This window comes from Pseudomonas sp. GW822-FHT01E03 (genome assembly GCF_058802985.1).
The window spans coordinates 112,038-169,708 of record NZ_JBXAOQ010000010.1; the positions used below are offsets into that span (position 1 = coordinate 112,038).

Sequence of the window (57,671 nt, forward strand, 5' to 3'; positions counted from 1 at the left end):
AGCGATCCGAACAAGGTCTATTTCGGCGCCTGGGTCACGATCGAGGACGAGGATGGCAAAGAGTCGCGCTACCGCATTGTCGGGCCGGATGAACTGGACCTCAAACAGGGCCTGATCAGCATCGACTCGCCCCTGGCCCGCGCATTGATCGGCAAGGCACTGGACGCCGAAGTCCGGGTCCAGACACCGACGGGTGAGCAGTGCGTGTACATCGTGGCAATCGAGTACCCGTGAGCGTTAAAGCCGGGTAATCAGCCCCTGCCGGGCAACGCGGGTCAGTTGCCGGATCACTTCAGGCGCATCTTCGAGGCTGGGGGATTGAATCACTGCCAGATCGAAACTGTCGTTGGCGAAACGAACGAGCGACTCACCGTCTTCGACAAACTGGATCAGGAAGGCAGCGGGACCGCCGGTACGACGTGGCCAGCCATCGAGATAACGCAAGAGCGTCGGCTGATGTTTGCCGCCAAGCAGGATTTTTGGATTGCGCTGGGTGAGATGTGCCGTGATCGGCGCGGGACGTACAACGGGGTTTAGTGCATTCATTGTGTCGTGTCTCTGCCTCAAAAGTCTGCATGGCAGGTGAGAGGCAACACCGAACCAGCGCTTTAGCGGTATTTCGAAGCCTGTTCCGGCTTCTATCGGCAACTGGATGAGTCACCTGGCGCCCCGCAAGTAGCTGTTTAAATCGGCGCATGAGCAACATCCTAGAGAAGCTGACTGGACAGTGTCAAGAATGACGCTCAACAAAAAAGGCCCGCACAATGCGGGCCTTTTCGTTGAACCAGAGCGGTCAACCGGCGATGGCACGGTCCGCCGAGAGCTTGCCCGCACCTTCGATCAATACCGCGAGACTGCCACCGAGCAACGCCAGGGCGAACTCATAACCGTTGTTGGCCATGAACAGACCGTTGCTGATGTGCACCGAGAAAATCGCAACCAGCGACAGGAAGATCAGGCCCAGTGCGGCCGGGCGAACCAGCAAGCCGATGATCAGGGCCAGGCCGGCGAAGAATTCGGTGCCGCCCGCCAGTGCCGCCATCAGGTAACCCGGCGTCAGTCCGAGGCTTTCCATGTACTGCGCGGTTCCAGCCAGACCATAGCCACCGAATGCTCCGAAGAGCTTCTGCGAACCGTGAGCGGCGAAAACAATACCGACCACGATGCGCAGAACGGTCAGACCGTAGCCAGCGCGTGTAGACAGTACCTTATTGATCAGTGTGCTCATGCTGTTTCATTCCTTGTCAGTGTGTGTTGGTTGGCCGCTATATTAATCAGTAATTCACATACTAAAAGCGCAAAAAACCCGTCATGACAATCAGATTAATTGATCATTTGCGTGAGACAACCTTTTGCCCCTGGGGCTCCAACGACTCCCGCTCCCGGTCGAACGCCAAGTAATACTTGTTCACGCTATTAACATAACTGACAGGCCCCATACCCACTTGCTCCATGGCAATGCGTTCGACCTGGAAGAACCACTGGTTGGGATTCAAGCCTCGCCGGCGGGCTTCGGCGCGCATGCCTTGCACCCGCTCCGGCCCGATGTTGTAGGCCGCCAGCACGAAGGCCATGCGTTCGCGCTCGTTGAGTTTCGGACTGGCAAAGAATTTGCGCCGGATCATCGCCAGGTACTTGGCCCCGGCCTGCACATTGCCATCAAGGTCCTGAATATTGTTGACCCCCACCCGCTGCGCCGCAGAAGGCGTGATCTGCATCAGACCGGTGGGGCCACCGCCACTGCGGGCGGCGGGTTGCAGGGATGACTCCTTGAAGGCCAGCGCCGCCAGGTTCAGCCAGTCCATGCCCTGGGCGTCGGCGTGTTTTTGCAACACTGGGCGAAGTTTTTCCAGGCGCTGTCGGTCCGCCTTGGCCAGTGGATAGTGCACTTGATAGAGACGACGATAGATCCGCAGGAACGCGGCGTCCTGATCCGATGGTTTTTTGTAGACGGTGAGGAAGCGATCAATGCTGGCCCGCAGCATCGAGGCATCACGGCGCACGAACCAGAACTCCTCTCCCGGATCACTGACGAGTACCTGTTTGTCGAAACGCAGCCTGGGCAGGATCTTGCCCCAGCGTTCGGCGATCGGTTGCTCGACGATGGTCAGGTGGAAGATCCCGCCCTGCACCATCTCCAGTACATCCTCGACGGCAAGGCTCGGATCGACCCATTCGATCGTGACCGGTGGCAGTTTGTGCAAGGCGAGCTTTTGATTGATCTGGCTGACGGCATCCCCGGCGGCACTGCCTGCGGGTAATGCCAGGGTCTTGCCGGAAAGCTGTTCAAGCCTGGTGTAGCGGCGTTCGCCCTTGATGCCCACCAGGACCAACGGGATGTTGCTGGCAATCGGCTCACTGGTGCTGACGGCGAAGCCGGGTTGCAGTTCGAGCAACTCGCCTGGCGCCACCAGATCGCCCTCCCCCCGCTGCAATGCGCCAAGCAGTTGATCCTTGGCCTTGGGAATGATCTTGAGGGTGATTTCCTGACCGTCACGGGCGTGGCCGTTGAGGTATTGCTCGAACGCTCTCAGGCGATGGTATTCGACCCCGATCGCCTGCCCCTGGACTTCACCGGAACTGTTGCGGCTCTGGTTGACCAACACCCGCAGCACACGACTGCTGCGTATTTCCGCAAGGTCGCGCACCTTGCTCGCCGGTACCGCTTGCAACGGCCCGGGCAGACGCGCGACCGCCGTCATCGGCAGTAGCAGCGAACAACACAGCAGTAGCAAAACCGAGGGACGAATCATCCACTCTCCGGAAAGAATATGAGGCCCGCTTCAATGACGAAAACCATCAAGCGCGGCGACAAAAACAGAGCGCCCAAGGCGCTGGCAACGTGCGAAAGACTGGCACAATGATGGCAAAACTACCAACCAGGCCTGGTCCGCGGCTCAAGAGACAGCGTTAACCCGTTGTAGTTCTTGGTTTTTCTTATAAATCCACGGCTCTGATATGCTTTCCGGCCTTTGGGCCGAGGTAGCACCATGCAACTCATCGATATCGGCGTCAACCTGACCAACGCCAGTTTTGCCGACAAACACCAGGCCGTACTTGACCGCGCCTACGCGGCCGGCGTGTGCCAACTGGTGCTGACCGGCACCAGTGTCGAGGGCAGTGAACAGGCCCTTGAGCTGTGCCAGCAACTGGACGAAAGCGCCCAGCGCCTGTTCGCCACCGCCGGTATTCACCCTCACTGCGCCAGCGACTGGAACGCCGACAGCGCCCGACGTTTGCGCAGCTTGCTCTTGGAGCCGAATGTAGTGGCCGTGGGCGAATGCGGGCTGGATTTCAACCGTGATTTCTCGCCGCGCCCGCAACAGGAGAAGGTCCTCGAAGAACACCTGGCCATGGCCGTCGAATTGCAGCTGCCGGTTTTTCTACACGAACGCGACGCCAGCCAGCGCCTGCTGGAAATCCTGCGCGACTTCCGCGACCGACTGCCGGCCGCCGTAGTGCACTGCTTCACTGGAGAGCAGAAGGCACTGTTCAGCTATCTCGACCTGGACTTGCACATCGGCATTACCGGCTGGATCTGCGACGAGCGCCGGGGCACGCATTTGCACCCACTGGTCAAGGAGATCAAGCGCGGACGCCTGATGCTCGAAAGCGATGCACCGTATCTGCTGCCGCGCAGCCTGCGCCCCAAGCCGAAAAACGGGCGAAACGAGCCGGCGTACCTGACCGAAGTACTACGCGAAGTGGCACTGCATCGCGGGGAAAGCCAGGAGGATCTGGCAGCGCATACCACCGCGTGCGCGCGGGCGTTTTATGGTCTGCCATTGATCTCCTGATTGCCATTAAATCCCACAGGTTTGAAGTTGATCTGCATCAAGAGTCAGTCACCTGTATAGCGGCACAATGATGGCGTCTTGCCAAAACTGTTTCCGCTATCAGAGAAGACCTCCATGGGTGCCTGGCTTAGCAATATCTCGCTGAAATACAAATTCTGGGCGGTCAACGCCGTCGCTTTCGTCACCACCCTGTTGCTGGTGCTGTACGCGGTGCAACTCGAACAGCAGGCCCGCAGTCGCGCCGCCCAGGCTTCGGCCCAGGCTCAGGCGCGATTGCTCGAAGCCTGGCCCAGCGGGCAAACGTTGCCCCACGCCGACAACTTCCTTGCGTTCAGCCGAGGACAGGCACCCACGCTCAATGAGCAACCCGTGCAAGAACTGGCCGACGCCAATGGCTGGGTCGAGATCAACGTGATGCCGCTGTTCGGTGACAATCCGCTGATGGGTGCCGAAGTGTTTACCCGTGCCGACGGCCAGCGGGTCGCCGTGATTGCCCATGGTCCGAGCCTGAGCCAGGTGTTCAACGAGCGTTTTGCCAACTACGCGGTGGCGGTGTTCATCCTGATGCTGGCAATGCTCGGTGCATCGCAGTTATTGATCCGCTTCCTGCTCAGCCAGCTCAACACCTTGAAAGACGTCATGTTGCACGTGGAGAAAACCGGCGACCTGTCGGCCCGCGTGCCATTGGCCTGCAGCGACGAAGTCGGGCAAATGGCCAACGCCTTCAACGCCATGCAGGCCGGTTATCAACGGGTGGTCAACACAGTCGCCAGCACCGCCCGGCAACTGGACGTCGGCGCCGCACGGCTGGCGGCCAGCATGAATGAAGTGCGCCACGGCATGCTGGGCCAGCAAAGCGAAACCGATCAGGCCGCCACAGCGATCAACGAAATGACCGCCACGGTCTATCACATCGCTCAACACGCCGGTGCCACCCGTGACCTTTCGCAATCGGCCGATACCCTGGCCGGCAGCGGGCAGGCGGTTGTGACACGGGTGCAGCGGTCGATTGCCGGACTGTCCACCGGCGTCCAGCAGACTGCCGAGATGATTCAACGCCTGGCCGAGGACAGCCAGAAAATCAACGGCGTGGTCAACGTGATTCACAGCATCGCCGAGCAAACCAACCTGTTGGCGCTGAACGCCGCCATCGAAGCGGCCCGGGCCGGCGAGATGGGTCGCGGTTTCGCGGTAGTCGCCGATGAAGTACGCAACCTCGCCAAACGCGTGCAGACCTCCACGGATGAGATCACCCTCATGGTTTCGGCGTTACAGGCCGGCACACGGGACGCCGTGGACTTCATGCAAGAGAGCTCGTTCAAGGCCGACGACTGCGTACAACAGGCCCAAGAGGCCGGCGCGGCATTGGCCGATATCACCGGAGCGGTGGCGCAGATGCGTGAAAGCAACACGCAGATCGCGGTGGCGGCCGAGCAGCAGAGCCAGGTGGCGGAGGAGATGAACCGGGCGGTGGTGAGCATCCGTGACGTGACCGAGAACACGGTGCAGCAGACGGTGACGTCGGCGACCACCAGCAATGAGCTGGCGGCGTTGGCCGGTGAGTTGAGCAAGGCGATAGGTCAACTGAAACTTTGAGAGCCTCTTCGCGGGCAAGCCCGCTCCCACAGGTGACCGCGTTCTTTCATTGGAATACGGTCAAAATGTAGGAACGGGATTGCTCGCGAAGGCTTCAGAACTGGCACCATCTATTCCAGTCATGGCACCTATCAAGCCAATAGCCAGCCTTGATTCGCCGCCAGCATAGACCGGGCCTATTCTTAATCACATGTGTTCAACATGGATCGAGGATCGGCATCATGGGCAAACGTCACCCCAACCTACCCGCCTGGCAATGGCGAGCCTACCCGAACAATCATCAGCACCCGACCAATCTGGTGCTGCACCTGATCGCGGTGCCGCTGTTCATCGTGGCATTTCTGCTGATTGTGACCGGGGTGTTCAGCCTGAGCCTGGCAAATATCGCCATCGGCGTAATCGGTGTCATTGCGGCGCTGGCCTTGCAACGCCACGGCCACAACCTGGAGACCCAAGCCTCCGAACCCTTCAGTGATCGCAAGGATGCGGTATCACGCCTGTTGGTCGAGCAGTTCCTGACGTTTCCACGGTTCTTCCTCAGCGGCGGCTGGTGGCGCGCCTGGCGTGAGCGCCACCGCCGGCACTGATCAGGCGAACACAGTCACGGTCTGCCGGCTCATGGCGATCAACCGACCATCCGCGCTCCACATTTTTGCGGCGGCATGCCCGTAGCCGTCGGCGGCGTATTCGGTTTCGACGAGGTATTTGCACCAGTCCAGGGTGTTCAGTTCCAGCAGCGGCTGCACGAATTCGATGGTCCAGGTCAGCGTGCTGCCCATCGCCGGCTTCTTCAAAAACGGCATCAGGGCCGGCGGCCAGGCGTCCACCAGCGCCAGGATATGCGCCTCGCCGATAGCCTCTTCCTTTACGTCGCCGCGCAAACGTACCCAGCCACCCATTTGCCGGGATGTGCTACCGCTGAACGGCAGCCCGCCGACACTCCAGCGCATCGCCAGATGCCGCATGAACTCCGGGATGACGCCTTCGACGAAAGGCAATTCCTGGCATTCGTCCCAGTGCTTCATTTCAGGTGCCGGTTCAGCGGCCACCGCCACTTCCGAAGGTCGCGAGGCGCCGAAGCTGCCCTGGATCAACGTCACCACCTGGCCCTTCTGCATCACCCGGCCCAGCACTTGGCTGACGGCCTTGCCTTCGCGCAACACCTCGACGTCAAAACTGACCGGCACCTCGGGCTCAACCGGGCCAACAAAGGTGATTGCCAACGAACGCACCGGCCGATCCGCCGGAACCCGGGCGCGCATGGCTTCGTACTGCAAAGCGGCCACCAGGCCACCGAAACTGGCTCGCCCCTGGGCCCAGGAGGCCGGGATAGACAGCTCCATCGGCTGGCTGCGGACAGCGTTGAGCAGTTCGGAAAAACGCATGAAAACCTCTGGGAATGGAAAAAGATGAAGGGATCTTAACCATCTGGCGACGTGGATACATCGCCTATTCCGGCCAAATTGACTGACAGATAAGTCGCACAAGGCTCGTGCCGGACATATAACCTGCAGGAACGAGCCTGCTCGCGATAGCGCCCGGACAGCCAACATCAATGTTGAATGTCATGACCTCATCGCGAGCAAGCTCGCTCCCACGAAGGATCTCGAGTGGTCTCAGGATTTGAAACAGGCCTTGCTGAATTTTTCCAGAACGCGGTCCGCTCGGGTTTCGGCCTCGGCCATAGTGGCTTCCCATACGGCAACACAGGGTTGCAAATCCGCTTCCCGTTCAGCCATCGCCAGCCATTGCACGCAATCGTGCCAGTCGCCCAGCGCCCCCTGGGCCGATTTCAGCCGAGGCATGGCCGCTTTCGGCAAACGGTCCAGTTCGGGGTAAGCATCGATGCCATAGCGCACGCGCTTGATCAGCAGGCGCAGCCGATGACGGTCGTGGGTCGGATCGTGCAGTGCCTCGTCGAGTTTTTTCCATTGCTTGCCCAGGCGTTTTTCGATGCGCTTGCGCAGGCCCTTGAGCAATCCCTGGCGCTGAGCGGCACGCAGAAAACGCGGAAACGCATCGAGGACGATCAGCATTTGCGCGAGTTCGGGACTGGTCGCCACGGCCGGGTAAGCCTCGGCCATTTGCGCCATGCGCCACTGTGCGGCTTGGAGTTGATGGTGCTGGAGCAGGTACGCCGCCAGCACTTCGCGATCACGCAATGGTGTGGTCAGATCGCCCACCCGGGAGGCCGCCGCTTCCAGTTGTTCGACGCCGGGCAACCCGCGCAAGGGTCGCAACAGACTGCGTAACCGTCGCATGGTTGTACGCAGATCATGTAACGCTTCAGGGTCTGTACGCTCTTTCAAGCGGGCCTGACAGGCCAGCAGACGAACTTCCAGGCCCAGAACCTGAGCCACCAACCGATCGATCATGGGGGTTTACTCCGTAAACAGCGCCAGGTTGCAAGCTCCAGGCTGCAAGCTCCAGACTGCAAGCTCGAAGGCTCTTGCAGTTTAGAGCTTGTCACCGCTTTTTGCTTTTAACGCCCTGCGCGCGATTCACGAATATAGAAACGAGCCTTCTCGGCTTTTTTGGTGCAGCCTTCGAATCCCTCGAATTGCTGCTGGGTCTTGGCCGCGGTCAACAGCGACAGGGCCTTGGAGTAGCTGACGGTCCCGGCGAAACCTTCGGCTTTGGCCAGGTCCAGTTCATGCCATGCCGCATCCAGGTTACTACCGCAGCTGTCGCGATAAGCGGTTTTGCCGGCACAACCGGCCAGCGCCAGGGCAATCAATGGCACGCAGATCCAGGCTTTCATCACTCACTCCTCAAAAATAGGTCAACAGTCATGCAGGTAAGACGTTGTGGCACCTGAAAAGTGCCGTTGGTCGCCGTGCAACTATAGCGCCGACAAGAATAACCATGTGCCGCCATGGAGTGTCGAAAATACGACGCTCTTGTCCCCTCGAACGACCATGGCGATTGAAGCATGGCCCTCGATGGGTGCATTGTTGAATCATTCAAACGAGGGCGATCCATGAAAAAGCGTGTCGCACTGGTATTGGGCTCGGGTGGAGCCCGGGGTTATGCACATATCGGGGTCATTGAAGAGATCGAACGGCGCGGCTATGACATTGCCTGTATCGCCGGATGCTCCATGGGCGCGGTGGTGGGAGGGATCTACGCCGCCGGCAAACTCAATGACTACCGTGACTGGATCGAGAGCCTGGATTATCTCGACGTGTTGCGTCTGGTGGACGTCAGTTTTCGTCTGGGGGCGATCCGTGGCGAGAAAGTCTTCGGACAGATCCGCAAGATCGTCGGCGAGATCAACATCGAAGATTTGCGTATCCCCTACACCGCGGTTGCCACCGACCTGACCAACCAGCAGGAGATCTGGTTCCAGGAAGGTTGCCTGCATCAGGCCATGCGCGCCTCGGCAGCGATTCCCAGCCTGTTTACCCCGGTGATGCAAGGCAACCGCATGCTGGTCGATGGCGGCATTCTCAACCCGCTGCCGATCGTGCCGGTGGTGTCGAGCCATTGCGACTTGATCATCGCGGTCAACCTCAACGCCACCAACCAGCGCCACTATCAATTGCCGGTCATCCAGCGTCCCGCCGCCTTCAAGACCCGCTTCGACAGCCTGATCAACTCCGTCGGCTCGAAGTTGCCGTTCCGGCGCAAACAAGCCGAGCAATTGTTGATTCTGGAACAGGAAGCCTTGAAGGCCGAAGGTGCGGAGCTCAACCCGTGGATCGAATCCGCCGAGCCCCAGGCGCAGCAACCCGCGGCCGCTCCGGAAACCAGTGGCGCCCCCCGCTCCGCCACCGGTTCGTTCATCATCGACAACGTCGGGCCGGCGTCCTTGCTGGATTTGATCAACCAGAGTTTCGAGGTGATGCAGACGTCACTGGCGCAGTACAAGATTGCCGGGTATCCGCCGGACATCCTGATCAACGTGCCCAAGCGCGTGTGTCGGTTTTTCGAGTTCTACAAGGCGCCGGAGTTGATCGCGCTGGGACGGGAGATTGCGCGGGATACGCTGGACCGGTATGAGAATGAGCAGAACTGAACGTCTGAAAATTCTCGATTGAATGCAAGGGCCTCATCGCGAGCAAGCTCGCTCCCACAGTGAATCTTTGGTGTTCACAAAATGTGTGTCTGACCAGGATCCCATGTGGGAGCGAGCTTGCTCGCGATGACGTCAGATCAGGCAACGAAGATCTAAAGGCTGCCTTCACTCAACAACCGATACCCCACCCCAGCCTCGGTCACGATGAACCGTGGTCGGGTCGGGTCATCCGCCAGTTTCTGGCGCAAATGCCCGACCACGATGCGCAGGTAGTGAGTGTCTTCGGTGTGAGTCGGCCCCCAGATGTCCTTGAGCAATTGCTGCTGGGTGATCACCCGCCCGGGATGCCGCGCCAGTTGCGCCAGCACGGCGTACTCCTTGCGAGTCAGTGCGACTTCGACATCGTCGAGCAGCACCCGGCGATACGCCAGGTCGACCGTCAACGGACCGAAGTTTAGCTCCGCTTGTTGCACCTCGCCTGCGGGCGCCTGGCGCAATAACGCACGGATCCGCGCCAGGAACTCCTGAATGCCGAATGGCTTGGTCACATAGTCATTGGCGCCGCCATCCAGGGCCTCGACTTTCTGCCCTTCACCGGCGCGCACGGAGAGCACCAGTACCGGCACCGTCGACCATTCGCGAAAATCGCGCAATACCTGTTGGCCGTCCATGTCCGGCAAGCCGAGATCGAGTACCAGCAAGTCCGGTTTGTTCAACGCAGCTTGCGCCAATCCTTCACTTCCGGTGCCCGCCTCTAGCACTTTGTAGCCCTGGGAAGCGAGGCTGATGCGCAGGAATTTGCGGATCTGCGGTTCGTCGTCAATGACCAAAATGGTCGCGGTCTGGCTCATGAATTCACATCAACACAAAGAAGTGGCAAGAGAGTAGCGCAAGCGCGATCAGGCTTCACTTTCGTATCCCGGCTGAGCCTGTAGCGGCAGGTGCAACGTGATGCAGGTGCCGCGCCCCTCGATGCCGTCGGCAACGCTGATACGCCCGCCATGGGCACCGACCATGCCCTGACAAATTGCCAGCCCCAGCCCGGTACCCTGCCCGCCGCGATCACCCCGCGCCGCGGTATAGAACATGTCGAAAATCTTCGCCCGATCCTCCTCCGGAATCCCCGGGCCCTCGTCGCTGACCGAGAAAAACAGCTCACTGTCATCAGCCCCTGCGCACAATTGCAAACGCCCGCGGGGTGGCGAAAACCGCGCGGCGTTTTCCATCACGTTGATCAGTGCCTGTTCGATCAGTGCGGCATGCACGAACAGCAACGGTAACTCCGCCGGCACGTCGGTGCTGACCTGCAACGGCGCAAGGACTGTCCGCAGACGGTTGAGCGCACTGCCGACGATGTCTGCCGGCGATACCCAGTCCCGTGCCAGCTTCAGGGCACCGTGGCCGAGCCGGGTCATGTCGAGCAGATTTTGAATGTAGCGGTCCAGGCGCTCGGCTTCATCACGGGTGCCTTCGAGCAGTTCACGTCGATCCTCCAGCGGGATCGCTTCACCCAGGGCCAGCAGGCTATCGATACTGCCGCGCATGGATGTCAACGGTGTGCGTAAATCGTGGGACACCGAAGCCAGCAAGGCGCTGCGCAATTGCTCGGTTTCGCCGTGCAGCCGAGCCGCTTCCAGATCATCGGCCAGTTGCGCCCGGGCCAGCGCCTGGGCCAGCGGTTGGGTCAGCGCGGTCAACAAGCGTCGGCGTTGGCCGCTCAGGGTCTGGCCTTCCCTGGCGCACACGCCGAGCAACGCCAGCGGGCCGTCTTCCACCGATAACGGCCACCACCACCAGCGGCCGAACGGCAAGGTGCCGGTGCCCGCACCCGCGGGTTGATCGTGCTGCCAGGCCCAATCGGCGGCGGCGCGCTCAGCTTCGGTGAACTCCAGCGGGCCACCGGTTTCGACTTTCCAGCCGTTTTGCCCGTCGCGATTGAGCAGGCACAGTTGCACGTCGCTCCAACCGTTGAGGTGCTGGGCAGCCGCGCTGACCACGGCCTGGCGGTCGGTGGCGGCGGTCAGTTTGCGTGACAGGTCGAGCAGTTCGGTGGTCTCTTCCTGGGTATCGCGCAGTGCCTGCAATTGCCTGCGCTGGCGCGCCGCGAGGTTGCCGGTGAGGGCCGCCATCAGTAGGAAAAACAGCAAGGTCAGCACGTCTTCTTCGCGCTGGATGCTGAAAGAAAAATTCGGCGGAATGAACAGGAAGTCATAGGTCAGGAACGACAGCGCCGCACAGGCCAGCGCCGGCCCGAGACTGCTGCGCACCGCCACCAGCAATACCGCCGCAAGGAACACCAGGGAGATGTTCGGCAGTGGCAGTACGCTCTCCACGGCCCAGGCCAGAGCGCTGGCCAGAATCGTCGCCACCACGGCCAATGCGTAGTCGAACCAGACCAGTGAATGCATCGACCGCCGATGGGGTTGATGCGGTTGGTGATCGCTGTCGAGAACGTTGATTTCCAGCCCGCGCGCATTACGCAGCAGACGCGCCGCCAGCCCGCCACCGAACAGACGTCGGCGCAAACGCGGCCGGGACTGGCCCACCAGCACCAGGCTGGCGCGGCGTTCGGCGGCATGCTGGATCAAGGTTCTCGCCACTTCACCGGCGCGCAGCAACACCACTTCGCCGCCCAGGCGCTCGGCCAGTTGCTGGGCGCTTTGCAGGCGCAGGCGGGACTGCTCGTCACGCACGCTGCCGTTGTCCACGTGCACCAGGCTCCAGGGCAGGTGCCGCCGCTGGGCCACGCGACTGGCATGACGCACCAGGCGCTCGGCCTGGGCATCGCCGTCGACCCCTACCAGCAAACGCCCGCGCACGGCCGGCGCCGCTTGCCCCAACTGACGATACCCTTGGGCCAGATCGTTATCGACTTGAGCCGCCGCGGTTTGCATCGCCAGTTCGCGCAGGGCCGTCAGGTTGGTCTGGGAAAAGAACGCATCGATGGCCGCCCGCGCCTGCTCCGGCACATAGACCTTGCCATCGCGCAATCGCTCGAGCAGCTCCCGTGGTGGCAAGTCGATCAGCAGCAGTTCATAAGCTTCCTGCAATACCCAGTCCGGCAGGGTTTCGCGGACCTGCACACCGGTGATGCCGCGCACCTGATCGTTGAGGCTTTCCAGGTGCTGGACGTTGACCGTGGTGTACACATCGATGCCGGCGGCGAGCAGTTCCTGAATGTCCTGCCAGCGTTTTTCGTGACGACTGCCGGGTGCGTTGGTGTGCGCCAGTTCGTCGACCAGCACCAGCTTGGGTTTGGCGAGGAGCAGACCGTCAAGGTCCATTTCTTCGAGCAACACGCCACGGTATTCGGATCGTACCAACGGCTGCTGCGACAAGCCGCCGAGCAGTGCTTCGGTTTCGGCCCGGCCGTGGGTTTCGACGACGCCGGCAATGACTTTCACCCCTTGGCGCAACTGGGTGTGGGCCGCTTGCAGCATGGCGTAGGTCTTGCCGACACCCGGCGCGGCACCGAGAAACACTTTGAGCCGGCCACGGCCATCGCGGGGCAGGTCTGCTAACAGCGCGTCGGCGCGGCCGGAGTTGCTCATGCTTGGGGTCTCTTTTTACCTGGATTGATGTAGTGACTGTTCTGCAGTCTTCGCGAGCAAGCCCGCTCCCACAGGTGTACGCACTCCAATGTGAGAGCGGGCTTGCCCGCGATTGGCAGCGCCGCTGATTTACAGTTTTTCCAGCGCCCGATTCAACTCAAGCACATTCACCACCGGCGGGCCTACCAATGGCTGCTCGGTGTGGGCGTCCAGCAGTTGTTGCAGGGTCGCTACCGGCAGATTGCGCGCCGTCGCGACACGCGCCAGTTGATAGGCAATCGCCGCCGGAGGCAAGTGCGGATCGAGACCGCTGCCGGACGTAGTGACCAGCGCCAATGGCACCGGTCCCTGGTCTGGCACCAGCAGTTTGCTGGCATCGTCGATCACCCGCATCGCCAGCGCCGGGTTGCTCGGCGACAGGTTGCTGGCACTGCTCGACACGGTGGCAAAGGCACCGGCCGAAGGACGTGGGTGGAACCAGGCGTCGCCAACGAAATCCTGAGCGATCAGAGAGGACCCGCGGACCTTGCCCTCGGCATCCCGCACCAGGCTGCCGTTGGCTTGATCCGGGAACGCGACCTGGGCCACGCCGGTGACCACCAGTGGATAAGCGACGCCGGTGATCAGCGTCATCAGGACCAGCAGGCTCAGGGCCGGGCGTATCAATGTGGACATTTGAAAATCCTCGAATTCACAGGAAAAACCTGTAGGAGCGAGCTTGCTCGCGATGCAATTGAGAGCGCCGTGTACAGTCAGGAAGCACTCGTTATCGTTAACCACCATCGCGAGCGAGCTCGCTCCTACAGGGGGGGGTCAGTCAAACCAGATGTAATGCCGTCAACAGCATGTCGATCGCCTTGATCCCCACGAACGGCACCAGAATCCCGCCCAGGCCGTAGATCAACAGATTGCGCCGCAACAACGCTGCCGCACTCGCCGCGTGAACCCGCACACCGCGCAGCGCCAGCGGAATCAGCACCACAATGATCAGGGCGTTAAACACGATCGCCGAGAGAATCGCGCTCTGCGGGCTGCTCAGGTGCATCACATTGAGCACGCCCAGTTGCGGGTAGATCGCGGCGAACAGCGCCGGCAGGATTGCGAAATACTTGGCCACGTCGTTGGCAATGGAAAACGTCGTCAGCGCACCGCGGGTGACCAGCAACTCCTTGCCGATCTGCACCACGTCCAGCAGCTTGGTCGGGTCGCTGTCGAGGTCGACCATGTTGGCCGCTTCACGGGCCGCCTGCGTGCCGTCGTTCATCGCCATGCCGACGTCCGCCTGGGCCAGGGCCGGAGCGTCGTTGGCGCCGTCGCCGCACATGGCGACCAGACGACCGTCGTTTTGCTCGTGACGAATGCGCGCCAGTTTTTTCTCCGGCGTGGCTTCGGCCAACACATCGTCCACACCTGCCTCAGCGGCGATGGCAGCGGCGGTCAACGGGTTGTCGCCGGTGACCATGACGGTGCGGATCCCCAGTTTGCGCAACTCGGCGAAACGCTCGCGGATACCGGGCTTGACCACGTCCTTGAGGTGGATCGCCCCGAGCAACTTGCCGTCGGCACACACCAGCAACGGGGTGCCACCGCTTTGGGCGATCTTGTCTATTTCACGGGACAGGGCCGGTGCCAGGTCAGCACGCTTGAGACCAACGAACGCCAGCAACGAATCCACCGCGCCCTTGCGGTACACGCGCCCCTGATAGTCGACACCGGACAAGCGGGTTTCGGCACTGAATGGCACGGCTGTCAGCACCTCAGCGGACGGTTCCGGTTGCGGATGGGTGCCGCGCAGGTACTCGACGATCGACTTGCCTTCCGCAGTGTCGTCGGCCAGCGAGGCCAGCAACGCGCCTTCGGCCAACTCCCCGGCTGTCACGCCAGGCGCGGCATACACCGCCGAGCAACGACGGTTACCGAAGGTGATGGTGCCGGTCTTGTCCAGCAGCAGGACGTGCACGTCCCCCGCCGCTTCCACCGCACGACCGGACTTGGCGATCACGTTCAGGCGCACCAGGCGATCCATACCGGCGATACCGATGGCCGACAGCAAGCCGCCGATGGTGGTCGGAATCAACGTGACCAACAGCGCCACCAGGAACACCAGCGGCAGGCTGCCATTGGCGAAGTGGGCGAACGGTTGCAGGGTGACGACCACCAGCAGGAAGATCAGGGTCAGGCCGATCAGCAGGATATCGAGCGCCACTTCGTTCGGGGTTTTCTGGCGCTTGGCGCCTTCGACCAGGGCGATCATGCGGTCCAGGGTCGACTCACCGGGGTTGGCGGTAATCTTCACCAGCAGCCAGTCGGACACCAGCCGCGTGTTGCCGGTGACGGCAGAACGGTCGCCACCGGACTCGCGAATCACGGGGGCCGATTCACCGGTAATCGCCGCTTCGTTGACTGCCGCGATGCCTTCGATCACCTCGCCGTCACCGGGGATCATCTCCCCCGCTTCGACGCGCACCACATCTCCTTTGCGCAGGTTGGCGGCGGGCACCACCTGAAAGCTGCCGTTGCCGGTCTTGCGCCGGGCGCTCAAGCCTTCACTGCCGGCCTTGAGGCTGTCGGCGCGGGCCTTGCCGCGACCTTCGGCCAGGGCCTCGGCGAAGTTGGCGAACAGGACGGTGAACCACAGCCACACAGCGATTTGCGCGGCGACGAAAGTCGGCACTGCGGTGTCGGGAATGAAGCACAGCACGGTGGTCAGGATCGCCGTCAGTTCGACCACCAGCATCACCGGCGCACGCTGCAACTGCCGTGGGTCGAGTTTGACGAAAGCTTGCAGCAGCGCCGGGCGCCACAGGGCCGAGATCGCGGTTTTCGGTTGCTCCAGCGCCTTGACGGCGACGGTTTTGGTTACGGGCATATTCATCATCAGCTCCTTAGCTCTTTAACCCAAAAGCAGCCATACCCAGATGTTCAGCGATTGGACCCAGTGCCAAAGTCGGCAGGAAGGTCAATCCACCCACCAGCAAAATGGTCACGGTCAGCAGGGTCACGAACAGCGGACCGTGGGTCGGGAAGCTGTTCTGCCCGATCGGGGCGGTTTTCTTCAGCGCCAGGCTGCCGGCCAGGGCCAGGACCGGGAGGATGTAGCCGAAGCGACCGATCAACATGCCCAGGCCCAGCATCAGGTTGTGGAAGGGGGTGTTGGCGCCGAAGCCAGCGAAAGCGGAACCGTTGTTGGCACTGGCCGAGGTGTAGGCGTAGAGCAGCTGACTGAATCCGTGAGGCCCAGGGTTGCTCACCGCAGCCACCGGGCCTGGCAGGCTGGCGGCGATCGCGCCGAGCACCAGTACGCCAATCGGCATGACCATCAGGGTCACCACCAGCAATTGCACTTCCCTGGCTTGCAGTTTCTTGCCGAGGTATTCCGGAGTACGACCGATCATCAGGCCGGCGAGGAACACCGCGATCAGCACGTTGAGCAACATGCCGTAGAGCCCGGCGCCAACGCCGCCGAAGATCACTTCGCCGACCATCATGTTGACCAGGGCCACCATGCCGCTCAGTGGGTTGAGGCTGTCGTGCATGCCGTTTACCGAACCGTTCGACGCGGACGTGGTGGTCACCGACCAGAGCACGGTGGCGGTGGTGCCGAAACGCGCTTCCTTGCCTTCCAGCGGCGCGGTCTGCTCGACAGCGACGTTGTTCAAGGCAGGGTTAGGTTGGTATTCAGCCCACAGCGAGGTCGCGCCGCCGATCAGGAACAGCGCCAGCATGCAGGCGATGATCGCGCGACTCTGACGCAGGTCCTTTACGTAGTGACCGAAGGTGAACACCAGTGCCACCGGGATCAGGATGATCGAGGCCACTTCGAACAGGTTGCTCCACGCCGTCGGGTTCTCGAACGGATGCGCCGAGTTCACGCCGAAGAAGCCACCACCATTGGTGCCAAATTGCTTGATGGCAATCTGACTGGCAGCCGGTCCCAGCGGAATCACTTGGTCAACACCCTGCATAGTCACTGCATTCACGTACTGTGCGAAAGTTTGCGGCACGCCCTGCCAGACCAGGTACAGCGCCAGCAGCAGGCACAGCGGCAGCAAGCCGTAGAGGGTGGCGCGGGTCATGTCGACCCAGAAGTTGCCCAGAGTCCGGGTGGATTTGCGGCCGATGCCGCGACACAGCGCGACCAGTACCGCCAGACCGGTGGCGGCGCTGACGAAGTTCTGCACGGTGAGGCCAGCCATCTGGCTCAAGTAGCTCAGGGACGCTTCGCCGCTGTAGGCCTGCCAGTTGGTGTTGGTCATGAAGCTGACGGCGGTGTTGAACGCCAGCGTCCACTCCTCACCCGGCAGGTTCTGCGGGTTGAGCGGCAGGTGGTCCTGGAACAACAGGATCGTGAACAGCAGCAGGAAACCCGCGAGGTTGAAGGCAATCAAGGCCAGGGCGTATTTCTGCCAGCTCTGCTCGGCTTGCGGATCGACGCCGGCCAGACGATAACAACCACGTTCGACCGGACCGAGAATCGGCGTCAGCCAGGTGCGCTGCCCTTCCATCACCTTGTAGTAGAAGCGCCCGAGAAACGGCGCCGGGACCAAAACCAGGGCAAAAAAACCGAGGATCAGCCAATAGTCATAACTGTGCATAGCCGCTCCTAGTTCCGGTCCGCGCGCAGCAGCGCAACAAACAGATAAATGAACAGCCCCACTGCCAGCAGCAGCGACACCCCGTCCAGAACGCTCATGGAAGTTCTCCGTGTTACGGCGTATTGCCGCGTGTGGAGTCATTGTCGGAAAGGAGGCTGTAAAGGAACGAGATCGAGGGTGCCCGCAGGGCATAAAGAAAGCGTAAAGAGTGGGTTTACGCGGGGGTTACAGGGTGCGGGAAGGCGTTCCAGCACGGAAAAAACCGGGAGTGTCGTACGTAGAGCGTTAAATTGTGCGCGAGAGTAGTGAGTGCTGGTTGCAAGTCATGGATAATCCGGCCCAAATGACGCGACGCAACCGATTGGGGTCAGGATCTCTTGCACCTCCCCGCTTGCGCCTGCAAGCTACCTCTATTCGCATTACTGAAAAAGGCTGGCCCAACGTGCGTATCCTAATTACCGGCGGAGCCGGTTTCATAGGCTCGGCCCTTGTCCGCGAGCTGATTCAACACACTGAGCATGAAGTGCTCAACCTGGACAAACTGACGTATGCCGGCAATCTCGAGTCGCTGACCAGCATTGCCAACGACACTCGCTACGAGTTCGTTCAGGCCGATATTGTCGATCAGGCGACCGTCAGTGCAGTGCTGGCGCGCTTTCAGCCTCACGCGATCATGCACCTGGCAGCGGAGTCCCACGTCGATCGTTCCATCGACGGGCCATCGGAATTCATCCAGACCAACATTGTCGGCACCTACAGCCTGCTAGAAGCCGCCCGAGCCTATTGGCAAGCCCTCCCGGAACCTGAGAAAAGCGCCTTCCGCTTTCATCACATTTCCACTGACGAGGTTTACGGCGACCTGCACGGTGTCGATGATCTGTTCACGGAAACGACGCCCTACGCGCCGAGCTCGCCCTACTCCGCCAGCAAGGCAGCGTCCGACCACCTGGTCCGCGCCTGGCAGCGGACCTATGGCTTGCCGGTGCTGCTGACCAATTGCTCGAACAATTACGGGCCGTTCCACTTCCCCGAGAAACTGATTCCGCTGGTCATCCTCAATGCGTTGGCCGGCAAGCCGCTGCCGGTGTATGGCAATGGCCTGCAAGTGCGCGACTGGCTGTTCGTCGAGGATCACGCCCGTGCGCTGCTCAAAGTGGTGACCACCGGCACCGTCGGCGAGACTTACAACATCGGCGGGCATAACGAACAAAAGAACATCGACGTGGTGCGTGGCATCTGCGCCCTGCTCGAAGAATTGGCACCGCACAAGCCCGAGGGCGTTGCGCATTACGCCGACCTCATCACGTTCGTCCAGGATCGCCCTGGTCATGACCTGCGTTACGCAATCGACGCCAGCAAGATTGAACGCGAACTGGGCTGGGTGCCCGAAGAGACCTTCGAAACCGGCCTGCGCAAAACCGTTCAATGGTACCTGGACAATCTGGAATGGTGCCGCCGCGTTCAAGACGGCAGCTATCAGGGCGAACGCCTTGGCGCCATCAATCCCAAGGAGCTGCTCGCATGATGAAAGGCATCGTTTTGGCGGGTGGCTCGGGCACGCGCCTGCACCCAATTACGCTTGGAGTGTCGAAACAGCTGTTGCCGGTCTACGACAAGCCAATGATCTACTATCCGATTTCGGTGCTGATGCTGGCCGGCATCAAGGATATTCTGCTGATCTCCACCCCGCAGGATCTGCCCCAATATCGCAATCTGCTGGGTGACGGCAGCCAGTTCGGGGTGAATTTCAGCTTTGCCGAGCAGCCATCACCGGACGGTCTGGCCCAGGCCTTTCTGATTGGCGAAGAGTTCATTGGCGATGACCCTGTGTGCCTGATCCTGGGCGACAACATCTTCCATGGTCAGCACTTTGGCGAACAATTGCAGAACGCGGCAAAACGCACCTCCGGCGCCACCGTATTCGGCTACTGGGTCAAGGACCCCGAGCGCTTCGGCGTGATTGATTTCGACAGCGATGGCCGTGCCCTTTCGATCGAAGAAAAACCGAAAGCGCCGAAATCCAGTTATGCCGTTACCGGCCTGTACTTCTACGACAACGATGTGATCGAGATCGCCAAGGCGGTGAAACCTTCGCCTCGCGGCGAGCTGGAAATCACAGACGTCAACAATGCCTATCTGCAACGTGGCGATCTGCAGGTCGAGCGTTTTGGTCGAGGTTTCGCCTGGCTCGACACCGGCACCCACGATAGCTTGCTCGAAGCCTCTCAGTACGTGCAGACCATCGAACACCGCCAGGGTCTCAAAGTCGCCTGTCTCGAAGAGATCGCCTATGAAAATGCCTGGATCAACCGCGAACAGTTGATGGAGCGCGCCCGGTACTTTGGCAAAACCGGGTATGGCCAGTACCTGGCCAAGCTGGCAGGGGAAGAGCAATGAACCTGTGCGAGCCCGATTCGCCCGGTAACGAGACTGGACTGTTCCCGTGAAAATACTCATCAATGGCCGACACGGTCAGGTTTCACATGAATTGCAACAGCGGCTGGGGGCTGTCGGTGAACTGGTCGTATTGGGTCGCGATCAGCTCGATCTCGCGCAGCCCGATCAGATTCGCCATCAAGTGCAAAACATTCGACCCGATCTGATCATCAACGCGGCGGCCCATACAGCGGTTGATCTGGCAGAAAGTGAACCGCAATCAGCCTTTGCCATTAACGCCGTAGCTCCCGGCATGCTGGCCGAAGAAGCGCTGGCTCTCGACATCCCGTTGATACATTACTCCACGGACTATGTATTCGACGGGACGAAAGCCGGACCTTACAACGAGGACGACACGCCCAATCCGCTCGGGGTGTACGGCAAGAGCAAGCTGGCCGGTGAACAGGCCATCAGGGACGTGCAAGGTAAACATCTGATTCTGCGTACCAGCTGGGTCTACTCGACTCATGGCCGCAATTTTCTGCTGACGATGCAACGTTTGCTGCAGGAGAAACCTGAGTTACGTGTAGTCGCCGATCAAATCGGCGCACCTACATGGGCCGGTACAATCGCCAATAGCACCCTTGCCCTGATTGAACGCTGGCAGACGAGTCAGGTTACCAACTGGGGTACTTATCACCTGAGCGCTCAAGGTGAGACCTCCTGGTTCGGCTTCGCCCAGGCGATCGGTGAAGCGCTGCGACAACAGGGCAAGCCCTGCGCCGACCTGTTACCGATCCCGTCCAGCGACTACCCGACACCCGCAGCCCGACCGCTCAACTCGCGCCTGGATTGCAGTCGCTTGCAACGCGACTGGGGTGTCAGTCAACCAGACTGGCAAACGGCGTTGCGCGAGTGCCTCAATCTGCAAGCCTGAATATCAACCGCTGCCCGCACCGGCATTGAAATACCAAGCCTGCGCGTTGCAGCGGTGTGGGGAGCGGGTATGCGGGCTTGCTCGCGAAAGCCGCATTTGAAACCGGCGCGCCCCTGACTGACGCACAATATTCGCGCATCCAGTGGCGAACATCCCCGATACGACAGCTTTCAGCCCATTACGACGTGCAATCGCGAAATGGCACGCCCACTGCACTGGCCTCCCCTGAGCTTTCCAAACCACTCAGGGAGCAAACCCATGAACACACAACTCAAACCCACGCTGGGCACCTTGCACCTGTGGGGCATTGCGGTCGGGCTGGTGATTTCCGGAGAGTATTTCGGCTGGAGCTATGGCTGGGGCGTGGCCGGAACCTTGGGCTTTCTGGTGACTTCGTTCATGGTCGCCACCATGTACACCTGCTTCATTTTCAGCTTCACCGAACTGACCACCGCCATTCCTCACGCTGGCGGTCCCTTTGCCTACAGTCGTCGCGCCTTTGGCGAGAAAGGCGGCTTGATCGCCGGACTGGCGACACTGATCGAATTCGTCTTCGCCCCACCGGCGATTGCCCTGGCCATCGGCGCCTACCTCAATGTCCAGTTTCCTGCCCTGGACCCGAAACACGCGGCAGTCGGTGCCTACCTCGTATTCATGGGCCTCAACATCCTGGGCGTGAAACTGGCGGCGACCTTCGAACTGGTGGTCTGCGTGTTGGCGGTCGCTGAATTGCTGGTGTTCATGGGCGTGGTCGCACCGGCATTCAGCTTCAGCAACTTCGCGCTCAATGGCTGGGCCGGCTCCGACGTGTTCGGTGCCCCGGCGATTGCCGGGATGTTCGCGGCCATCCCCTTTGCCATCTGGTTCTTCCTCGCCATCGAAGGCGCAGCCATGGCCGCCGAAGAAGCCAAGGACCCGAAACGCACGATTCCCAAGGCTTACATCAGCGGTATTCTGACCCTTGTGCTGCTGGCGATGGGTGTGATGTTCTTCGCCGGTGGTGTCGGTGACTGGCGCACCCTGTCGAACATCAACGACCCGCTGCCGCAGGCAATGAAAACCGTGGTCGGCGAAAGCTCGGGCTGGCTGCACATGCTGGTGTGGATCGGCCTGTTCGGCCTGGTGGCGAGTTTCCACGGGATCATCCTCGGCTACTCGCGGCAGTTCTTCGCCCTCGCCCGGGCCGGTTACCTGCCGGCGTCCCTGGCCAGATTGTCGCGTTTTCAAACCCCGCACCGGGCAATCATCGCCGGCGGTGTGATCGGCATTGCAGCCATCTACAGCGACGGCCTGATCAACCTCGGCGGCATGACACTGACCGCCGCGATGATCACCATGGCCGTGTTCGGCGCCATCGTGATGTACATCATGAGCATGCTCAGCCTGTTCAAACTGCGTAAAACCGAGCCGAACCTGGAGCGCACCTTCCGCGCCCCGTGCTACCCGCTGGTGCCGTTCATTGCACTGATGCTGGCGGTGGTGTGCCTGGTGGCGATGGCCTGGTTCAACACGTTGATCGGCCTGATCTTCCTGGGCTTCATGGTGGCCGGTTTCCTGTACTTCATGCTCACCGCGCAATTGCGCGCCGACGCACCGGCGGATGCGATGTTGACCGGACATTGAAAGCGTTCGAGTGAACCTTGGACAACAGGCATAGAATGGGGGTAATAGCGATGGAACTGCGACAAAACCCCATCACTCAAAGTGGTATGCACGATCGGTTGGCGAACCCTCGCCAACCCGCCTGCTTTCAAGGAGAGTCCTATGCCCTGGTATGCCTGGTTGATTCTGGTCGTTGCCATCGGCTCGATCGTTGGTGGTCTGATGATGCTGCGCGACACCGCCAACAAGGTCGAACTGACCGAAGAGCAACGTAAGCGCGTCGCCGAACGCAATGCGGAAATGGACGCCAAGGAAGCGCAGGACCGCTGACTGAAAACCCCGCCTGAAACGGCGGGGTTTGTTTTTGCGTGAAAGCACCTGAAATCATGCCGCTTTTGACCCATATCGAAGCATCTGCATGTTTTTTAGAAGTAGAAGTACAGTCACCATGCAATTTTCATTGGTTAATATGTCCGCATTGATGCGGAGATATCAGATGCGTTACTCGCAGGACCATAAAGCCCAGACCCACCAACGCATAATCAAAGAAGCTTCAGCGCGATTTCGACGCGATGGTATCGGCGCGACCGGGCTGCAACCCCTGATGAAAGCACTGGGCTTGACCCACGGTGGCTTTTACTCGCACTTCAAGTCCAAAGACGAACTGGTAGAGAAAGCCTTGCAAGAGGCTGGCGCACAAGTCGACGAGTTGTGCGCGCAAATCTTCGCCGAAGAGCATCCACTCGAATCCTTCATCGACGCTTATCTGTCCGAATGGCATCAAACCTCACCTCAGGAAGGCTGCCCGCTGTTGACCATTTCTTCGGAACTGGGACTGCGTGGTCAACCGAGTCCAACCAGCGATGTCGTGCTCCAGGCGCGACTCGATCAGATCCAGCACACCCTTGACGGAGAGCGGAGCGCCGAGCGCAGCATTGTGATCATGTCTACGCTGGTCGGCGCCTTGCTGTTATCGCGTAGCGTTGCCGACGCCGAATTTGCCCAACGGATTCTCGACGTCGCACGCGAACACCTCAAACACTCGCAGGATTAACCCTGCCAACGCTTGAACAGCACACTGGCATTGACCCCGCCAAATCCGAAGCCGTTGGACAATGCGTATTCGATGGCCATCGGCCGAGCATTGCCATGAACGATGTCCACGCCTTCAGCGGCAGGGTCCGGGTTTTCGAAGTTGAGGGTCGCCGGCACGATCTGGTCGCGGATCGCCAGCAGCGTAAAGATCGCTTCGAGTCCACCCGCTGCACCGAGCAAATGCCCGGTCGCCGACTTGGTCGATGTCACGGCGATGCCGTTTTGCGCGCCGAACAATGCCTTGATCGCCGCCAGCTCCCCCAGATCCCCCACCGGAGTCGAGGTTGCATGCGCATTCAGATGCTGAACCTGAGCCGGTGAAACACCTGCTTGTGCCAATGCCAACGACATCGCTCGCCGCGCACCGCTGCCGTCCTCGGGGCCGGCGGTCAGGTGAAAGGCATCGGCGCTGGTGCCGTAGCCGACCAGCTCCGCCAGCGGGTGCGCGCCCCGGGCCAGTGCATGGTCCAGAGACTCGATGACCAGCAGCCCGGCCCCTTCTCCCATGACAAATCCATCTCGACCACTGTCGAACGGTCGCGAAGCGCGCTCAGGCGTTTCGTTGTAAGCGCTGGACAAGGCGCGAGCAGCCGCAAACCCGGCAAGGCTGACCCGATCGATCGCCGCTTCCGCACCGCCGCACACCGCGATATCCGCCTCCCCCGTACGGATCAGCCGCGCCGCGTCACCAATCGCCTGAACCCCGGCGGCGCATGCCGTGACCGGCGCGCCTAATGGCCCCTTGAAACCATGCTGGATCGACACATGACCTGCCGCGAGGTTGACCAGAAATGAAGGGATAGTGAATGGAGACAAACGTCTCGGACCACGGCTATCGGTGGTGCGAACCGCCTCGGCAATCGCGCCGAAACCACCTACACCTGAACCGATGATGGTGGCCGTGCGCTCCTGGGCATTGGCATCCAGCGCTTGCCAGCCGGCTTGCTCCAGTGCCTGACGCGCCGCTTCCATGGCGAACAGGATGAAGCGGTCCATCTTCTTTTGCTCCTTGGGTGAGGTTGCCCGGTCCGGATCGAACCCCGCCTCCGGATCGTCAGCCAGAGCAGGCACTGCACCGCCAACCTTGGCCGGCAGATCGGCAACCACCTCTTGCGGTAAATTGCGCAGCCCGGAACGCCCGGCCAACAGCCGCGCCCAGACCGCTTCGACACCGCTCCCCAGCGGTGACACCAGGCCCATGCCCGTTACAACTACTCGACGATCACTCATACCAAATACACCTCAAGCCGATTGATGGCGCTTACCGATAGCGGGCAGCGGCCTTGCTTCTGGAAAGGTTAGGCGCCATGACATGACGCGCCGCCACGAACGCATCCCAATCCGCCGCATCGGGCAACGAAGGAATGGTGATCAATTCACCCTGATCCAGGCCCGACAATGCGGCATCGACCATCTCACCCGCCTCCATCACCATTTCCGCTGGAATTTGTGAAGCATCGATACCGGAGCGCTCCCAGATCTCGGTTCGTGTCACACCGGGCAGCACCGCCTGAACCTGCACCCCAGTGCCATCCAGTTCGGCGCTCATCGATTGAGTCAAGCTCAATACATAGGCTTTGCTGGCGCTGTACGTCGCGTTGAAACGTTCGGGAAATAAAGCCACCACCGATGCGATATTGATGATTGTGCCGCGCCCGGCCTTGGTAAAGCTGGCCGCAGCTGCCGAGGCCAATCGCGTGACAGCGGTGATATTCAACTGAATCATTCGCTCCAGTTGATTGGTATCGGCATTGGCCAACAGCCCGTCCGCCGCCACGCCGGCGTTATTGAGCAACAGGCTGATACTCGAATCGCTGCGTAACCGCTGTTCGAGTTGCAGCACCTCTTCCTTCTGGGTGAGATCCGCCTTCAACACTTCGACCTTGATCCCATGCTCGGAGCGTAGCTTACTCGCTGCCGCCTCCAGCCGCGGCTCGTCGCGAGCCACCAGCAACAAATCAAAACCACGGGCTGCCAACCGCTCAGCGTAAACCGCCCCGATACCTGAAGAAGCGCCGGTGACGAGGGCCGTACCTTGGGACTGAACTGAATTCATGACGGTGCTCCTGGAGAATGCTGAAGGACGCCTGACGCGAAAGCACTTCGGCGCAAGCGGATTTTATTATAACCATAATCCCATTAAAATATGATACCTGTAATTTTTAATTGGCCGAGTAACGGAAGGTTCTCGTCAGTAACCCAGGCCAGAATGGAGAGTAGCCCCAGAATGAACATGAAACCGCGACGAGCCTGTGGGATGGAGCGAACGGTATTGCGAGCCGACCGATAAACGGTGGGGCGAATCAACAAAGCGCTTTCAACGGTCACAGAGAGACGGGGGCCTGACGATAGGGCCTTCAAGGCGATGTCTGAGCCGCGACTGCGCTCGCATCCGTGACAGTTCCCCGCCCTTGCTGTTTGTTAACAAATGCTGGAAAATCCAAAAAATTTAACAAAATGTAAAGTTTTCTAACCTAGATGACGGCAATTTCCAGACATAGTTTGGAGAGTCTGTCCAAATTTTTAGAGCGCGTAATGAACATTCCAGTAAACACTATTGATACCCCCCGACAGGAAGTCGTTGAAGTAAAGGAGCTTATCGGTAGCCTTTGGGATCAAAGAGCAATTATTTTATTGTTTACTGCACTAACTGTTACCGCCGCTATTGCTTATGCCCTGTTGGCAACTCCGGAATATGAAGTTGAAACCACTGTCCGGCCTGTCCCTCTGGCAGACCTGGATGAGTTGAATGAGTCCGGGCTTTACAAGCTCTTGCCAAAAGACGCACTGAATATCATCGGCTCATCAATGCAGTCTTATGATGTCCGCCTGAAGTTCTTCCAGGCCAATCCGCAGTACCTTGCGCCATTGCAGGCACCTGGGCAATCCATTGAGAGCGCATTTGAGACGTTCAACGAAAGAGCATTTTCGCTTGAGAAAATTGACCCTAAAAAGAGCTCCAGCCTTTCCGAAGCCGTTGGCCTTAGCCTCAGATATCCTCAGGGTGTAGATGGCGTTGGCATCTTGAGAGACTTTACCGACTTCGTTGTCAAAGGCGAAAAGGAAAAAGTTGCTTTAAACTTAAAAATATTGATTGCCAACCGCATCGACCAGGCTGAAAAGAAGCTGGAGTCAAAAAAGTCCGCTTATGAGGCAGAGAAAGACTCCAAAATTGCTCACTTGCTGGAAAAAGATCAGCTAAAAAAGCAAGTACTTCAAGACGAACTCAAAGCACTGCGTCAACAACTGCAAAGCCGCAGACAAAACCGCATCAAAGAACTTGATGAAGCCATCGTCATCGCCAAGAAACTCGGAATTGTAAAACCCACCACACCTTCGGCGCTGGGAGATGGAGAGCAAGCACATCAGGGCAACATGATCCGCACGGAAGTCAACAACCAGAAAATACCCTTGTATTTCCTGGGACAGGCGGCACTGGAAGCAGAGCGTGCCACCTTGGTAGCTCGTCATTCCGATGACTTCACCGAGCCGCGTATTGATGAGATTCAAAAAGAGCTCAGCCTGCTGACCACCAACCGCGAAGCAGCACTTCTCAAGGAGCGGAATCATCCTGAACTGTTTCTCAAGGACTTCGCGGACATCAGCGGTGAGTTGACTCACCTGAAGCAACTGAATGTAAATTTCGATCAGTTAAAACTGGTCAATGTTGATAAAGATGCGACGGAACCTCAAGCACCTATAAAACCGAAGAAAGCCCTGATCGTTGGATTTGGCCTGATCTTTGGATTCATGCTCGGCCTGGGTGTCGCCATCATTCGTCGCGCCGTACTGTCTCTGCATTCATCACGTCGTTAATTGTCGAGGGCTGCGCTTGCTCTTCAAGCGCAGCTCGACTTGACCAATGGCTTTAGTACCATCCTGTATCCCCCCAAAAATACCAACAGCGCTTTTTTGACAATACAGCTTGTCAGTCCCGCTACGCAAAGAGCGCTTGACGGACGACAACTTACTCCCGCAGCGTCTCTGGTGAAGTGATCGCTTGATCATTTCCACTCAACCAGAGATTGACGTTTTCGACACTTTCTTCCGACAACTTTCCGGCCCAGCGATTCAGGATAAAAAGGTTGGTTATAAAGTCGTATTGAGTCTTGAGCAGATCGCGACGTGCTTTGAATTCGTTCTGCACAGCGGTCAAGACATCCACGGCATTAACCACGCCATAGGTAAATGCTTTTTCAGCCGCAATGCGCGATTGCTCGGCCGAGGCCAATGCATTGCGGCTGGCGTGGATCTTTTCCACGCTTGAGTCTGCAGTCAAATACGCGTTTGTCGTTTCCTTGACCACTTGCCGACGCGTCGCTATCAATTGCTGTTCTGCGGTGAGCTGATCCTGATACAGCTGCCTTACCCGCGCGGACGTCGTGCCACCGCTATAGATCGGTATCTGTACTCCCACACCCGCGACATAGCTGTCGGTCTGTGGCGCCAACGAATTGTTGTAGCCTTCGTTGCTCTGCTGCGCACTCAGGTTCAGATTGACCGTGGGATAGTGCCCGCCCTTACCTTCGCGCAGGGCAGCCTCTGCTGCTTCCTGTGCATTTTCACTGGCCTTGATCGCCGGGTTGTCGGCGATCGCCAAATTGACCCAACTCTCCAGGCTTTCGGCGGACACCTTCAATTCGACGTCATTACGCACACGACTCAGCTTCTCTTTGACCGGTCGTCCGATAATTTCCGACAACGCAACACGGCTCAGGCTGGACTGGTTACGCGCTTCGACTTCCTGGGCAGCCAGCGAATCGACTCGGGCCTGGAGATCCAGCAAATCGGTAACCATCGCCAATTGCTTGCTGTAAAGCGCACTGACCCGGTCGAGGTTCTTCTGGGTAGCCCTGCGTTCGGCCCGCACCAATTCAAGTTCATCATCGGCAGCCAGCGCAGCGAAATATCGCTGCGCAAGATCCACCGTGGCCTCGGCCTGAGCCTCTTTTGATTCGGAGTCAGCCTGCTTGGCCAGGCTTTTATAGCGCTGGTAGTTTTCCCAGGCAGCCTTGTTATACAACGGCTGGGTCAACCCCACCGAATAATTGCGACTGTCGTAGGCCTCGTCGATTTGAAGGTTGGACTGTTTGATCCGGTTGAAACCCGCGTTGGCCGTCACCGAGGGCAACAGACTGCCAAACGCCTGGTTTTGCTGCTCGACCCCGGATTGAGCCTTCGAGTAAGAGGAGATCACCCGAGGGTCCTCCAGGCGCGACTCGCGGTACAACTGCATCAAGTCGACCGAGTAGCTCTGTTTACTGACCGAAGCTGTTTGCGGCGTAGTGATAGAGGGTCGAGCGGTGGGCGCTTCAGCAGCATGGACAGGCAATGCCATCGAACCCAAAACCAGGCAGGGAAACAGACGCACGATCACTCCTCGATCATTGACTGGGCGATAACGTCACGTGCCGGCTGCATCAAGTATTGCAGCATGGTGCGCTCTCCGGTGTTGATCAATACGTCTGCCGGCATACCCGCCAACAGCTTGCGATCTCCCAGCTTTCGCGCGCCCTCCCCCGTCACACTGATGCGCGCCAGGTAGTACGGTGCACTGGTTTTCTCGTTGATCAAACGATCGCCGGATACACTCGTCACTCGACCTTCGATGACAGGTGTCGTGGCCGTGTTAAAGGCGCTGAAGCGAATGTCCGCCAACTTGCCGATAGCGATTCGGTCGATGTCATTGGGCGAGACCTGCGCCTCGACCACCAGGTCGGAAACGGATGGAACGATATCCAGCAAGGGCGTTGCGGGTCGCACAACGCCACCGATGGTGTGAACCGTCATGCCAATCACCATCCCGTCTTCCGGAGCGCGAATAATCACCCTGCTCAGGCGATCTTCCAGCGCCGAGGCTTTTTCCTGCAGGTCGTAGGCCTTGGTCTGGGTCTCTGCCAACTGCTTGGTAACGTCGGCGTTGAAGTCCTTGTCGATCTGCAGGATCTGCAACTGGGTTTCGTTGATCTGCAACCTGGTCTTGATGTTTGTCGAGCGGTGATCCGCCACTTCAGACTTGAGCAAGTCCAGCTTGCGCGCCTGTTCCAGCATCCGCTGTTTGTCGACAAAACCCTGGGCCAGCAACTCTTTCAACTCGGCAATTTCGCCGCTGTAGGATTCCTGCAAGCTGGTCTTGGTACCGATCATGGTGTCGGTTCCCTTGATTTGCTGATTCAACTGACCAATACGCTCTTGCAGGACCGAGATTTGCCCAAGTCTCGAGCTACGCCGCGCGTTGAACACCTGAGTCTCGCCGAAACGAGCCTCATCACTGCGCTGACTCTCGGAATTGACATCGCTCGGGAAGGCAATTGTCGGAAGGTTATCCCGCTCGGCGAGCAAGCGCGCCTCCGCCGTCCTGGCAGCGATCAACTGGCTACGGGTCATCTCGTATTCGGAGCGCAGTTGAGCGTCATCGAGCACGATGATCGGGTCGCCCTTCTTTACGACATCGCCGTCATGGGCAAGCAGGTCCTTGACGATGCCGCCCTCCAGATGCTGCACCGTCTTGCGATACGTTTGCACGGTAACGACGCCCGGCGCGTAGGCCGCACCGTCGAGTGGGGCAAACGTCGCCCACCCGCCGAACAGGCCGAACGTCACCAGTACAATGAAAAATCCTGTTCGGCGTATAGATATGTCGGACGTGGGCAGATCTGCGAAAGTATCGGCAGGAGTAGCGAGTGTACGGTTCATCGAGAGTTTCCTGTCAAACGTCGGTCGACGCGACGTCTGTGCCGGCCCGGGCAGCCGGCTTTTGCTGGGCGGCCAATTGAGGCGCATTGAGTTGCGCGAGGACCTGATCCCGCGGGCCATACAGGCTGATGGTGCCGGCGTTCATCACCAGCAAGCGGTCGAGCTGGGCCAGGATCGAGGTCCGGTGGGCGATGACGAAGACCGTCGCCCCCGTGAGTTTCAACTGTTGCAGCGCCAACGCCAGCGCACGTTCACCGATCTCGTCCAGGTGAGCATTCGGCTCATCCAGAACGATAAGCCGCGGGCTGCCATAGAGTGCCCGGGCCAGCCCGATACGCTGACGTTGCCCACCCGACAGATTGATGCCCCCTTCGCCAATGACCGTATCGTAGCCATTGGGCAGCATCAGAATCATTTCGTGGACACTGGCGGTCCTGGCCGCCAGCACCACTTTATCCGGATCAACGACACCAAATCGCGCTATGTTGTCGCTGATAGTGCCTTCGAACAATTCAATGTCTTGCGGCAAATACCCGAGGTGCGGCCCCAATTGGCTTCTGTCCCAATTGGCAATATCGGCGGCATCCAGACGAACGACCCCAAGCTGTGGTTTCCACACGCCCATCAAGGCTTTGCCAAGCGTCGACTTGCCCGAGGCGCTTGGTCCGACAACACCGATCATGGCGCCTGCCGGCGCGTTGAAACCGATGCCTTTGATGATCGGGGTCCTTGATCCCGGAGCCCCCAGCGTGAGGTTCTCTACCGTCACATGTCCGATTGGAGCGGGCAATTGCATCCGCTCCGGCTCGGCACTTTGCTGGTCGAGAACGCTGTTCAGACGTGCGTATTGTGAGCGGGCAGCAATGAATCCTTTCCAACTGCCGATCATCAAGTCCAGCGGCGCCAGCGCTCGCCCCAACAGCACGGAACCTGCGATCACCAGCCCGGGGTTGATCTCATGGCTGACCGCCAGATAAGCGCCAAGGCCAAGAATCAGTGATTGAACGAGCAAACGGAAAGTCTTTGATATCGATGTGATGATCCCGCTGCGATCGCTGGCTCGGGACTGCAACAACAGCACGTTCTTTTGACGCAGACTCCAGCGTGACATGAGGGAGTCAAGCATGCCCATGGACTCGATCACTTCGGCGTTGCGCAAGTTCTTGGTGGTGTGCAGTGTCGCACCAATGCTCTGCTTGTTGGCCTCCGCCAGAACTTTGCCCGTGGATTGCTCATTGATACTGGCCAGCGCCAGCAAAACCACCGCACAACCGATTGCCGTCCAGCCATACCAGGGGTGAAACAGGAACAGCACTGCGACATAAATCGGCAACCACGGAGCATCAAAAAACGCGAACAGACCGTTCCCTGACATGAACTGGCGCAGCCCGGTCAGGTCGCTGAGCGACTGGGCCGACGCATCCATGCCACCGCTGTCCAAGGCCCGTTTGAAACTGGCCCTGTAGACATCACGGCCAAGCAGCACGTCGAGCCTGGTGCTGACACGAACCATGATCCGCGAGCGTACCCACTCCAGCAGGCCCATCGTCACGAGCAGGAAGGTCAGGATAATGGTCAACATGGCCAGCGTCGTCAGGCTGCCGCCCGTGACGACCCGCCCGTAGACCTGAAGCATGTAGAAGGTCGGGACCAACATCAGTGCATTGATGAACAGACTGAAAAAACCCACCGATATGAAGCTGCTCCTGCAGGCCCTCAGGGCTACTTGCAGGCTGTTTTCGGGTGTACTGCGTATCATCTCGGAACTGACAACCTGGTGTGTTGATCGGGGATTGCGGGGCGCGCGAGTGTACCACCTGAGCAACACCTGCAGAATGAAATCGCCAGTATTGCGGCAGTGCAATGCAATCGACGAGCAGCGCTCGCCCTTACTCTCTGAAGACTTATAATTACGCTATGGCTGATAATGGTTCTTTAACATACCGCCCAAAGAACTGTAACATATGTGAAACTTTGGCCAGCAACGCCGTTTGCAGAACGATTCGGGTATCGGGAGCGGCCACCCAATCAATATGGAGTCACTTTTGATCAATTATTTTTCTTTAATCGCCGATATCGTCCGGGAAGAAGCGGCTGCAACCGGCGCGTTGCTGCAAGACGTCGCCCGCGAATTATTGGCCACCAATACAACTCACTCGGATGGAGCCTGGTGGGCTGCCCACGGCAATGACCCTTTCTATACCGCCGAGCAAATTTACAAGACCGTCACAGGCGACCCGACTGCCGAACGCGCAGAACTTCTGTGCGGCAATATGGTTAACGTATTCAGTGGCCTCTGCGCGGAGCTAGGCCTGCAAAAGCGCACCATTTGGACGTATTCAGACTCCCAGGGATTCTTTCAGGGACATACGTACCTTGAAATTTTTAATACAACTACCGACAAATGGGAAATTCAGGACGCGGACTATAACGTCTATTACACCGACGTTCGAACGGGCGAGCGTGTTGGTGTCAAAGACATGATGAACGCAGACGACGTTGAATATTTCATCCCTAATAATGCAACTGAATCCGGATGGTCAGAGACAGGCGCAGAAGCCTTGCGCCTGGCTAATCTCTATGCAGCGCAAATTATTACTACGGAGCATAAACTCTATACCAGTAATGACAGCCTGAGCGATACCTTACTGGCCAGCATTGCCAATTCTCTGAGCGGAGTTTTTGACTATACGGTAGACAGCGGTGTCAACAAGCTGACCTCCACGCATTTTACCGATAGCAACGCCGTCACCAACAACGGGAGAGCCACGATCACTGGCACTTCGAGCGCTGACTTCATTTCATATGATGGCAGCTCACTCAGCCCGGTGTTCGCAACGCTCATCGGTGGAGCGGGCGATGACACACTCGCGCTACGTTTTTCCGGCGGCCAACTTTACGGTAATGAGGGCAATGACGTCCTGATTGGCGGGCAATTGGCAGATCTTCTGGTCGGCGGCACTGGTGATGACTACATGTCTGGCGGTTACGGTGCAGACCAGTACGCGTTTTCGAAGGGCGACGGCTTCAACGACACCATCGACAGTTTCGGCGTAGGTGCCGACCAACTGGTTTTCCTCGGCGTTAGCGGTACCGGCGGTTCAGGTCGTACGCAAATTTCGGAAAAAGAGTTCAACTTCAGGGTCGACCAGAAAGTGACCGCGGACGGCGTCTATCTTCGCTATGACACAGATGGCGACTCGCGTTTTGATGGCGGGATGTTGCTCGAAGGCCGTACGACACTGCTCACCGCCAAAGACGCTACATTTGTTTTCAACGCCGCCCCACTCAAAGACTTCAATACCACCACCGTCGCTGGCAACCCTGGCTCCGGGTACGCCGAAAAAATCTACGGTGGCAATGCGGCAGACAAAATCCTCTACACCGGTACGCTTGGCGCAGAACTGGCTGGCAGTACCAGTGGATTAAACAGCGGCAATGACATCATCCAGTCTCACTCGGATGCAAACTGCTCGCTGTACGGTCAGGATGGCAACGATGTGTTGGCTGGAGGAAACGGCAGCGACTTCATCGTCGGAGGCACCGGCAACGACCTGTTGACTGGCGGAAATGGGCGAGACGTTTTCGTGTTCAACGCAGGATCGGGCTCAGACACCATCCAGGACTTCAAACAAGGTGAAGACACCCTGTATATCTACGGCTGGACGGCTTCTACCAAGGCTGTGACGCAAACGCTGCAAGACAACGGGCTGGTTGTGACTTTCGACACCGCCGGCGATGGCGCTCACGGTGGCAATATCACGCTACTTGGCCAGACGACCTTGCTGAGCAATACCGACATGTTGTTTGCCTGAGTTCGGGTGATCAGCCCATCGGGCATTAGTTTCGCTAAAGAAAAAGGCCGATCAATGATCGGCCTTTGTCGTTGAATCACACCTCAGTTCACTTCGATCCTGTCGCGGTTTTTGTCCAGAATCGCCTTGCCGATACCTTTCACCTCCAGCAATTCGTCAACTGACGCAAACGCACCATTACTTTCACGATAAGCAACAATCGCTTTCGCTTTGGCCTCGCCCACCCCAGCCAGCTCACGTTGCAGTGTAGGTGCATCAGCACTATTGAGATCGACTTTGCCGGATTGTGCCTTGGCGACCACATCCTGCGCCAGAGGCGCATTCGTCACCTCAGGTGCCTTGGCAGGTGCGGCGATTGCCGTAAGAGAGGCGCTGGCGAGCAGGGCGAAAACCAGAGAGTAGAAACTGCTTGTACGCATTAGAGAAGCTCCATGCCATCGATTGAGAAAGCGGCTTTTCCGAAGCCGCTCTCCAAACTTAGGCGATGCTATTGAACTGTCAAAAATGTGTACGTTACCGGATATGAAAAAATCAGGGTTCCAGGCGGCGCTGCTGGTAGATCCAGTCAACGATCTCACCATCCGGGGTGTAGCCGCTGACAGTGTCACGCAACAGCTGGCGGACGCGCGTATAGTCGTCCTGGTCCACCGCAGCCAGCAACTCGCTCAACTTGCCCTTGAGCAAATCCCAGGACAGGTGATCCTCGTTGGCCGTCATGATCATCGGGTGCTGTGTGGCCGCCACGTTGTCACCAATCAGCAGCTCTTCATAAAGCTTCTCGCCCGGACGCAGCCCGGTGAACTCGATAGCGATGTCGCCATGCAGGTTTTTTTCCGAGCGTACGCTCAGGCCGGACAAATGGATCATCTTCTCGGCCAGTTCGACGATCCTCACCGGCTCGCCCATGTCCAGGACAAAGACATCACCGCCCTGTCCCATGGAGCCTGCCTGGATCACCAACTGTGCCGCTTCAGGGATGGTCATGAAGTATCGAGTGATCTTCGGATGCGTGACCGTCAGCGGACCGCCCGACTTGATCTGTTTGTGAAACAACGGAATGACCGAACCCGATGATCCCAGGACGTTACCAAACCGTACCATCGTGAAGCGCGTTTTGTTCACACGGGAAACATTGCTCGTATCACCGAACAACACCGGGGCCAACTCACGGCTCAGCGCTTGCAACGTCAACTCGGCAAGGCGCTTGGTGCTACCCATGACATTGGTTGGTCGCACGGCCTTGTCGGTGGAAATCAGGACAAAGTTGGCCACCCCTGCCTGGAGCGCGGCCTGGGCCGTATTGAGGGTGCCTATCACATTATTGAGCACGCCTTCGGCAATGTTGTGTTCGACCATGGGGACATGCTTGTAGGCCGCGGCGTGATACACCGTGTCTACTCGCCAGGTTTTCATGACATCCAATAACTTGTCCGGGTTACGAACCGACCCGAGTATCGGCAAAAGACGGATGGACAGCGACTCTCGAGCGATCCGCTGCTCCAGTTCGGACAAGATGGAATAAAGATTGAACTCACTGTGTTCGAACAGTAGAAGCGTTGTCGGGCGCAGCGTCAGAATTTGCCGGCAAAGCTCGGAGCCAATGGAGCCCCCGGCGCCCGTGACCAACACGGACTGCCCTGTGATGCAATGCTCGAGCAAATCAGCCTGGGCCGGGACGGCGTCACGCCCAAGCAGGTCTGCAATGTCTACTTCCTGGATATCATCGACCTTGACCCGGCCGCTGGCCAGGTCCATGAAACCCGGGACGCTGCGAACGTGTAACGGAAAGCCTTCGAGAAACCCGAGAATCTCGCGACGGCGTCCACGGTTGGACGAAGGAATGGCGAGGAGAATTTCCTGAGCGCCAGTGTTGTCGATCATCTGTTGGATGTGCTTGGGCGCGTACACCTGTAACCCGGAGATCACCCTGTCGGCGATTCCGCTATCGTCATCGATAAAAGCAACAGGCCGCATGACGCGCCCCATCCGCAATGCAGTAACGAGTTGATTACCCGCCGCCCCCGCGCCGTAGATGGCCACTTTCGGCAGTCCGTCATCCCGGCTGGTGAACGGGACGTGCTGAGCTGCACTGAACCAGTCGCCCATGAAATACTGACGCATGGCCAGGCGCAGTCCGCCGATCATGATCAGGCTCAACCACCAATAGTTGAAAATGATCGAACGAGGAACGACGTTTTGATGATTGCTGTACCAGTACACCACAACGCCAAGTATCAAGGACGATAGTGTCACTGCCTTGATAATGGCAATGAGCGCGTCATTTCCAAAGTAACGCATGACGGCACGGTACATGCCAAAGCGGACGAAAAGAGGAATGGCAATGACAGGTGCACTGACAAAAAGCCAGACGTGCTGAGTGAACGGGTTGACTAACTCATCCACCCCAAGGCGCACGACAAACGCCATCCACAGGGCACACCAGACCAACGAAATATCGGTCAGAACCTGCAGAATACGCTTATGTCGTCTTGGCAGACTTAACAACCTTGCCCGAATCTTATCCATAACCCCTCTAAACACCTTTCGAAGCTCCTAGCATTGATACAGTAACTACAGCTTTCGGTAACTCACTTGCCGATAAAGCAATACTCAAAAACCAATGCGTCCATCACGCCTTGCCAGCGATTTCCAACTCGCCTGCGTGAAACTTGAAAGCCAGCAACACCAGAGGCACGTAGGCCAGGACCAATCCAGCCATGCCATCGAGATACTGCATGACGACCAATATAGCCACTGGTACTAACCACAACAAATTGATCGCAGCGATTGCCAGCGTAACCGCCCGATGACTGCCATATTTTCGTGAAGCATACTGGTATCCATGGCTGCGATGGGCCTCATAAACCTTGTCCCCCCGCAACAGCCGACGAATGAGGGTAAAGGTGGCATCAACAATAAAGACGCCCAACAAAATGAGCCAGGCCCAGAGGAACAGTGGGTTCGTCCATGCCGCATAGAGCGACATCACCGCCAATATGATGCCCAGAAAACCACTGCCGGCATCGCCCATGAAGATTTTCGCCGGCGGAAAATTCCAGACAAGGAAACCCAAGACGGCCATCGCCAGTACAAGCGGAGCAATGGCGAGGCTGCTGTGGCCCGCGATCCAGTAAACCAGGCAAGCACCGACACAGGCGCAAATCGCCTCGACGCTGGCCAGACCATCAATACCATCCATGAAGTTGTAAAGATTGAGCATCCAGACCAGATAGAACGCTGCGATGACATAACCGAACCAGCCGAGACTGAACTCATGGCCGAACAGATTGATCGGCGCCATCCCCCCAATCCAGAACAATGCCCAGATGGCACCACCGAAATGCGCAAGCAGGCGCCAACGCGCGGCAATATGCCCATGGTCATCCAGAAAACCAACGATTGCGATCCAGCCACCTGCCCCCAGCAGAGCCAGCGCCATCGGCCAGGCCACGGCATCTGTCCAGGCCAGGACAGGCAACGCAATCAGAAAGCTCACGACAATAGCCACACCACCACCCCGAGGGGTCGGAACCGAATGTGAACTACGCGCATTAGGAATATCTATCAAGCTGCGTGCCAATGCGTATTTGCGCAATGCACCTGTGCCCAAGAATGAAACACCCACCACCAACGCCAACAGCCATATTGTGTTCAAAGGTCAACTTCCTGAAACAGCCAAAATCAATTCTGCAATTGAACCGGCACTGTCATAAGCCAGCTTAGCGCTGCCTTTCCTTGTAGTAGTTGGCAGCCGACACAAGCGCCTCATCGACGCTGACCGGAGGAGTCCAGCCCAGCAATTCCCGAGTTTTGCTTATATCGACCTGCAACGAGCCGCACAGTCGTTGGGACAAAGCCTGCTTGCCCAGTAGCTGTGCACCGCGCTCAAGCAACACGCTTGGCACAGGCAGCAAGCGTGCAGGTTTACCCAACGCCTGCGCCATCCGCGTCAACAATTGTGTCGTGGACAAATCCTCCCCATCACTGACGAGGAAGGTCTGATTGGCGGCAGCCGGATGACGGATGCAGGTGACGATCAAATCAGAAAGGTTTTCGAGCGCGACCAGGCTGCGCCGATTATGGATAGCCCCGAATGGCAAGGGAATGCCCTTGTCCAGCCAACGCATCATGTTCAGAAAGTTGGCTCTCACACCCGGACCGTAAACGAGCACCGGACGGATGATCACCACTTCCATCCCGCTGGCGGTCGCAATCTCGCGCAGCCCCTGCTCGGCCTCCATTTTCGAAATGCCATACGGATCGCCAGGCGCGGGGGTCGCATCAGCGAAGTACGGCTGATTGATCGGCGTACCTTCGCCATTGACCTTGATCGAACTGATGAACACAAAGCGACGAACACCCAACGCGGCTGCTTGCCGTGCGAGGCTAAGCGTGCCTTCGACATTCACCTTGCGAAACGCCTCCAGCGGATCGGATTCGGTGTCATTCATGACGTGAACGCGAGCCGCGCCATGAATGACAACCTCTACATGATCCAGCGCCTGCGACCAGTCGGTATCAGCACTAAGCCCGGCAGTTCGGACGGTAGTAACGCGCGAAGGACAGTCAGGCAAGGCGTGCCCACGAATGGCTGCCACTGGCTCCAGATCGTCAGAGGCCGCCAAGCGGCCCAATACCGCACGACCAACGAAGCCCGTTGCACCTGTCAATAAAACACGCATTTTTCAAACCTCGACGGCGCTCAGGATTTCGACCAGACAGTACGATTGATGTAGTCGGTGTAACTCAATACGACCCGAACTACCTGCTTCGACACAGGACCTGCCTGGTAATCCCTCACGACCGGGATAACGCGCTGGGTACGATCATGCTGGCTGGTTACAACACGTACGGCATCCAGAACGCCCTCCACTTTCAGGCCACTCATGATGAGAGTGCCTTCGTCCATCCCTTCTGGGCGCTCGTGCGCATTACGAATAGTAATGGCAGGCAAATTCAGAAGAGAGGCTTCCTCAGTGATGGTTCCACTGTCGGACAGCACGCAGAACGCCGACATCTGCAACTTGATGTAGTCGAGCAGACCGAATGGCTTCGAGAAGCGAATCAGTGGGTGGTCCAGCGATTCACCGATCGCTTCCAGGCGCTTGCGGGTACGAGGATGCGTGGAAACGATAATTGGATACTGGTACTTGTCGGCCAGGGCTCGCAGCGTTTTGAGCAGATCACGAAGGTTGTCCGGCGTATCGACGTTTTCTTCACGGTGAGCGCTGATGATGAAGAACTTGTCCTGCTCCAGGCCTTCTCGTGCGAGCACGTCGGAGGTGAGGATTTTCGGCATGTAATAGTCGAGCACCTCCTCCATGTGCGACCCGGTCTTGATGATGGTTTCAGGACGAATCCCTTCAGCAATCAGGTAGCGCCGGGCATGCTCGGTCAGGACCATGTTGATATCGCTCAGGTGATCGAGCACCTTGCGATTGAGTTCTTCAGGCACGCGCTGATCAAAGCAGCGGTTGCCGGCTTCCATGTGGAACACCGGAATCTTGCGGCGCTTGGCGGCGATGACGGCCAGACAGGTATTGGTATCGCCGTAGAGCAGAAGCGCATCAGGCTTTTCGGCCTCAAATACTTCATCCGCCTTGGAAATCACTTCGGCGATGGTCTTGGCTGCGGTATCGCCTGCAGCACCCAGGAAGTAATCAGGCTTGCGAATTTCAAGGTCATCGAAAAAAACCTGATTCAATTCGAAGTCGTAGTTTTGACCCGAGTGAACCAGTACATGATTAACCTGCTTATCAAGTTCGGCAATAACGCGGCTCATCTTGATAAGTTCTGGTCGCGTACCAACCAGCGTCATGACCTTAAGCATTAAGTTGCTCCTGAATGTATTCCAGATTCAACAGAACTTTCTTCACGCCTTCTACATCAAGACGCTCGGTGTTGTGGGAGGTGTAGTCGTCGAGATCGGAAATCTCCTGTTCGCCCTCAACAAAAAACTTCTTGTAGTTAAGGTCGCGATTGTCCGAAGGAATACGGTAGTAGCGCCCCATGTCTTCGGCCTTGGCCATTTCTTCACGGGAGATCAGCGACTCGTAAAGTTTTTCACCGTGGCGGGTACCGATGACCTTGACGGCATTGTCACGAGCGAACAGCTCCTTGAGCGCTTGCGCCAGGTCCGCCACTGTCGAGGCAGGTGCTTTCTGGACGAAAATATCGCCTTGCTCGGCGTGTTCGAACGCGTGCAGAACCAGGTCAACAGAATCCTCGAGCGACATCAGGAAGCGTGTCATGTTCGGGTCGGTGACGGTCAGCGGCTCACCGCTCTGCAGTTGATTGATGAACAACGGGATCACCGAACCACGGGATGCCATGACGTTACCGTAGCGGGTTGCGCAGATCACCGGACCTGTCGCCGGAATCATCCGCGATTTGGCAACCATCAGCTTTTCAGCCATGGCCTTGGAAATACCCATCGCATTGATCGGATAAACAGCCTTGTCGGTGCTGAGCACAACAACGCGCTGCACACCCGAAGCGATGGCCGCATTCAGAACGTTTTCGGTACCCATGACGTTGGTACGCACGGCTTCCATCGGGTAGAACTCGCAGGAAGGCACCTGCTTCAGGGCGGCGGCGTGGAAAATGTAATCCACCCCCACCATAGCCTGATCAAGGCTATCGCGATCACGAACGTCACCGATGTAGAACTTCACTTTGTCATTCGACAAAGCAATGCGCATATCTTCCTGCTTTTTCTCGTCACGGCTGAATACGCGAATCTCTTTTACGTCGGTATCCAGAAAACGCTTCAACACCGTATGGCCAAACGAGCCCGTACCGCCCGTGATCATCAAAACTTTATTATCGAACATAACGATCTTCCCAAACCTGATTGAATTTAATGATCAACGCAACGCGCGCATCGATTTAACCAATTCCAACCATGAAGGTGGAACGTAACCGGTCGCAGCCTGGAACTTCGAGGAGTCCAGTGAACGATCTATAGAAACTTGACTATCGGCGACGATATCGATTTGCTTTTCATAAACTTCAGCTACCAGTTTAAGAAGCGACAGCTTGTCGATCGGCGCCACCGACACATGATAAAGGCCATGGAGTTGCGGATTCGGGATCACGTAGTCGCGAATGACACGCGCGAGCTCTACGGTAGGAAGTCCCGAGAAAATGGCCTTCTCATAACCCTTGACCGGCCCGCTCTGGGACAGGAACCAGTCCACCAGTGAATACTGGCTCCCCAGTTCGTGACCAATGATCGAGGTCCGCAGGGTGACGGCATTCAGGTCCGTGTGAAGCTCACCGATGTACTTGGACTTACCGTAGAGATCCTCTGCATCGGAGATATCCTCCTCGGCGTACATGCCTTTACGGCCGGAAAATACGCAATCGGTGCTGATATGAATCAGGCGAGAACCGGACAACGCGCACAACTTGGCAATACGATGGGGCAACATGGCATTGATAGGGAGTGCGGAAAGCGGATCTTTGGCATCGGCCAATTGTTTGATGAGCCCGACGCAGTTGATGACGACATCCGGCTTGACCCGTGCCAGCACCGAAACCAGCGAGTCCTGGTCAAGCACGTCGACATTGCTGATCAACGAACTGTGCATGTCCTCAGAAAAGTATCTTGCGCCACCCGGATTGCGCAAAGTGCCCCACACCTCGTAGTGCGGGTTTCCATGGAATTGCCTGAACACTGTGCTACCCAGCATTCCGGTGACCCCTAACACGAGAACTTTCATTTTGAGCTACCTTTTAATTCATTGATCCTGCTACTGAGGATTTCGACCAGACGCTGACTTTGCCGCTCCATTTCGAAATGCTCGAGGTAGTAAGCCCGACCTGCCTGCCCCAACGATTCCCGCTCATCCGAAGTCATGCGAAAAAGTTGCTCAATGCAGTTGGCCATACCTTCGGCGTCTTGCGCTGCAGTGGTCAGACCGGCTCCCGCCTCTTGAATGACGCGCGCGCCCTCCCCGTCCAGCGCGGCGATAATCGGCCTCCCCGCAGCCAGGTAAGCCTGAACTTTACTAGGGATGGTATAGGAGAACGCCTCATCCTGCTTCAACGTCACCAATAATCCCTCGGCGCGACTGAAAAAATGTGGCATTTCAGTGGCCGAAAAGCGTCCGGCGAGAACAAGGTTGTCCAGACCTCGGGATTTCTTCTGGGTTTCGATCCAGTTCGACATACTGCCACTGCCGACCAATACAATCCTGAGTTCCGACAAATGGCGAAGTTTGTCAGCTACCTCAACGAGGGTTTCGACCGACTGCGCGGTCCCCAGGTTTCCGGCAAAAACCAGACAGAAATGGTTGTCGAGCTCCGCGAGCAAGGGTGCGGGAATCCGGGTCTCTTCGACACTCGCAGGTACATCCTGATACGAGTTTGGGTAATACACGACCTTGCCAGGATTGGCGTAACGGGCGACCGGCTCTCGAAATGCCCTCGACTGAACAAGAAGCGTATCGACGAAGGCGTAAATACCTTTCACCAGCCAGCCCACAACGCGCAATATTGCTTTGTTCTTGATGAACCCGGTCGCACTCAAGCTCTCCGGCCAGAGATCCTGAACCCATACGACCAGATGACTCTTGAGTTTCCACTTCAAGTAAATCGCCGGGATTACCGATGTAATCGGAGATGGCGCAAATACAAAAATCGCATCATAAGCCTCCCCTTTCACTGCACGCGGGTAGTACTTCAAGCCATTCAGGATGAATGACAAATAGTTCAATACGAGGTTTTTTGCACCCGAAGTACCACGAGGTCTAAGAGGTGCACGAAAAACACTGACCGAGGACTCGAATTTTTCTTCCTGGGCCCCGGAAGCACTATAGCCGCTAAAGACGACGCCATCCGGGTAGTTGGGCTTTCCGGTAAGGACTTTTACGACGTGGCCTTGAGCAGATAAAGTTTTGACCAAATCATTGACGATAAAAGACTCTGGCCAAAAATATTGCGACACCACAAGAACCTTCATTTATCAAACACCTTTTTTCGGGCACACGGCCAGCGCCAACAACTCTGACCATGTTTTTCTTGAGGTATTTTCCCAGTCAAACTTATCGCTCTGCGTCACGGCCGCAACGGACAGTTTCTTCAAAAGATCCGGACTCGTTAAGGCCTCGGACAGAACGCGGCCTATATCTTTTGGGTCAAACGGAGAAAAATACAGAGCTGCATCTGCTCCGAATTCCGGCATCGGCATTACGTTCGAGCATATCATCGGCCGGCCAGAAGCAAGCGCTTCGAGCAGAATATTAGGGCAGTTCTCGCACGATGAAGCAAAGAGATTCAGATAAGCGTGATGATAAAGAGGAGGAAGACTCTGATAGGGAATAGCCCCCAGCAACAGCACTTGCGCTTCGAGGCCTAGCGTTGCAATCAGAGACTTTACCCGCTCGGCTTCCGGCAGGTTTACTTCGCCGACAAGAACCAAGGGGAATTTCTCACGAAGTTCAGTTGGCAAATTTGCATAAGCACTGACCACTTCATAATGATGTTTGTATACATCAAATCTCGACACGTATAAAACATATTCACCCGCGGGCAAAAACTCCGGCCGAGGAACGACAGCATCACCGTGAGTCCGAAATACAGAGCCAATTCCGTGAGGAATCGTAACAGCATTCTTAATCTTGGTTAGTGATTCAATGACACTACGTGCGTAATTGGAAATAAATATCGTCAAATCAGCATCGCGCATGCTCTTGAGCATAATACGATTCAGTAACCAGTTTCTCAGACGCTGCAACCCGAGCGGAATGCTTTTGCGTACTCGCAAGTCAAATGGAATCATGTTCCGAAACATCGTCGCAACTTTGCAACCTGCAGGTGCAGAGGTGCCCACTACGCCACCGGGACAAAACAGGACGTCAGCCTTCTCGGCCTTCAAAATACCGGGCAACACCCACCGCTCCCATACTGCTCTCACAATCGGATTTTCAGTGGGCCAGGCTGGTTCGACCCGCCTGATCCTCGGGTGATCCGGCAGCTTGAGTGACGCCGGAGCGAAAACCAGAATTTCAAGATCCGCATTGTCAGGTACGAACTGAAAAAGATTAATCAGATATGTCTGACCACCACCAAGACGGGCAGAGAGCGCATTGAAAACTATCTTCATGGAAAACCTTTTGCCCAATCTAAATTAGTGGTTATTTTTATCGAGCCAGGATTGGAACATTAGAATATTCCACAAATGAAGACTCCGATCGTATGTTCCATTCTGATGCTGGAGCCATGCCGAGCGAATTTTCTGACAATCGAAGTAGCCCTCTCTCTTCAGTCGCTCCTCCGTTAACAACTCCTCCGCCCATTCTTTCAGCGGCCCACGCAACCATTGCGCCAGTGGAATAGAGAAGCCCGCCTTAGGCCTATCGAAGAATGAAGTCGGTACGTATCGCTTAAGAAGCTCGCGAAGCGGCCATTTTCCCACGCCATTTTTTATCAGTTGGTCTGACGAAAGGGAAAACGCGAGTTCTGCAACTCGATGATCAAGCAATGGAGCGCGGGTTTCCAGGCTTGCGCTCATCGCGCCGCGGTCCACTTTAACCAGCAAATCATCAGGCAAATACTGAGAGACGTCCCAGCGACGCATTTCCTCGACGTAATCAACTGCCGACTCCCAGGAAGCAACGCCTTGATGTTGAGCATCGATACCCAGGACCACATTGTCGGTCGACTGCCACTGAGACATCAATCCGGTATACATCTGCGCCAGATTTTCAGAGCCCAACAACTCGGACATTCTGTAGATACGCCGACCATTAACCTTGGCTCGAAGGCTGCCAGGCAAAATCGAACAGACGTTGTCCCAACCTTTGGACGAAAGCGAGCGAAGTGAATAGGCCATGATCTGGCGTGCAGGCAGCGGCAGCTTTTCTATGCGCGCCCATAGTCCCGCGGTAATCTGATAGCGAGGATATCCGGCAAAAAGCTCATCTCCACCGTCACCGGACAAGGCTACGGATACATGCTGCTTTGTCATCCTGGAGACCAGGATTGTCGGGATTTGAGAGGAGTCAGCAAAAGGCTCGTCGTATATTTCCGGTAAGTGCGGAATTATAGAAACAGCATCGTCAGCGCCCAGATAAAATTCGGTGTGGTTAGTCCCCAAGTGCTTAGCAATAGCTTTAGCGTAAGGAGCCTCATCAAATTCAGGTTCGTTAAAGCCGATCGTGTAAGTGTTGATGCTGGTAGAGCTTTGCGACTGCATCAACGAAACTATCAAGCTTGAATCGACGCCGCCCGACAAAAAAGCCCCAAGTGGAACATCGGCGATCATCTGCGACTTTACAGCAGCAGACAATCTTTCACCGACAACGTCTACAACTTCCTTATCGCTGGCCTGCGACAGTTCGTCTCTTAATTCGCCAGCCGCCGGTAGCGTCCAGTAGGAAACGGGCTCTGGCGCACTGGAAAACGAACCAACACTAAAATAATGCGCTGGCTGCAACTTTTTTATGCCTTCGTAGATAGATTCCGGAGCCGGAACATAGCCATACCTTACAAACTTCGCCAGTGCATGACGATCAATTCTCAAATCACTGCCAAATGCCGCCTTGATTGCCTTCAATTCAGAGGAGAAGACAAAACGGTCGCCCACAATACCGTAATAGAGTGGTTTCTCCCCCATTCTGTCTCGCGCCAGGGTCATCGTTTTGGAAACTTTATCCCAGACAGCAAAGGCAAACATGCCTACCAGGTTTTCAAGGGTTTTCTGTACCCCCCACGCGCCGATTGCGGCCAACAACACTTCTGTATCAGAGTGCCCACGCCAAACACGTGCCAAACCTGACTCAATCAGCTTTTCGCGCAGCTCATTGAAGTTATATATTTCACCATTAAAAACAATAACAAAGCGTTCGTCATCGGAAATCATCGGCTGGCTTCCATGTACCGACAACTCCAGGATCGAAAGCCGTCGGTGTCCCAGCGAGACCCCACTATCGGCATCTGACCAAACTGCTCCATCGTCGGGACCGCGATGCATCAGCGCATCCACCATTTTGCCAACGGCAACGGCGTTTTGCTGATTCAACTTCCACCCGACAACTCCCGCAATTCCGCACATACCTATTCTCTCAATCCAGTAAAAGTATTTAAGCTCACTTCAAAACCCGAACGAGCTTCATAGTGAGGAATAATCCTAATGCCATCACATAAAAAACCAATGAGTTCAGCAAGTATATTTCGCCATACCAAACCCAGTGCATAACCGTTGCGGCACAAAGCATATATAAGAAAATTCGCAAAAAATCATCCTCGCGGCAGCTCGAGTCGATCAACCGCAAGAAACAGACACTGATGAATCCATTCATGAAAACACCAAACAATCCGAAATTCTCAAAAGCCACACCAGCAACGTGAATTCCACCGAGCCCGGTAATGTAATACCAGAGGGCCGGATTATCCACCACAATGGGCTTTTCCATGCCGAAAGCTGAATAGAAAGGCGATGGTGCCAGCGAAAGAAACATGTCGAGATAGGTCTGACCGTAGCGTAGGTGCTCCCCATCCCAGAAATTGGTTAACTGCTGAACAAGCGGTAAAATTATCGCATTCCAGGAGTTAAACAAAAAATACTGCGTAATGTTGTCCGCCGTTAAGTCCACGTCCATTCGGCCCATTGAAACAACAACACCACTGACGAGCAGAAGGACCATGAACGCAGCAACAAACAACAGAGCTTTAAACTTGATAAATTGATTATAGCGAAACATCAACCCAAGAATGGCAGCAACAACCAGTACAACAAAGTCCCGATCCCCTGTCATAGCGTTGGCAACACAATAAGAGATCACCAGGGTGACAGACACCATAAACATCAATCTGGATGGGTAGGACAATGCCAAAGCAACGATCGCAATGATGGAAAAAACCACCACTGACTCGACACCCGCGAACATTTCAAGCATCGCGTCCGGCTTTACAAGCCTGAAGCTAATGAAAAAGGCGGACAGCGCAAGGAAAATCCCGCCGGCTAATTTGAAGTCCAGCGGGGAAAAAAAAGTTTCTCGGTGCGAGTGCAAACTTCTGGGCGGCACCAAAAATGACAGTAGATAGGCAATGAGTCCGCCAGCGACACCAAGGAACCAGACGAGCGAAAGTCGGAATACCAACAAATCATCCAGATAAAAATCATAGTCCCCAATTGGCCAAAGCGTAACGGTGTTACCCCACAGACAACTCACAAGACCAAGGAAAGGCACCGAATAACAAACGGCATACAACGCAACCAGGTATTTTTTGGATATCAGACACAGAACGCATTGCGTGAGCAAAATAAGCAAGCACGTCGAAACCAATAATATAACCATTAACCCTGACCAACAAAAACAAAGCAACTGAACCGTAAACCAGACTCAATACTGGCCCCAACATCACTTTCAGCCATGGGCGCTGTACAAACACAACTCACACCCAAAATGCTTATCATAGCACCAACTTACGGCCACCCAGGACCGCCAGTACAGTAAGTTGAGTTGCTAGCGCCAACACAAAGGACCTGAAAAGATCGACTGCCAACATATCACCTTTGAAACCTGCGACTACCGTTAACAACAGATAAACAAACGCATAAAAGCAACTACCAAGAAAAACAACCCTGGTCATATTTTTGCTATGCAATATTTGAGTAACGATTGTAGTCGTAAGCCCTATACCACCCGCCAACACTGCGTAAGTCAGAAGATCATTTTTGCTGCAAAAGCTACTACCGAGCAAACATAACCAATAACTCTGTGTCAAAACCAAAAACAGAGGTAAACAAACTGAAATTGACAACCCGAGCATCAAGTACAATTTGCTGGCACTATTCCCGCGCCCTGCCAGTTTTACAATGGCATAGGATGTAAGCGAGCTTGGCAGCACAGTCACCAAAATATAAAATAGAAAAAACAGATTAAAGTAGCCAACCTCAGACACATTCAAGCTTGAGTTGGCAAATATCATCAGGCAAACAATATGGACAGGAGCCCCGAGAAGCATACTACCGGCGACGGTCGGAGCCCCTGAAAGTGAAAGCAATGCCATCATTTGTCGAAAAGAGGAAGTCTCTCGTCCCTTCCGCTGCTCATGACTGAACTTATTTTTCCGTATGGTAAAAAAGCCAAATGCGGGAGCGATTAGCGTACAAATTGCGAGGGTTAGAATGACACCCTCTATTTCTCCTCCAATCTTCGCAATGGAAACTACCAGCAGTAATCCAAGCAGACCATGAACCGCCAGTGCAGCAGCCCATTTCCCTGAAGTATTAAGGGAGAACATAAGACCGGTTATAGTCAAATTGCAAACACAAGCGAAACCTAGAAAGAATGCTCCGATCAGCAAGTAACCAGGATTCATTTCGTACGAGGAAGCAGGCGCCGGAAAAACCAAAAACACGATGACACAGAGAGCACCTACAACGATGCCACCCCATGACATGAGCCCCAAGGAAGTCCTGTAATTTACTTTTTCGGTATTAAAGACCGCGTAGCGGCTCAACGCCACACTCAAGCACTCTCCTACCACCGTCGCGATGCCTGTTACGATCGCATAGTGGTAAGAGAATACGCCGTACAGCTCAACGCCTAAAATTCGCGCCAAACTAAACAACAAAACAAACATACAAAGTTTGTTTGCAAGAACAGTGATTGCGCAGATCTCTTTAATCACTGATTTTAACTTCTTGCAAAGAACGAGACATACCAATCTGCAGCTTTCAACATACCTTCACCAACATTGAAAAGCGGCTTGTAGCCCAACAGATTCTTTGCCTTATCAATATTTGCCTGAGAGTGCCTTACGTCGCCCGCACGAAAATCCCGATAGACCATATCCGAGGTAGACGTGACATCAACGCGAGCCAAAGCATCCTTGATACAGGCAAAAACCTGATTCAATGTTGTCCTGTCACCGACGGCGACGTTGTAAACGTTATTCTTGGCTTCCGGGCTGGCACAGGCAGCCAGTATATTGGCCTGGACTGCGTTTTCTACAAAACAAAAGTCCCGACTGGTTTCACCATCACCATTCACGAAAACTTCTTCGTTATTGATCATGGCCGCTGTCCACTTAGGAATCACGGCAGCATAAGCGCCATTTGGATCCTGACGCTTGCCAAAGACGTTAAAATAGCGAAGCCCAATGGTATTGAAACCGTATGTACTGGAAAAAACCTCAGCATACAATTCGTTTACATATTTCGTGACCGCATAAGGGGAAAGCGGCTTACCAATCACACCTTCAACCTTAGGCAGCCCGGGATGGTCCCCATAGGTAGAACTGGACGCGGCATAAGTAAAACTTTTTACTTTCGCATCCTTCGCCGCAACCAACATGTTCAAAAAACCGTCGATATTGGTGCTGTTCGTTGTAATAGGGTCATTGATGGAGCGAGGAACAGAGCCTAATGCAGCCTGATGCAAAACGAAGTCCACTGGAATATCAGTGGCCGCTGGAAAGATCATCGCACTTCTGCAATCGTCAATGTTTCTGATATCACCTTTTACCAGTGCGAACCGCGCCCATTGCTCAGGACTCACTACCGATTGCACTTCATCGAGATTACGCTGGTGCCCTGTTGCAAAGTTATCGAGACCTACAACCCGCTGATCTAATTGCAGCAATGTCTCCAATAAATTGGAGCCAATAAATCCGGCCACCCCCGTCACCAGCCAAACCTTTGGGGATTGTTGAATCTCAGCTTTAACTTCTTCGAAACGGATCATGTAGTTCTCGACTTGGTTTTTTCCGGCGGTAACGAATCAGGGTCATTACTGACCCTGAGATTCAGAGACGCAGATCTGATTGAGAGGCATCCAGCAGGTACTTAAGGTCATAGAGAACGTGCTCTGCCTTACCCAGGCTCCGAATCTGCTCAGCCCCCATCGCAGAGAATTCATTATGTGCGACAGCCAGAATGATACCGTCGTAAGAATTAACCTGTGGCTGGCCGATAGGAGTGATTGAATACTCGTGCATTGCTTCCGCCGCATCAACCCACGGGTCATAAACATCAACAACAATATTGAACTCAGCGAGTTCATTCACAATATCGATGATTTTAGTGTTACGCAGATCCGGGCAGTTTTCTTTGAACGTCAGCCCCATGATCAGGACGCGAGCACCGTCAACATGAATTTTACGTTTCAGCATCGCCTTGACAAGTTGAGAGACTACATAGGCTCCCATGCTGTCATTCAAACGACGACCCGCTAAAATGATCTCGGGATGATAACCAATGGACTGTGCTTTGTGAGTCAGGTAATAGGGATCTACACCGATGCAGTGACCACCCACCAGTCCTGGGCGGAATGGCAAGAAGTTCCACTTCGTCCCCGCTGCTTCCAGAACCGCCTGAGTATCGATACCCATCTTATTAAAAATAAGTGCCAACTCATTGATCAGGGCAATGTTCAAGTCGCGCTGCGTGTTCTCAATAACCTTTGCCGCTTCGGCAACCTTGATGCTCTTGGCTTTATGAGTTCCGGCGATAATGATTGTGTTATACAAAGCATCGACCAGATCAGCAACCTCTGGAGTGGAACCGGCGGTTACTTTTTTAATGGTAGTAACACGATGCTCTTTATCACCAGGATTGATCCGCTCTGGGCTATAACCTGCATAAAAATCAACATTGAACTTAAGCCCGGATACTTTCTCCAGCACTGGAACACAATCTTCCTCAGTAGCACCAGGATAGACCGTTGACTCGTAAATAACGATATCGCCCTTTTTCAAAACACGACCAATCGACTCACTTGCCTTAATCAAAGGAGTCAGATCCGGCCTCTTATGCTCATCAATCGGGGTTGGAACGGTAACAATAAATATATTGCACGCAGACAATTCTTCCAGCACAGAGCTAAAACTTAAACCCGATGCGGAGCGTAATTCACAATCGGACACTTCAAGAGTAGCGTCATGACCGGCCTTTAGCGCTTCGATTCGACGCTGGCTGATATCAAATCCGACCACTTGCATTTTTTTGCCAAACTCAACCGCCAGCGGCAAGCCCACATAACCGAGACCCACTATGGCCAACTTTACATCTTCGAGTTTAAGCATTGTTTTCCCTTGCCATTCATCATTATTAAGTCGATCGTAAAAAAGCGCGCCAAACCTTGCGCCTTAGAAACAAAAATCACGGCTGCCTAAGTCAGAAATTATACCGAAAGCGCCTAACGGAGCCATAACAATTTTCAGAAAGCCAAGGAGGAACCCGGACGTTCCCCCTTCCGCTTGTGCATGCTTTGAGAACCACCGCTGCAAGGCAAGCCGTCGCAACGCAACAGCCAATTTTCGAGCGCGACCTGCTTATCACGATGCCGGGCATATACTCAACCCCGCATCAGAAAAAACGTGCAAAATCCGACAAAAAGGAGGTCCTGACCAACCGGACAGACAACTCACGTTTAACCCAAAGGTAGAACCGCCCCTCCTTGGGCGATGTACCACTTATGCACAGCAGTCAAAGAATTGAAATACAGCTATTCCGGTTTTACTGCAAAGAACCCACGAAGCAATACGAAAGCAACGCCGGCGATCAAACCTGCAACAACACCCAATATAAGGACCAGCGTCTTGTTAGGTTTCACTGGATTGTCTGGCAACTCCACTGCCCCATCTTGCCGATAAACAGAAACCGACACTGGATCTGTTTTCAACCCCTTAAAGAAATAGTATTGATCCTGAAGATCACGCAAATGCTCCGTAAAGGGGTCATCGGACTTGCGAGCCTGTAAACTTTCAATTTCCGCTTTTAGGGCTTTCGAGCCACGCATGTACGTAAGCTGCCCTGCCTCCCCACCCGCAATAACCGATTGACTCACCGTGATCGAAGGCGGCTTCTCCAGACCGATTGACTCGGCGATCCTCAGCGCCTCACTCAACCTAGCGATCGAATCTTCTTTGGCCTTGCTGCTTTTTTCCCTGGCGGAACTTATTTGCTGCTCCAGATTACGAGCCCGAACCTCAGACTCAATTGAAACGTTCTTGATCATTTCGCTTTTGGCCAACTCACCCGCCTGAGCAACATATGCAGCAACCCACTCTTTGGCCTTCTGGGGATCGGTAGCCTGCACGACAACCGAATACCTGTCAGAGGTCTCCCTAAGTGGCGGAACCACACGCAACACACGAGAGAACGTCGAGTACAGGACATCCCTGGACTTTTTCCGCTCATCCGAAGACAAACTCGGCAAATAAGTCTTGCTAAAAAAATCTAGACGGAGCGACTCCGCTTGCAAATATCGTGTGTAGATTTCATAGACATCCTTAACAGTGTAAGGAACCAACTCTGACTCTTTCATCCGACCATAATTAAAGTTGGATATATCATTCTGAGACGGCGGTATCACAAAAGCCTTCGCCTCATAAACGGGAGCAACAAGGAAAGCATAGCTCGCCGCGAGAGCAGCACCTAATAAAGTAAAAACGATGACAACAAGTTTTTGCCGAAAAATCGCACGAACAAAATTCTGAAACTCAAAATATTCTAAATCACTATCTTTTTTTGAATCGACACGCATATTTTGTTAGCCTTTTTTTACTTAAGCGGTCACTTTAATTGCACAGACTAAACCACTTGAGAACCATCAACGCAAACCAAGCAAACAAAGGGGAAACTCCCCCCTTATCTACTCTCGCAATACACTGTATTACATACTCGGACGAGCGCAAAAAAAAACATCAAACAAATCAATACCAGCCTATCGCCCGCGCCTCCTAACCCCAAGGAAATGAACTACCACAACCCCCCCACCAAAGATCATCCCCATCAGGAACGAAGCAACTCCGAACATCGAGATCTGTAGCTGAGGCGAAGAAAAACCGAGAAAGGAAACGACGACAAGCTGCTGGTTTTCCAGCACGAAGAGCAGGCATACAACTGATGTTAATAAGACAAGCCCGGTAATCATGAATCGCTTGATGCGACTCTTATCTCGCCAACTCATCGTCACCTAATTCCTCCTCATCTTCGTTTACACGATCACGTAACTCTTTACCTGGTTTGAAATGCGGAACGAACTTGCCATCGAGACTGACAGACTGGCCGGTTTTCGGATTGCGCCCTACCCGTGGAGCGCGGTAGTGCAGAGAGAAGCTGCCAAACCCCCGGATCTCGATACGATCCCCGGTAGCCAGACATTGGGACATTTGCTCAAGCATGGTCTTGATGGCCAGCTCCACATCCTTGGATGAGAGCAGCCCTTGATGGGTGACAATTCGTTCGATCAACTCCGACTTCGTCATATTTTTCCCTTCTTTTTCAAGCAGCTAGATCAGCGCTTCAAAGGTTTTAGCATGCCAGCACGATTTTGAACAGCCTGAGTTTTGCCATCCATCCCAGGCCCCCAAAATGCTTGATTCCCGGAACGGGAAGACTCTGGGCGATCACCCTGTCATCGGCAAATCACCAGCATAGTGCGCGTCAGAAAACCTGCCGGGTTGAACCCAAAAAGCCCCCCTTCCTCCTCCTCTTCCTTGAGATCATCAGACCTTGTCACAACCTGGTAGCCCATCCCCTTGCATTCCCTGGCCGCACGCTTGTAACACTTCTCCCATTTCGAACCGAGCCCCGAGCAATCGACCTCAATACCGCTAACCCCACGCACTACGTGAGTTTTGGCGTTAGTGGTACAACCCGCCAATGCCAGCGCGGCTACTGCGACAATGAGCTTGTTCATTCACGTCCTTTTGCCAGAAAGCCTATCGGGCGATCATTAGCCTCAGGCTAAAGACTAGCTGCAAATAAGCGATTGATCCGACTAAACATTCAGACCCTCTTTCGGCGTTTTTGGTTCACGACCCAAGCAACTGCATCCGCACCTAACTCACCAAACGCCAGGCACAAAAAAGGGCGACCGAAGTCGCCCTTTTTTTACAGAAAGTCAGAACTTAGTTCTGTTTTTCCATTTGTGCACGCAGCAGGTCACCCAGAGTGGTGGCCACAGGAGCATCAGTAGCTACTGGCTTGTCGCGCAGGCTCTGGATTGCTTCTTTCTCGTCTTCAACGTCTTTCGACTTGATCGAGAGCTGAATTACACGGCTCTTGCGGTCAACGCTGATGATCTTGGCTTCTACTTCTTCGCCTTCTTTCAGAACGTTGCGCGCGTCTTCAACGCGGTCACGGCTGATTTCGGAGGCTTTCAGAGTCGCTTCGATATCGTCGGCCAGAGTGATGATGGCGCCTTTAGCGTCAACTTCCTTCACGATGCCTTTAACGATGGCGCCTTTGTCGTTCTCTTGAACGTACTCGGAGAACGGATCGCTTTCCAGTTGCTTGATACCCAGGGAGATGCGCTCGCGCTCTGGGTCAACCGACAGGATAACGGTGTCCAGCTCGTCGCCCTTCTTGAAGCGGCGAACGGCTTCTTCGCCCACTTCGTTCCAGGAGATGTCGGACAGGTGAACCAGACCGTCGATGCCGCCGTCCAGACCAATGAAGATACCGAAATCGGTGATCGACTTGATGGTGCCGGAGATTTTATCGCCCTTGTTGAACTGGCCAGAGAAATCTTCCCATGGGTTAGATTTGCACTGCTTGATGCCCAGGGAGATACGACGACGCTCTTCGTCGATGTCCAGAACCATGACTTCCACTTCGTCGCCGACTTGTACGACTTTCGAAGGGTGGATGTTCTTGTTGGTCCAGTCCATTTCGGAAACGTGTACCAGACCTTCAACGCCTTCTTCCAGCTCAGCGAAGCAGCCGTAGTCGGTCAGGTTGGTTACACGCGCGGTAACGCGAGTGCTTTCTGGGTAACGGGCTTTGATAGCAACCCATGGATCTTCGCCCAGCTGCTTCAGGCCCAGGGAAACACGATTGCGCTCGCGATCGTATTTCAGAACCTTGACATCGATCTCGTCGCCAACGTTGACGATTTCGGAAGGATGCTTGATACGCTTCCAAGCCATGTCGGTAATGTGCAGCAGGCCATCGACGCCACCCAGATCGACGAATGCGCCGTAATCGGTGAGGTTCTTGACGATACCTTTGACTTGTTGGCCTTCCTGCAGGGATTCCAGCAGAGCTTCGCGCTCGGCGGAGTTCTCGGCTTCCAGGACGCTGCGACGGGAAACGACAACGTTGTTGCGCTTCTGGTCCAGCTTGATGACCTTGAATTCCAGCTCTTTGCCTTCCAGGTGCGTGGTGTCGCGCACTGGACGGACGTCAACCAGAGAACCTGGCAGGAACGCACGGATGCCGTTAACGTCGACAGTGAAGCCGCCTTTAACCTTACCGTTGATAACGCCCTTGACCACTTCTTCGGCTGCGAAGGCTGCTTCCAGAACAATCCAGCATTCAGCGCGCTTGGCTTTTTCACGGGACAGCTTGGTTTCACCAAAGCCGTCTTCAACCGAGTCCAGAGCAACGTGAACTTCGTCACCGACGTTGATGTTCAGTTCGCCAGCGTCGTTGTAGAACTGCTCAAGCGGGATGAGTGCTTCAGACTTCAGGCCAGCGTGAACGGTTACCCAGCGAGCTTGGTAATCGATATCAACGATAACACCGGTGATGATGGAGCCTGCCTGAAGGTTCAGGGTTTTTAGGCTTTCTTCAAAGAGTTCCGCAAAGCTTTCGCTCATTTTAATTCCTGTTGATGAGGGCGAAGAATACGCCCATCTCCACACCCCAGACGGTGTGGGTTAGTTTCATTTAAAAGAAGCCACCGCAGGACTATGACTGGTCCCCTGCGGCCTTCTTGGTCACCCGGCGATATCGCGAATGGCGATCTCGCTCATGATGCGTTCCAGCACCTGGTCGATGGATAATTCCGTAGAATCCAGCTGTATGGCGTCAGCCGCCGGTTTAAGCGGGGCTACCGCTCGCTGGGTGTCACGCTCATCGCGCGCACGTATCTCATCTAGCAGACTCGACAGACTAACACCCTCGACCTTGCCCTTCAACTGCAAATATCGACGGCGCGCCCGTTCCTCGGCGCTGGCGGTCAGAAAAATTTTCAGCGGTGCGTCCGGAAAAACCACTGTGCCCATGTCGCGACCATCCGCCACAAGGCCCGGCGCTTCCTGAAAAGCCCGCTGGCGCTGCAGCAGCGCCTCGCGCACAGCCGGCAACGCAGCTACCTGGGAAGCACCGGAACCGACGCTTTCGGTGCGAATGACATCGCTGACTTCATCACCTTCCAGAATGATGCGTTGCAACTGACCGTCCGTCGCCGCGATGAACTGCACATCCAGATGAGCGGCGAGTTTCTTCAGCAGCTCTTCATTGGTCAGGTCGACACCATGGTTATGCGCGGCGAAGGCCAGCAATCGGTACAACGCACCGGAATCCAGCAGGTTCCAGCCCAGGCGCTTGGCCAGAATCCCGGCTACCGTACCCTTGCCCGAACCGCTTGGCCCATCGATGGTGATGACCGGTGCAATGTTGTTCACGACTGTGCCTCTTGCGCCACGCGAATACCGACCTGTGCGCACAGCGCCAGGAAATTCGGGAACGACGTCGCGACGTTGGCGCAATCATGAATGCGGATTGGCGCACTGGCGCGCAGCGAAGCAACGCTGAACGCCATGGCAATACGGTGATCACCATGACCGTGCACTTCACCGCCGCCGATCTGGCCGCCGTCGATGATGATGCCATCCGGGGTTGGTTCGCACTTGACGCCCAGCGCCAGCAAACCATCCGCCATGACCTGGATGCGATCCGACTCCTTGACCCGCAGCTCTTCGGCGCCACGCAACACTGTGCGCCCTTCGGCACAGGCGGCGGCGACGAACAGCACCGGGAACTCGTCGATCGCCAGCGGAACCAGCGCCTCGGGAATCTCGATACCTTTGAGTTTAGCTGCACGTACGCGCAAGTCCGCCACCGGCTCGCCACCCACTTCACGCTGGTTTTCCAGGGTGATGTCGGCGCCCATCAGGCGCAGGATGTCGATCACGCCGGTACGGGTCGGGTTGATGCCGACGTGTTCAAGCACCAGCTCGGAACCCTCGGCGATCGATGCCGCCACGAGGAAGAACGCCGAGGACGAAATGTCACCCGGGACTTCGATGTGGGTCGCGGTCAGTTTGCTGCCGGACTCGACCGATGCGGTCGCACCGTTGACCGTTACCGGGTAGCCGAAGCCACGCAGCATGCGCTCGGTATGGTCGCGGGTCGGAGCAGGCTCGGTCACCGTGGTCTTGCCTTCGGCATACAGACCGGCCAGCAGCAGGCAGGACTTAACCTGGGCACTGGCCATCGGCATGGTATAGGTCAGGCCCTTGAGCTTGTTGCCACCACGAATGGTCATCGGTGGACGACCTTCGGCGGCGGTTTCGATCACCGCGCCCATTTCACGCAGCGGATTGGCCACACGATTCATCGGGCGCTTGGACAGCGAAGCGTCGCCGGTCAGGGTGCTGTCGAAGTTCTGCGCGGCCAACAGGCCGGACAGCAGACGCATCGAAGTACCGGAGTTGCCCAGATAGATCGGGCCCGGTGCCGGCTTCAGGCCATGCAGGCCAACGCCGTGAATGGTCACGCGACCGTGGTGCGGACCTTCGATGACCACGCCCATATCACGGAACGCCTGCAAGGTCGCCAGGGCATCTTCGCCCTCGAGGAAACCTTCGACTTCGGTGACGCCTTCGGCCAGGGAGCCAAGCATGA

General features: G+C 56.3%; 50 protein-coding genes (2 of these 50 cut by a window edge). 13 read left to right on the top strand and 37 right to left on the bottom strand.

Annotated elements, in window-relative coordinates; all coding sequences use genetic code 11:
* On the top strand, positions 1–234 hold the end of the coding sequence (greB, locus tag AC1RP7_RS20410) for a transcription elongation factor GreB (protein ID WP_057713804.1). The gene continues 264 nt to the left of window position 1, outside the view; only the last 234 of its 498 coding nucleotides appear in the window; its start codon lies off the left edge, out of view; it ends in the stop codon at positions 232–234.
* Between the two features lie 3 nt (positions 235–237).
* Here the strand turns inward: greB and AC1RP7_RS20415 are convergent, their stop codons facing one another.
* The 3 genes from AC1RP7_RS20415 to AC1RP7_RS20425 all read right to left on the bottom strand — a co-directional run bounded on the left by AC1RP7_RS20415 (position 238) and on the right by AC1RP7_RS20425 (position 2,753).
* Positions 238–546 carry a class I SAM-dependent methyltransferase gene (locus AC1RP7_RS20415; RefSeq protein WP_493181048.1) on the bottom strand — a complete coding sequence of 103 codons (309 nt, stop codon included), beginning with the start codon at positions 544–546 and terminating at the stop codon, positions 238–240.
* Positions 547–793: 247 nt separating this feature from the next.
* Entirely contained in the window at positions 794–1,228 is a 435-nt protein-coding gene (locus tag AC1RP7_RS20420) for a DoxX family protein (protein WP_090457085.1), read from the bottom strand.
* Positions 1,229–1,331: 103 nt separating this feature from the next.
* Entirely contained in the window at positions 1,332–2,753 is a 1,422-nt protein-coding gene (locus AC1RP7_RS20425; RefSeq protein WP_057713801.1) for an MltF family protein, read from the bottom strand.
* 237 nt (positions 2,754–2,990) lie between these two features.
* Between AC1RP7_RS20425 and AC1RP7_RS20430 the strand changes: the two genes are divergently transcribed.
* The 3 genes from AC1RP7_RS20430 to AC1RP7_RS20440 all read left to right on the top strand — a co-directional run bounded on the left by AC1RP7_RS20430 (position 2,991) and on the right by AC1RP7_RS20440 (position 5,980).
* On the top strand, positions 2,991–3,797 hold the full coding sequence (locus AC1RP7_RS20430; RefSeq protein WP_057713800.1) for a TatD family hydrolase: 807 nt from the start codon (positions 2,991–2,993) through the stop codon (positions 3,795–3,797).
* Between the two features lie 114 nt (positions 3,798–3,911).
* On the top strand, positions 3,912–5,393 hold the full coding sequence (locus AC1RP7_RS20435) for a methyl-accepting chemotaxis protein (protein ID WP_493181049.1): 1,482 nt from the start codon (positions 3,912–3,914) through the stop codon (positions 5,391–5,393).
* A 221-nt stretch (positions 5,394–5,614) separates the two neighbouring features.
* Positions 5,615–5,980, top strand: a complete 366-nt coding sequence (locus tag AC1RP7_RS20440; protein WP_057713798.1) for a DUF962 domain-containing protein — start codon at positions 5,615–5,617, stop codon at positions 5,978–5,980.
* Here the strand turns inward: AC1RP7_RS20440 and AC1RP7_RS20445 are convergent, their stop codons facing one another.
* From AC1RP7_RS20445 to AC1RP7_RS20455, 3 genes are all read right to left on the bottom strand, one after another.
* Positions 5,981–6,778: an acyl-CoA thioesterase gene (locus AC1RP7_RS20445; protein WP_090457089.1), complete on the bottom strand. Its 798-nt coding sequence runs from the start codon at positions 6,776–6,778 to the stop codon at positions 5,981–5,983.
* Positions 6,779–7,009: 231 nt separating this feature from the next.
* Complete coding sequence (locus tag AC1RP7_RS20450; RefSeq protein WP_493181050.1) at positions 7,010–7,768, bottom strand: CHAD domain-containing protein; 759 nt, start codon at positions 7,766–7,768, stop codon at positions 7,010–7,012.
* Positions 7,769–7,875: 107 nt separating this feature from the next.
* On the bottom strand, positions 7,876–8,154 hold the full coding sequence (locus tag AC1RP7_RS20455; RefSeq protein ID WP_034150181.1) for a hypothetical protein: 279 nt from the start codon (positions 8,152–8,154) through the stop codon (positions 7,876–7,878).
* Between the two features lie 219 nt (positions 8,155–8,373).
* On the opposite strand from AC1RP7_RS20455, the gene AC1RP7_RS20460 reads away from it, so the two are divergent.
* A complete protein-coding gene (locus AC1RP7_RS20460; protein WP_057713795.1) occupies positions 8,374–9,411 on the top strand; it encodes a patatin-like phospholipase family protein in 1,038 nt (345 codons plus the stop codon).
* A 152-nt stretch (positions 9,412–9,563) separates the two neighbouring features.
* Here the strand turns inward: AC1RP7_RS20460 and AC1RP7_RS20465 are convergent, their stop codons facing one another.
* The 6 genes from AC1RP7_RS20465 to kdpF all read right to left on the bottom strand — a co-directional run bounded on the left by AC1RP7_RS20465 (position 9,564) and on the right by kdpF (position 17,655).
* Entirely contained in the window at positions 9,564–10,262 is a 699-nt protein-coding gene (locus tag AC1RP7_RS20465; protein ID WP_090457093.1) for a response regulator, read from the bottom strand.
* A 48-nt stretch (positions 10,263–10,310) separates the two neighbouring features.
* Positions 10,311–12,962 carry a DUF4118 domain-containing protein gene (locus AC1RP7_RS20470; protein ID WP_493181051.1) on the bottom strand — a complete coding sequence of 884 codons (2,652 nt, stop codon included), beginning with the start codon at positions 12,960–12,962 and terminating at the stop codon, positions 10,311–10,313.
* A gap of 129 nt (positions 12,963–13,091) precedes the next feature.
* Complete coding sequence (gene kdpC, locus AC1RP7_RS20475; RefSeq protein ID WP_492624755.1) at positions 13,092–13,637, bottom strand: potassium-transporting ATPase subunit KdpC; 546 nt, start codon at positions 13,635–13,637, stop codon at positions 13,092–13,094.
* Positions 13,638–13,779: 142 nt separating this feature from the next.
* Positions 13,780–15,837: a potassium-transporting ATPase subunit KdpB gene (gene kdpB, locus AC1RP7_RS20480; RefSeq protein WP_090457099.1), complete on the bottom strand. Its 2,058-nt coding sequence runs from the start codon at positions 15,835–15,837 to the stop codon at positions 13,780–13,782.
* A 10-nt stretch (positions 15,838–15,847) separates the two neighbouring features.
* Positions 15,848–17,557 (bottom strand): potassium-transporting ATPase subunit KdpA, encoded by a 1,710-nt coding sequence (gene kdpA, locus AC1RP7_RS20485; protein ID WP_493181052.1) that lies wholly within the window; start codon positions 17,555–17,557, stop codon positions 15,848–15,850.
* A gap of 8 nt (positions 17,558–17,565) precedes the next feature.
* A complete protein-coding gene (gene kdpF, locus AC1RP7_RS20490) occupies positions 17,566–17,655 on the bottom strand; it encodes a K(+)-transporting ATPase subunit F (RefSeq protein WP_079246727.1) in 90 nt (29 codons plus the stop codon).
* A gap of 344 nt (positions 17,656–17,999) precedes the next feature.
* On the opposite strand from kdpF, the gene rfbB reads away from it, so the two are divergent.
* The 6 genes from rfbB to AC1RP7_RS20520 all read left to right on the top strand — a co-directional run bounded on the left by rfbB (position 18,000) and on the right by AC1RP7_RS20520 (position 23,526).
* On the top strand, positions 18,000–19,082 hold the full coding sequence (gene rfbB, locus AC1RP7_RS20495; RefSeq protein WP_057716576.1) for a dTDP-glucose 4,6-dehydratase: 1,083 nt from the start codon (positions 18,000–18,002) through the stop codon (positions 19,080–19,082).
* Positions 19,079–19,954, top strand: a complete 876-nt coding sequence (gene rfbA, locus AC1RP7_RS20500; protein WP_057713789.1) for a glucose-1-phosphate thymidylyltransferase RfbA — start codon at positions 19,079–19,081, stop codon at positions 19,952–19,954. The genes rfbB and rfbA overlap by 4 nt, the downstream gene beginning before the upstream one ends.
* Before the next feature lie 46 nt (positions 19,955–20,000).
* Positions 20,001–20,870 (top strand): dTDP-4-dehydrorhamnose reductase, encoded by an 870-nt coding sequence (gene rfbD / locus AC1RP7_RS20505; RefSeq protein WP_493181053.1) that lies wholly within the window; start codon positions 20,001–20,003, stop codon positions 20,868–20,870.
* A gap of 258 nt (positions 20,871–21,128) precedes the next feature.
* On the top strand, positions 21,129–22,493 hold the full coding sequence (gene eat, locus AC1RP7_RS20510; RefSeq protein ID WP_218494446.1) for an ethanolamine permease: 1,365 nt from the start codon (positions 21,129–21,131) through the stop codon (positions 22,491–22,493).
* A 141-nt stretch (positions 22,494–22,634) separates the two neighbouring features.
* Complete coding sequence (locus AC1RP7_RS20515) at positions 22,635–22,802, top strand: DUF2897 family protein (protein ID WP_079246726.1); 168 nt, start codon at positions 22,635–22,637, stop codon at positions 22,800–22,802.
* A gap of 166 nt (positions 22,803–22,968) precedes the next feature.
* Positions 22,969–23,526 carry a TetR/AcrR family transcriptional regulator gene (locus tag AC1RP7_RS20520; RefSeq protein WP_057713786.1) on the top strand — a complete coding sequence of 186 codons (558 nt, stop codon included), beginning with the start codon at positions 22,969–22,971 and terminating at the stop codon, positions 23,524–23,526.
* Here AC1RP7_RS20520 and fabF read toward each other — a convergent pair.
* Both fabF and AC1RP7_RS20530 read right to left on the bottom strand, forming a co-directional pair.
* A complete protein-coding gene (fabF, locus tag AC1RP7_RS20525) occupies positions 23,523–24,797 on the bottom strand; it encodes a beta-ketoacyl-ACP synthase II (RefSeq protein ID WP_090457107.1) in 1,275 nt (424 codons plus the stop codon). The two genes, AC1RP7_RS20520 and fabF, sit on opposite strands and share 4 nt — an antisense overlap.
* 31 nt (positions 24,798–24,828) lie before the next feature.
* Complete coding sequence (locus AC1RP7_RS20530) at positions 24,829–25,623, bottom strand: SDR family NAD(P)-dependent oxidoreductase (protein WP_493181054.1); 795 nt, start codon at positions 25,621–25,623, stop codon at positions 24,829–24,831.
* A 479-nt stretch (positions 25,624–26,102) separates the two neighbouring features.
* Here AC1RP7_RS20530 and AC1RP7_RS20535 point away from each other — a divergent pair, with 479 nt between their 5' ends.
* Complete coding sequence (locus AC1RP7_RS20535; RefSeq protein WP_218494444.1) at positions 26,103–27,383, top strand: Wzz/FepE/Etk N-terminal domain-containing protein; 1,281 nt, start codon at positions 26,103–26,105, stop codon at positions 27,381–27,383.
* Between the two features lie 151 nt (positions 27,384–27,534).
* Here AC1RP7_RS20535 and AC1RP7_RS20540 read toward each other — a convergent pair whose 3' ends face one another.
* The 3 genes from AC1RP7_RS20540 to AC1RP7_RS20550 are packed head-to-tail and all read right to left on the bottom strand — an operon-like array spanning position 27,535 to position 32,019.
* The gene (locus AC1RP7_RS20540; protein WP_218494510.1) at positions 27,535–28,905 is read right to left on the bottom strand and encodes a TolC family outer membrane protein; all 1,371 of its coding nucleotides are present in this window, start codon (positions 28,903–28,905) and stop codon (positions 27,535–27,537) included.
* A gap of 35 nt (positions 28,906–28,940) precedes the next feature.
* On the bottom strand, positions 28,941–30,263 hold the full coding sequence (locus tag AC1RP7_RS20545) for an HlyD family type I secretion periplasmic adaptor subunit (protein WP_493181055.1): 1,323 nt from the start codon (positions 30,261–30,263) through the stop codon (positions 28,941–28,943).
* A gap of 13 nt (positions 30,264–30,276) precedes the next feature.
* Positions 30,277–32,019 (bottom strand): type I secretion system permease/ATPase, encoded by a 1,743-nt coding sequence (locus AC1RP7_RS20550; RefSeq protein WP_493181315.1) that lies wholly within the window; start codon positions 32,017–32,019, stop codon positions 30,277–30,279.
* 289 nt (positions 32,020–32,308) lie between these two features.
* On the opposite strand from AC1RP7_RS20550, the gene AC1RP7_RS20555 reads away from it, so the two are divergent.
* Positions 32,309–34,078, top strand: coding sequence for a calcium-binding protein (locus AC1RP7_RS20555; RefSeq protein ID WP_218494442.1), 1,770 nt, complete (start codon positions 32,309–32,311; stop codon positions 34,076–34,078).
* Positions 34,079–34,161: 83 nt separating this feature from the next.
* On the opposite strand, the gene AC1RP7_RS20560 is transcribed toward AC1RP7_RS20555, so the two are convergent.
* The 20 genes from AC1RP7_RS20560 to AC1RP7_RS20655 all read right to left on the bottom strand — a co-directional run.
* Complete coding sequence (locus tag AC1RP7_RS20560; protein WP_218494441.1) at positions 34,162–34,497, bottom strand: ComEA family DNA-binding protein; 336 nt, start codon at positions 34,495–34,497, stop codon at positions 34,162–34,164.
* 112 nt (positions 34,498–34,609) lie between these two features.
* Positions 34,610–36,604, bottom strand: coding sequence for a polysaccharide biosynthesis protein (locus AC1RP7_RS20565; protein WP_090457119.1), 1,995 nt, complete (start codon positions 36,602–36,604; stop codon positions 34,610–34,612).
* Positions 36,605–36,707: 103 nt separating this feature from the next.
* The gene (locus AC1RP7_RS20570; RefSeq protein WP_340313571.1) at positions 36,708–37,733 is read right to left on the bottom strand and encodes an MraY family glycosyltransferase; all 1,026 of its coding nucleotides are present in this window, start codon (positions 37,731–37,733) and stop codon (positions 36,708–36,710) included.
* A gap of 64 nt (positions 37,734–37,797) precedes the next feature.
* Positions 37,798–38,760 carry a UDP-glucose 4-epimerase family protein gene (locus AC1RP7_RS20575; protein ID WP_090457123.1) on the bottom strand — a complete coding sequence of 321 codons (963 nt, stop codon included), beginning with the start codon at positions 38,758–38,760 and terminating at the stop codon, positions 37,798–37,800.
* Between the two features lie 20 nt (positions 38,761–38,780).
* A complete protein-coding gene (gene wecB, locus AC1RP7_RS20580) occupies positions 38,781–39,908 on the bottom strand; it encodes a non-hydrolyzing UDP-N-acetylglucosamine 2-epimerase (protein ID WP_090457125.1) in 1,128 nt (375 codons plus the stop codon).
* Entirely contained in the window at positions 39,901–40,911 is a 1,011-nt protein-coding gene (locus tag AC1RP7_RS20585; RefSeq protein WP_218494439.1) for a polysaccharide biosynthesis protein, read from the bottom strand. The genes wecB and AC1RP7_RS20585 overlap by 8 nt, the downstream gene beginning before the upstream one ends.
* A 33-nt stretch (positions 40,912–40,944) precedes the next feature.
* Positions 40,945–41,802, bottom strand: coding sequence for a dTDP-4-dehydrorhamnose reductase family protein (locus AC1RP7_RS20590; protein WP_218494438.1), 858 nt, complete (start codon positions 41,800–41,802; stop codon positions 40,945–40,947).
* Positions 41,799–43,043 (bottom strand): glycosyltransferase family 4 protein, encoded by a 1,245-nt coding sequence (locus tag AC1RP7_RS20595; protein ID WP_218494437.1) that lies wholly within the window; start codon positions 43,041–43,043, stop codon positions 41,799–41,801. The genes AC1RP7_RS20590 and AC1RP7_RS20595 overlap by 4 nt, the downstream gene beginning before the upstream one ends.
* Positions 43,044–43,046: 3 nt before the next feature.
* Positions 43,047–44,186, bottom strand: coding sequence for a glycosyltransferase family 4 protein (locus AC1RP7_RS20600; protein WP_090457131.1), 1,140 nt, complete (start codon positions 44,184–44,186; stop codon positions 43,047–43,049).
* A 24-nt stretch (positions 44,187–44,210) separates the two neighbouring features.
* Positions 44,211–46,136, bottom strand: coding sequence for an asparagine synthase (glutamine-hydrolyzing) (gene asnB / locus AC1RP7_RS20605; protein ID WP_218494436.1), 1,926 nt, complete (start codon positions 46,134–46,136; stop codon positions 44,211–44,213).
* A 34-nt stretch (positions 46,137–46,170) separates the two neighbouring features.
* Positions 46,171–47,355 (bottom strand): hypothetical protein, encoded by a 1,185-nt coding sequence (locus AC1RP7_RS20610; RefSeq protein ID WP_218494435.1) that lies wholly within the window; start codon positions 47,353–47,355, stop codon positions 46,171–46,173.
* Positions 47,356–47,497: 142 nt separating this feature from the next.
* Positions 47,498–48,721, bottom strand: a complete 1,224-nt coding sequence (locus tag AC1RP7_RS20615) for an oligosaccharide flippase family protein (RefSeq protein WP_493181056.1) — start codon at positions 48,719–48,721, stop codon at positions 47,498–47,500.
* Positions 48,722–48,726: 5 nt separating this feature from the next.
* The gene (locus AC1RP7_RS20620) at positions 48,727–49,776 is read right to left on the bottom strand and encodes an NAD-dependent epimerase/dehydratase family protein (protein ID WP_218494433.1); all 1,050 of its coding nucleotides are present in this window, start codon (positions 49,774–49,776) and stop codon (positions 48,727–48,729) included.
* A 61-nt stretch (positions 49,777–49,837) separates the two neighbouring features.
* Entirely contained in the window at positions 49,838–51,115 is a 1,278-nt protein-coding gene (tviB, locus tag AC1RP7_RS20625; RefSeq protein WP_090457139.1) for a Vi polysaccharide biosynthesis UDP-N-acetylglucosamine C-6 dehydrogenase TviB, read from the bottom strand.
* A gap of 422 nt (positions 51,116–51,537) precedes the next feature.
* The gene (locus tag AC1RP7_RS20630; RefSeq protein WP_218494432.1) at positions 51,538–52,578 is read right to left on the bottom strand and encodes an LPS O-antigen chain length determinant protein WzzB; all 1,041 of its coding nucleotides are present in this window, start codon (positions 52,576–52,578) and stop codon (positions 51,538–51,540) included.
* Between the two features lie 409 nt (positions 52,579–52,987).
* Complete coding sequence (ihfB, locus tag AC1RP7_RS20635) at positions 52,988–53,302, bottom strand: integration host factor subunit beta (RefSeq protein WP_090457143.1); 315 nt, start codon at positions 53,300–53,302, stop codon at positions 52,988–52,990.
* Between the two features lie 149 nt (positions 53,303–53,451).
* The gene (locus AC1RP7_RS20640) at positions 53,452–53,736 is read right to left on the bottom strand and encodes a hypothetical protein (RefSeq protein WP_492588450.1); all 285 of its coding nucleotides are present in this window, start codon (positions 53,734–53,736) and stop codon (positions 53,452–53,454) included.
* A gap of 211 nt (positions 53,737–53,947) precedes the next feature.
* Positions 53,948–55,639 carry a 30S ribosomal protein S1 gene (gene rpsA / locus AC1RP7_RS20645; RefSeq protein WP_007973639.1) on the bottom strand — a complete coding sequence of 564 codons (1,692 nt, stop codon included), beginning with the start codon at positions 55,637–55,639 and terminating at the stop codon, positions 53,948–53,950.
* Between the two features lie 120 nt (positions 55,640–55,759).
* Positions 55,760–56,449 (bottom strand): (d)CMP kinase, encoded by a 690-nt coding sequence (gene cmk / locus AC1RP7_RS20650; protein WP_007973641.1) that lies wholly within the window; start codon positions 56,447–56,449, stop codon positions 55,760–55,762.
* A protein-coding gene (locus tag AC1RP7_RS20655; RefSeq protein WP_493181316.1) for a bifunctional prephenate dehydrogenase/3-phosphoshikimate 1-carboxyvinyltransferase crosses the window boundary here: on the bottom strand, positions 56,446–57,671 show its 3' portion. It continues 982 nt past the right edge of the window; only the last 1,226 of its 2,208 coding nucleotides appear in the window; its start codon lies off the right edge, out of view; its stop codon occupies positions 56,446–56,448. The genes cmk and AC1RP7_RS20655 overlap by 4 nt, the downstream gene beginning before the upstream one ends.

Coding starts and splice junctions, on each gene's coding strand:
- AC1RP7_RS20415 (WP_493181048.1), bottom strand. CDS start 546: ATGAATGCACTAAACCCCGTTGTACGTCCCGCGCCGATCACGGCACAT.
- AC1RP7_RS20420 (WP_090457085.1), bottom strand. CDS start 1,228: ATGAGCACACTGATCAATAAGGTACTGTCTACACGCGCTGGCTACGGT.
- AC1RP7_RS20425 (WP_057713801.1), bottom strand. CDS start 2,753: ATGATTCGTCCCTCGGTTTTGCTACTGCTGTGTTGTTCGCTGCTACTG.
- AC1RP7_RS20430 (WP_057713800.1), top strand. CDS start 2,991: ATGCAACTCATCGATATCGGCGTCAACCTGACCAACGCCAGTTTTGCC.
- AC1RP7_RS20435 (WP_493181049.1), top strand. CDS start 3,912: ATGGGTGCCTGGCTTAGCAATATCTCGCTGAAATACAAATTCTGGGCG.
- AC1RP7_RS20440 (WP_057713798.1), top strand. CDS start 5,615: ATGGGCAAACGTCACCCCAACCTACCCGCCTGGCAATGGCGAGCCTAC.
- AC1RP7_RS20445 (WP_090457089.1), bottom strand. CDS start 6,778: ATGCGTTTTTCCGAACTGCTCAACGCTGTCCGCAGCCAGCCGATGGAG.
- AC1RP7_RS20450 (WP_493181050.1), bottom strand. CDS start 7,768: ATGATCGATCGGTTGGTGGCTCAGGTTCTGGGCCTGGAAGTTCGTCTG.
- AC1RP7_RS20455 (WP_034150181.1), bottom strand. CDS start 8,154: ATGAAAGCCTGGATCTGCGTGCCATTGATTGCCCTGGCGCTGGCCGGT.
- AC1RP7_RS20460 (WP_057713795.1), top strand. CDS start 8,374: ATGAAAAAGCGTGTCGCACTGGTATTGGGCTCGGGTGGAGCCCGGGGT.
- AC1RP7_RS20465 (WP_090457093.1), bottom strand. CDS start 10,262: ATGAGCCAGACCGCGACCATTTTGGTCATTGACGACGAACCGCAGATC.
- AC1RP7_RS20470 (WP_493181051.1), bottom strand. CDS start 12,962: ATGAGCAACTCCGGCCGCGCCGACGCGCTGTTAGCAGACCTGCCCCGC.
- kdpC (WP_492624755.1), bottom strand. CDS start 13,637: ATGTCCACATTGATACGCCCGGCCCTGAGCCTGCTGGTCCTGATGACG.
- kdpB (WP_090457099.1), bottom strand. CDS start 15,837: ATGAATATGCCCGTAACCAAAACCGTCGCCGTCAAGGCGCTGGAGCAA.
- kdpA (WP_493181052.1), bottom strand. CDS start 17,557: ATGCACAGTTATGACTATTGGCTGATCCTCGGTTTTTTTGCCCTGGTT.
- kdpF (WP_079246727.1), bottom strand. CDS start 17,655: ATGAGCGTTCTGGACGGGGTGTCGCTGCTGCTGGCAGTGGGGCTGTTC.
- rfbA (WP_057713789.1), top strand. CDS start 19,079: ATGATGAAAGGCATCGTTTTGGCGGGTGGCTCGGGCACGCGCCTGCAC.
- eat (WP_218494446.1), top strand. CDS start 21,129: ATGAACACACAACTCAAACCCACGCTGGGCACCTTGCACCTGTGGGGC.
- AC1RP7_RS20515 (WP_079246726.1), top strand. CDS start 22,635: ATGCCCTGGTATGCCTGGTTGATTCTGGTCGTTGCCATCGGCTCGATC.
- AC1RP7_RS20520 (WP_057713786.1), top strand. CDS start 22,969: ATGCGTTACTCGCAGGACCATAAAGCCCAGACCCACCAACGCATAATC.
- fabF (WP_090457107.1), bottom strand. CDS start 24,797: ATGAGTGATCGTCGAGTAGTTGTAACGGGCATGGGCCTGGTGTCACCG.
- AC1RP7_RS20530 (WP_493181054.1), bottom strand. CDS start 25,623: ATGAATTCAGTTCAGTCCCAAGGTACGGCCCTCGTCACCGGCGCTTCT.
- AC1RP7_RS20535 (WP_218494444.1), top strand. CDS start 26,103: ATGAACATTCCAGTAAACACTATTGATACCCCCCGACAGGAAGTCGTT.
- AC1RP7_RS20540 (WP_218494510.1), bottom strand. CDS start 28,905: ATGGCATTGCCTGTCCATGCTGCTGAAGCGCCCACCGCTCGACCCTCT.
- AC1RP7_RS20545 (WP_493181055.1), bottom strand. CDS start 30,263: ATGAACCGTACACTCGCTACTCCTGCCGATACTTTCGCAGATCTGCCC.
- AC1RP7_RS20560 (WP_218494441.1), bottom strand. CDS start 34,497: ATGCGTACAAGCAGTTTCTACTCTCTGGTTTTCGCCCTGCTCGCCAGC.
- AC1RP7_RS20565 (WP_090457119.1), bottom strand. CDS start 36,604: ATGGATAAGATTCGGGCAAGGTTGTTAAGTCTGCCAAGACGACATAAG.
- AC1RP7_RS20575 (WP_090457123.1), bottom strand. CDS start 38,760: ATGCGTGTTTTATTGACAGGTGCAACGGGCTTCGTTGGTCGTGCGGTA.
- wecB (WP_090457125.1), bottom strand. CDS start 39,908: ATGCTTAAGGTCATGACGCTGGTTGGTACGCGACCAGAACTTATCAAG.
- AC1RP7_RS20585 (WP_218494439.1), bottom strand. CDS start 40,911: ATGTTCGATAATAAAGTTTTGATGATCACGGGCGGTACGGGCTCGTTT.
- AC1RP7_RS20590 (WP_218494438.1), bottom strand. CDS start 41,802: ATGAAAGTTCTCGTGTTAGGGGTCACCGGAATGCTGGGTAGCACAGTG.
- AC1RP7_RS20595 (WP_218494437.1), bottom strand. CDS start 43,043: ATGAAGGTTCTTGTGGTGTCGCAATATTTTTGGCCAGAGTCTTTTATC.
- AC1RP7_RS20600 (WP_090457131.1), bottom strand. CDS start 44,186: ATGAAGATAGTTTTCAATGCGCTCTCTGCCCGTCTTGGTGGTGGTCAG.
- asnB (WP_218494436.1), bottom strand. CDS start 46,136: ATGTGCGGAATTGCGGGAGTTGTCGGGTGGAAGTTGAATCAGCAAAAC.
- AC1RP7_RS20620 (WP_218494433.1), bottom strand. CDS start 49,776: ATGATCCGTTTCGAAGAAGTTAAAGCTGAGATTCAACAATCCCCAAAG.
- tviB (WP_090457139.1), bottom strand. CDS start 51,115: ATGCTTAAACTCGAAGATGTAAAGTTGGCCATAGTGGGTCTCGGTTAT.
- AC1RP7_RS20630 (WP_218494432.1), bottom strand. CDS start 52,578: ATGCGTGTCGATTCAAAAAAAGATAGTGATTTAGAATATTTTGAGTTT.
- ihfB (WP_090457143.1), bottom strand. CDS start 53,302: ATGACGAAGTCGGAGTTGATCGAACGAATTGTCACCCATCAAGGGCTG.
- AC1RP7_RS20640 (WP_492588450.1), bottom strand. CDS start 53,736: ATGAACAAGCTCATTGTCGCAGTAGCCGCGCTGGCATTGGCGGGTTGT.
- rpsA (WP_007973639.1), bottom strand. CDS start 55,639: ATGAGCGAAAGCTTTGCGGAACTCTTTGAAGAAAGCCTAAAAACCCTG.